The organism is Pseudomonas sp. NFACC02 (assembly GCF_900110765.1).
Classification (GTDB): Bacteria; Pseudomonadota; Gammaproteobacteria; order Pseudomonadales; family Pseudomonadaceae; genus Aquipseudomonas.
Window position 1 is genome coordinate 1 of sequence record NZ_FOEO01000039.1, and the last position, 52,785, is coordinate 52,785.

Below are 52,785 nucleotides of genomic sequence, written 5' to 3' on the forward strand. Positions count from 1 at the left end.
CGTGGGAACGATCAGACGTGTCGCTCATCTGCGTCTGCCGAAGGCGTAGGAGCGCGGCTTGTCCCGCGATCTGCCGGGAACCGGCAGCAAAACCGGAGAACGCGGCATACCTGATACAACGCGGCGTCTGGATTTACTGCCGCCACGCGCCAGATCGCTGGCAACGCGAAACGCCATCCCGTCGCGCCTACACGTACTGCGTCTGCGACAGGTCCCTCATCGCCTCCACGGCGCCGGCTCGCCAATCAACTGCCCCTGCACCCCTTCGATCCCCATCTCGGCAATCACCCGATGTTCGCCCTCGGTTTCCACGCGCTCGGCGATCAGCGGCAGGTCGATGCTGTGGGCCGCGCGCTGCACCGCTTCGATAAACAGACGCTTGTGGCGTTCCTCATCGATGGCGCGGATATAGCTGCCGTCGATCTTCAGGTACGCCAGCCCCAGGTGAGCCAGGTTGCCAATCATGCTGAAACGCCCGCCGAACCGTTGCAGCGCCAGCGTGAAGCCTGCTTCCTGCAAACGACGCGTCAGCGTTTCCAGCACCGCCTGTTCAGGCAACTGCTCCTCTCCGATTTCGAACGTCAAACGCCCCGCCAGCTTCGGATGCTGACGCAGGGCATCAAAGACCTGATTCAACGCACCCGCGTCGTTCAATGTCGCCGCAGAGAGGTTGAAAGCCAGTGATTCGTCGTGGGTCTGAAGGTGGGCCAGTACCTGGTTGAGCATCAGCAAATCCAGTCGGCTCGACCAGCCAAAGCGTTCGACCCAGCGCAGGAAGCGCCCCGCCGCAATGGCCTCGCCCTGCTCGTTGACCAACCGGGACAGGACTTTGTAATGCAGCACCCGGCCGGTATTACCGGTTTCAACCACAGGCTGGAAGAACAGCTCGAAGCCGCCCGTCGCCAGCGCATGATCCAGCACCCGACGCCACGTATGCTCGTCGTCACCGCTGCTTCTGACGGCGCCGTTTTCAACGCAACTCCACGTTTGCTCGCCTTGCGTTTCGGCCAGGGAAAGTGCCTGGTCTGCCAGCCCCAGCAAGGTCAGCGGGGCATCACCCGGTGCGTAGGGCGCCAGGCCCATATGAGCCACAGGCGACACGTCCGAAGCCCCCGTTGCCCCCAGCGCTTGCAAAGCGATCTCCAGCTCGCGAGCCAGCGCCAGCGCTTCCTCCCGATCCATCCCCGGCGCCAGCACCGCGAACTCACCCCCGCGAGAGCGGCTGATGAGGTTGCGCGTCTCAGGGTATTTGTCACAGTGCTTGAGCAACAGCTGCGCCACCGCGATCAGCAACGCATCGGTACGCTTGCCGCCCAGACGCTGGTTCAAACCCGCCAGGTCCTGCACACGCAACAGCAAGAGGTAACCGGAGCGTTCTTCTTCCTGATGACTCACATGCGCCTTGAGCTGCATGTCGAAATAACGGCGGTTGGACAAACCGGTCAGACTGTCCTGATACGACTCCACGCGCAGACGCTCACTGCGCTCCGTGCTCTCCTGAAACAACGCCTTGAGCTTCTCGACCATTTGATTCATGGCCTGAACCACCCGACGCAGTTCCGGTGTACGCGGCAGGTCAGTGATGCTGACGAACTCCCGGCGGCCGATGGCTTGAGACTGCGCCACCATGTCATCCAGCGGACGCAACCGACGCTTGAGCAGCAACGCGCCCAGGACCGCACTCACCGCGCCACACGCCAGCAACCAGCCCAGACTGCCCAGCGCGCTCTGCCACAACTTGGCCAGCGCGAACATCGGATGACTCACCACCTCGACCCGAGCGGTCTGCTGCCAGCCTTTGCTGACAATCGCCTCGCCACCTGCCGGCTCCAGCCCGATCGCATTAATGAACCACTGCGGCACGCCCTGATTGTCCGGCGTCGCACTGCGCTCCACGATCACCGCATCGCTAGCCAGATCCACCACACGAATGCTGGCGTAGTAACCGCTGTCGAAGATCGAGGACACCATCAGCTCGACCATCGCCGGGTCGTCGATGTTCGCAGTCAACGACAACGCCAGCGAAGTCGCCGCATCCTGAGCATGCGAGCGCAACTGATTCACGTACTGCGCGCGCGAACTCTCCAGGCTGACAACAAAGCTGCCCGCAAACGCGACCGCCAGAAACAGACAGATAGCGATCAACAGCTGTTTGAACAGAGACATCAGTACTCCTAATTCTCGGGCTCGGTCGGAAAGCCTTCGGCGGTCATTTTCTTCAACACGTCCTGCCACCGGGACAGACGCTTGGTATCGCCCACTTTTTTATTGCCCTGCGCACCCGGCAGCCACAGGCCTTCAGCGTTGAAGGCATACACCGGCAACAGATCCTGTCGCTCGCTGGCGGGTTTGATTTCGTTAATGAGGCTGTCGAGGACCAACGGCATCGCGTTCGGGCTCGAATAATAGGTCAGCACCATGTGCGCCCGGTTCAGACGCAGTGCCTTGACGTACGTGATCAGCAACTTCTCACTGGGAACGCCCAGACGACGCAGGCTGAAATACTTGGCGATGGCGTAGTCTTCACAGTCCCCCGCGCCCTTGATCAGCGATTCGACCGGCGTCGCCCAATAATCGACCTCGTGCCACAGATCGATGTCTTCTTCATAGCGCATCTGCTTGTTGAAGAACCGGTTCACCACCGTCAGCTTGTCCAGCTCGCTGACCTGCTTCTCGGTCGAGAGCAGATTCTGCCACGCATCGATCCGCTGCTTCCCCGCGCCCAACGGCCCATACAACGCCTCGGCCCGACGACTGATCAGGGAAAAATCCCAATCGGCACTCAGATAGCCCGCACACGCCGTGCACGTCAGTGCAAGCGCCAGAAGCAACCAAAACCCAGGGCGCTTATGTGCTGAACGTACTGCCAATTCGTCTAGTCCATCAGGCAAATGGATAACCGGAAAGCGATGGTGACGGGTTGGGCGGGGAAAGACAATGGCGTAGTGAGATCATCTGATCATCGTCCCGTCGTAATGGCTGACGCGCACCCGAATCGCCGTTAAAGTACGGCCCCTGTTCCTCTTGAACCAGGCGCCACGCAGTTTATCCATGCAGGATTTTCACCCCCGGCAGCGCCTCTTATTTAATTTCAGAGATAACCCGACATGCAGGCAACTCCGCTCGCCATCCCGGACGTGATTGTGTTTGAACCCAGAGTCTTCGGCGACGACCGCGGATTTTTCTTCGAGAGCTTCAACCACAAGGTGTTTGAAGAGGTCGTTGGTCGCCCCATACGGTTTCTTCAAGACAATCACTCCCGCTCTGCGAAAGGCGTATTGCGCGGACTGCATTATCAGATCAGGCAACCGCAGGGAAAACTGGTGCGCGTCACCCACGGTGAGGTCTTCGACGTCGCAGTCGATCTGCGTAAAAGCTCAGCGACGTTCGGCCAATGGGTCGGTCTGCTTCTCAGCGCAGAGAACAAAAAGCAGCTGTGGATTCCAGAGGGCTTCGCTCACGGATTCGTGGTGCTCTCTGAAAATGCGGAGTTTCTTTACAAGACCACTGACTACTGGGCGCCAGAGCACGAACGGAGTCTGGCATGGAATGACCCAACCATTGGCATCGACTGGCCAATGGAACAGTCACCTGTGCTGTCAGCAAAGGACCAGAAAGCCGTCAGCTTCGAAGTCGCCGAAACCTTCGACTGAAACACGAAAGGGTATCGGCATATCGAAGCCGATACCCTCTCACTGCGGTGAGGGACCTTTGTATTACCCGTGCTGCGTCGGCTTGAGCAGCCCCATCAAGTACTGACCGTACCCGGTCTTCTTGAGCTTTTCAGCCTGAGCACCCACTTGCTCAGCGGTGATCCAGCCATTGGTGTATGCGATCTCCTCGAGGCACGCCACTTTCCAGCCTTGACGTTGCTCGATGGTGTGCACGAAATGGCTTGCCTCGAGCAAAGACTCGTGGGTGCCGGTGTCTAGCCAGGCAAATCCACGGCCCAGCATTTCCACATTCAGCGTTTTCTGTTCGAGGTATGCACGGTTGACGTCTGTGATCTCCAGCTCGCCTCGCTCGGACGGCTTGATGCTCTTCGCGATTTCGACGACCTGATTGTCGTAGAAATACAGGCCTGTCACCGCATAGCTGGACTTGGGTTGTGTCGGCTTTTCTTCGATGCTCAGAGCGCGTCCGCTTTCATCGAACTCAACCACGCCAAAGCGCTCGGGATCCGAGACGTGATAGCCGAATACCGTCGCGCCCGACGCTTGCTCACTGGCAGAGCGCAATTTGTCCGAGAAGTGCTGCCCGTAAAAAATGTTGTCCCCCAGGATCAGACAGCACGGATCATTGCCGATGAACGTTTCGCCGATGAGGAAGGCTTGAGCCAGACCGTCCGGCCTGGGCTGCTCGGCATAGGTCAACGCGATGCCGTACTGACTGCCGTCACCCAGCAACTTACGAAACGCCGGCAAATCCTCCGGCGTCGAGATGATCAGGATCTCGCGCATCCCCGCCAGCATGAGCACCGACAAAGGATAAAAAATCATCGGCTTGTCATAGATGGGAAGCATTTGCTTGGAGACACCCAACGTAATCGGGTGCAGTCGCGTTCCCGAGCCGCCCGCCAGAATGATTCCCTTACGGTTAGTCGTATTCATTTGTTCAGAGCTTCCATGAGCATTCGGGTTACACCACGTTGCCAATCCGGCAAGTGCAGAGAGAAGGAATCGCGGAGCTTTTCCGTGTTGAGCCGTGAGTTCAGCGGACGGCTTGCCGGTGTCGGGTATTCGGTGGTTGCTATCGGGTTGACGGCCTCCACCACCAGCGACTCGCCATGGGCACGGGCAAATTCGATGACAAACTTCGCGTACGCGTGCCACGAGGTATCCCCCGTTGGCGCCAGATGATAAATACCGCTGAGTTCGGGCCTGACCAGCGCCTGTTGAAGGGCCGCCACGGCCACATCGGCCAGCAGCTCGGCACCGGTGGGTGCGCCAATCTGATCAGCAATCACGTTCAACGATGACCGGTCTTTCGCCAGTCGCAGCATGGTCTTGGCGAAGTTGTTTCCGCGCCCCGCATAGACCCAACTGGTGCGGAAAATCAGGTGCTTGCAGCCTGAGGCCTCGATCATCCGCTCGCCTTCCAGCTTCGTGGCGCCGTAGTGATTGACCGGAGCAACGGTGTCGGTCTCTTTCCAGGGAGTTATGCCCTTGCCGTCGAACACATAATCGGTGGAGTAATGCACCAGCCAGGCGTCGAGACGCTTAGCCTCTTCAGCCATCACCTGACACGCCAAGGCGTTCACCGTTCGAGCAAGGTCGCGCTCGCTCTCGGCCTTGTCGACAGCCGTATACGCAGCGGCGTTGACGATGACATCCGGCGCAAAACTGCGGATCGTCTCGCGCAGGCCGACGAGATCGGACAAGTCGCCAACAAGGTTTCCATATTCAGTCGCCACGGGACAGCGATCCAGCGCCACGACTTCACCCAGCACGCTCAAAGCGCGTTGCAGTTCCCAACCCACCTGTCCGTTTTTTCCCAGCAGAAGAATCTTCATGCGTTATCAGCGCGCGCAGCGTAGTTCTTGTCGATCCACTGCTGATAGCTGCCGCTTTTGACATGCGCGACCCATTCAGGATTGTCGAGGTACCACTGCACGGTTTTCCGGATGCCCGATTCGAAGGTTTCTTCCGGGGTCCAGCCCAGCTCGCGCTGGATCTTGCTGGCATCAATCGCATAGCGCAGATCGTGACCGGGACGATCCGTCACATAGGTCAGCAAATCCGCATGAGGACGATGGGGAGAATCAGGACGCAGCTCATCGAGCAACGCGCAGACCGTGCGCACCACTTCGATATTCTGCTTCTCGTTGTGGCCGCCGATGTTGTAGGTCTCCCCGACCTCACCTTCGGTCACAACCTTATAGAGCGCTCGAGCGTGATCTTCCACATACAGCCAGTCGCGGACCTGATCGCCTTTTCCATAGATCGGAAGCGGTTTACCTTCCAGCGCGTTGAGAATGACCAGAGGAATCAGCTTCTCTGGAAAGTGGAAAGGACCGTAGTTGTTCGAGCAGTTGGTCACGATGGTCGGCAGACCATAGGTACGGGCCCAGGCCCGAACGAGATGATCCGAACTCGCCTTGCTAGCGGAATATGGGGAGCTTGGCTGGTAAGGCGTCGTTTCGGTGAACAGGTCCTCAGGGCCTTCGAGATCGCCGTACACTTCGTCGGTAGAAATGTGATGGAAACGGAAGGACGCCTTGCGCTCTTCGTTCAGCGACGTCCAGTAGCTGCGAGTGGCTTCCAGCAGCACGTAGGTTCCAATGATATTGGTCTGAATAAAATCTGAAGGGCCGCTGATGGAGCGATCAACGTGAGACTCGGCCGCCAGGTGCATCACCGCATCCGGTTCGTGCTCGCGCAAAACCCGGTCGAGCGCTTCGCGATCACAGATATCCACGCGCTCGAAAGCATACCGTTCATTCTTATCAACACTTTGTAACGATTCGAGGTTTCCCGCGTAAGTCAGCTTATCGAGATTGACGACAGCATTCGGGGTATTGGAAATGATGTGGCGCACAACTGCCGAGCCGATAAAGCCAGCGCCGCCGGTTACTAAAATCTTCACGCGAATTATCTACCTTGATCTGCCAGCAACGCTCCTTACAGAGGCTGCTTTTCATTTGCGTCAGGCCGGACAGCGACCCACCAACATTGAAAGCTGCGACGCCAGACGGCATGGCCTAGAGCCGCTAACCAGCGGGGGAGAATACAAGCTCTGTAGAGCTGTTCAAAGATGAATCTCAACCAAGCGACGGAATCACAGGGCCACCAGTAGTACGTAGGGCAACAACGGAACAAATGCTCAGCAGCCAGACTCATGGTAGGCTCGCCGACTATTTCACGGTGCACCGGTTAGATTGAGAACACGTATGGATATTGGCTTGAGCTGCACAGTCTGGGCAGGATGTAAACGTGCCGGACACCTGGATGGAATCGGGGTTTACACCCGCTCTCTCTGGCAAGCGATGGAAGACCTCAAGCAAGGCGAAGCGAAGGACATCACGATCAAGCCGTATGCGTTCGGGCGGAACCTGCCTGAGCTAGCGTGTGGTGTGCCTAAAACGTTGTCGGAGCAATTCCGGATTCAAGCCCTGCTCAGCGGTGTGCTCAATCGCCCTTTGCCCAACTCGCCCGCCATCCGACAAGACGTCGACATCTTCCATGCATCTGACCATCAGATACCCAATATCGCTGGCATACCCGTTGTGGCTACTGTCATGGACGCTATTCCCTTGATTCACCCGGAATGGATGAGGCAAAACTTCAAGAGCCTGAAAAGCTGGCTCTTTGCCAAAAGCGTTCAGAAGGCTGAGCATCTGATCACCATCTCCCAATACAGCAAGCTGGACCTTGTAGAGTACTTGGGCATTGCCCCTCAAAAGATCAGCGTGACGCCCTTGGGAGTTGACCCTGTCTATTTTGAACGTATACCGCTGGACGCCCGCGATGCGGTGCTGAAGAAGTACCATCTTGATCCGGGTTTCTTTTTATTTGTCGGGACCTTACAGCCTCGCAAAAATCTCCCGACGGTGCTGAAGGCGTTCAACGCACTGCCAGATGCTGTGCGTAAGGCCCACCCACTGATTGTCGTTGGCCGTGATGGGTGGGCGAATGAAAGCCTGCTACCTGAACTCAGGAAGCTGGAAGACAGAGGTGAAGGTCGTTGGCTCAAGTATCTACATCAGTCAGAGGTGCTTGTACTGCTCCAAAGCGCAGGCGCACTGGTCTTCGCCTCGCTATATGAAGGCTTCGGCCTGCCGGTGATTGAGGCGTTCGCTGCGCAATGCCCGGTAATTGCGTCGGATACGACCTCCCTACCGGAGGTCACGGGAGAAGCCGCATGGAGGGTCGATCCCAAGGATGTCGACAGCATCAAAGCGGCGATGCTGAACGTCTTGGGAAACGACGCTTTGCGAGCAGAGCGAATTGAGCTGGGCCTTCAACGCGCACGCCAGTATACCTGGCAAGCGTGTGCTCGGCAGACGCTAGCGGTCTACCAGAAGGTACTCGCTTCCCGCGACACAACGTGACGGGCTATCGACCTATTTGGCGCTGGAAACCTTCAAGTCTTTCAGCGCTTCGGAATCATCACCACCAAGCCACACATTCACACTGGCAACGCTTTCAGCAGACAACTTGCCTGCCCAGCGATTCAGGATGAACAGGTTGGTGATGAAGTCGTACTGCGACTTAAGCAGATCGCCCCGAGCCTTGAATTCATTCTGAACAGCCGTCAACACATCAACAGCATTGACCACGCCGTAAGTGAAGGCCTTCTGCGCCGCGATACTTGATTGCTTGGCAGAGGACAATGCATTCTGACCGGCACGTATTTTGTCTACGGCAGACTGCGCTGTGAGGTACGCATTGGTGGTCTCTTTCACCACCTGCCTGCGGACACCTTCCAGATCCTGCTCGGCTGCGTACTGGTCCTCATACAAACCGCGCACCCGCGCAGAGGTCGACCCACCGCTGTAGATCGGCACTTTGAGGCCAATAGTCGCCACATAGCTATCGCTCCGGGGCGTCAGTGTGTTGTCGTAACCCACGTCACTCTGTTGCGCCCCCAGGTTGAAGGTCACCGAGGGATAGTGACCGCCCTTGCCCTCCCGCACGGCCGCGTCAGCCGCTGCCAGATTGCTTTCATAAGCTTTGAGCCTGGGGTTGCTGTCCATCGCCTGAGCGATCCAGGTCTCCAGTGGCAATGTGGGTGCTTCAAGGGCAATGTCGTTGCGGATACGACTTAAGCGCTCATTGATCGGACGCCCGACGATTTCCGACAACGCCTCCCGAGTCAGACGGACCTGATTGCGCGCTTCCACCTCCTGCGCCACCAGAGAGTCGACGCGCGCCTTAAGGTCGAGCATGTCGGTGATCTTCGCCATCTGCTTGGCGTACATGGCATTGACCCTGTCCAGGCTGCCCTGCGTTGCGCGCCGCTCAGCTACAACGAGCTCCAGAGCGTCGTCGGCTGCCAGTGCCGCAAAATACCGCTTGGCCAGATCGACCGTCGCCTCTGCCTGAGCGTCCTCAGACTGCGAACCCTTCTGCAGCGTGACACTCTTGGCCTTCTGGTAACGCTCCCACGCCTCTTTGTTATAGATGAACTGCGTGAGATTCAGCGAGTAACTTTTGTTGTCATAGATTTCCCGCGAGGCTTCATCCTTGCGTAATATCCTGTTGAAATTGCTGTTGGCCGTCACCTGAGGCAGTAAACCACCGAACGCTTCACGCTCTTGTTCGGCGGCGGAACGGGCGTGTGCGTAGGCGGACAGGATCCGAGGATCTTCAAGCCTGGACTCCTTGTAGAGCGTCATCAGATCCAACGCATAGGTCGAGGCACTAACCTGTTGTGGCGCCACAGGCTGAGCGGCATAGATGTCAAAAGCCAATAAACTCAGGAACAGACCGGGAAGAAAACGCACTGCTGTCATTCCTCGATCATCGACTTGGCAAACATGTTGTTAGCCGGCTTCAAAAGATACTGCAGCATCGTTCGGCTACCAGCGTTGATCAAGACTTCAGCGGGCATGCCGGGCTGTAGCTTACGATCACCCAGCCGCTGCTTACCTTCGTCCGTCAGCTTGACTCGAACCAAGTAATAGCCTTCACCGGTTTTCTCATCGGTCAGCCTGTCAGCCGAGATACGCGTCACCTCGCCCTGAATAACCGGCGTCGTGGCACTGTTGAACGCGCTGAAACGGATATCGGTGTGCTTGCCCAACGTGATCCGGTCAATGTCATTCGTGCCGACATGCGCTTCGACCACCAGTTCGGACGACTCAGGGACAATGTCCAGCAATGGCGTCGCCGCGCTAACCACGCCACCGATGGTGTGGACCTTCATGTCGAGAACCATACCGTCCTCCGGCGCCCGGATGACGACGCGAGACAGTCGATCCTTCAGTGCGGCGGCCTTCTCCTGCAGGTCGAACACCTGGGCCTGCACGTCACTTAAATCTTTGGCCACATCAGAACTGAATTTCTGATTGAGCTGGACGATCTGCAACTCCGTCTCGTTGATCTGTAGACGGGTTTTGGTAATGGTCGACTGATGATCGGCAACTTCGGACTTGAGCATGTCCAGCTTGCGCTCCTGCTCAAGCAGACGCTGCTTGTCCACAAAGCCCTGACGCAAGAGATCTTTAAGCTCGGTAATCTCACCGCTGTAAGACTTTTCGAGATTGACCTTTGTCGCGATCATTTCATTGAGGCCAACAATCTGTTGCTTCAACTGCCCTATGCGCTCTTGCTGCACCGAAATCTCGCCCAGGCGAGCGACATGACGAGCCTTGAAGACCTGCGCCTCACCATTGATGGCCTCGCGCGCGCGGTCACTTTCTTCTCCCTTGATCACCAGAGGCGGAATGGACGGAAGATCGTCACGTTCGGCCCTCAAGCGGGCCTCTTTGGCTTGGGCAGTAATCAACTGGTTGCGAGTGGACTCATACTCGGAACTCAATTGCGAATCATCGAGGATGATCAACGGATCGCCTTTGCGTACGGTATCTCCATCCCGGGCGAGAAGTTCTTTTACGATGCCGCCTTCCAGATGCTGCACCGTCTTTCTGTAGCTCTGTACCGTCACGATACCAGTGCCGTAAACCGCGTTGCCCAGTGGGGCAAAGGCGGCCCACGTACCGAACAGTCCAAAGGTCACCAACACAATCGTCATTCCGACTCGGCGAATTCCCCGGTCGGAAGTGGGCATGTCGGCAGAGTGCTCGTCGAGCACAGTCATTGAATTACTGCTCATTCACGAATTCCTTTCAAGCGCTGGGCTGTTCTTCGCCGGTTGTCGTTGCCGCGACTCTGGGCTGAGCCTGACCTTGCGCTTTCGCTTGAGCTTTGGCTTGCTGCTGAGCCAGCTCGGCTATGACCTGATCACGGGCCCCGTACATGCTTAAAGTGCCGGCACTGAGCACCATCACACGGTCCAGCCGGGACAGGATATTGGGTCGGTGAGAGATAATGAACACCGTAGCGCCAGTTTCCTTGATTTTCTGCAAAGCAACGCTTAGCGCGCGTTCACCGACTTCATCGAGGTTGGAGTTGGGTTCGTCGAGGACGATCAGACGTGGGCTGCCGTAGACCGCGCGCGCCAGACCTATGCGCTGACGCTGCCCGCCCGAAAGATTGACGCCCTCGCTACCAATGACAGTGTCATAACCGTCGGGTAGCTGCAGAATCATTTCATGAACACCCGCGATTCGAGCAGCCAGTACGACTTGCTCAGGATCGACCTTGGTAAATCGCGCAATATTATCGCTGATGCTGCCTTCGAACAGCTCGATGTCCTGCGGCAGGTAGCCAAGGTGCGGCCCTAGCTCACGTTTATCCCACGCACTGATGTCAGCACCGTCCAGGCGGACCGTTCCGTGCTGCGGAGGCCAGATGCCGAGCAAAGCCCGGGCCAGTGTCGATTTCCCCGCAGCGCTAGGCCCGACGATGCCAACGATGCTGCCCGCCGGCGCGACAAAACTGATGTTGCGAATAACCGCTGCCTTCGCTCCTGGCGGGGCAACGACAAGATTTTCGACCTGAATGTGGCCTTCCGGGGCCGGCAAAGACATTCGCTCAGGCTCGGAGTGGAGCTTCTGGAGGGTGTCGTTCAAACGCTGATACTGCATGCGTGCAGCGACAAAGCCTTTCCAGCTGCCGATCATCTGATCGATGGGCGACAGCGCTCGCCCCAACAGCAGCGAGCCCGCCATCATCAAACCTGGATTGATCTCATGGGTGATGACCAGATAGGCACCAGCGGCCAGCATCATTGACTGGGCCCAGTTGCGGAAAGTTTTAGAGATCGAGGTCAAGATCCCGCCTTTATCACTGGCAGCCGATTGCAGCACCAGCACTCGGCGCTGCCGCGCGGCCCAACGGCCCATTAGTGTGTCGAGCATACCCATGGACTCGATCACTTCGGCATTGCGTAGATTCTTTGTGGTCTGAAGGTTCGCGGTAATGCTCTGCTTGTTCGCCTCGGCCAATGCATTACTGGTGTAACGGTGGTTAAGGTACGCAAGGCCTACCAACACGACCGCAGCGCCTACTGTCATCCATCCGAACCAGGGATGAAACATGAACATCACGGCGGTATAGATCGGTAACCAGGGCGCATCGAAAAAGGCGAATAACCCGCTGCCCGTCAGAAACTGCCTGAGCGAGGTCAAATCGTTCAAAGACTGCGCGGAAGCGTCCATGCCTCCACTGCTGAGCGCTCGTTTGAAGCTTGCCCGATAAACATCACGGCTGAGCAAGACGTCCATCCGATTGCTGATGCGAACCATGATCCTTGACCGTACCCATTCCAAAGAACCAAGCGTCAACATCAGCACGGTCAGGATGAGGGTCAACATAATCAGCGTCGAGGTGCTGCTGCTTGGCACCACTCGCCCCGATATCTGGATCATGTAGAAGGTCGGAACAAGCATCAGCGTGTTGACGAACAGGCTGAAAAATCCAACCGATAGGAAGCTACCTTTGCAGACCCTAAGGGCGGCTTGAAGGTTGTTTTCGTGTGAGCGACTCATGGAATCCATTACTGATGAGATAGGGCTGCGAAAGCGCGGGAGTGTATCACTGACCTGAGTCATAAACAGCATTAAAGGGCCATCAAACGAGTCGCCGTCTGGCGGATTTTCGTGAAGTTTTTTTTAAGAAAAGGAACTCGACGCGTAAGGACCGCAACTTTGCTTCGTATGTAAGAGAAATAGTTCCGCACATTTATAGGCATCCCGACGAACTGCCTTAGATACGTATCTATATGTTGCCCGACATGCCTACAGATTAGCCAAACAGTCGTGAAGCACCTCCAAAACCAGATTGTTTACCGGGCCAAAATGTAAGCTATGACCTGTCAACGCCTGCCTCGAGCACCAGCGCAATTGAAGCGTGTACTCGCTATCCGCCCGCCCAAACCAGCGCATCAACCACCAAAACCTGCCTCAAAACGATCAAAAAACACACGCATTTTCTCAGCACGTACACCCCCTCCCCTTCGCTAACCGACCTGCAGCCCCAATGATCAACGATGCCAGAGAAATCCACTTTCCTGACGCCAAAAAAATACGCCAGAAACAGCTGAAAACCCAGCGCAGTGCTCCGTTGAAGACGCTGGAGCGACCACGCCCAAATCTGCAGCAGATGCGTTTCATCGATACCTGCCCAACCAGTAATGTTGGCAACTTGTACTCGTGAGCCTTCCACTTCCTGACCAACGGCCTACACAGAATTCCTAATTCAGAGCAACATGCAGTCGCTGGTTTCGCTCGGCATCTGGGGAAATTTCCCACGAGAACAATTGACATTTCGCTGAGATCAATTAATCTCCGACGACGGAATTGCCACCAGTGCGCCACTAAGTTGTGCAGTACCAGTGATGAGTTGATCGGATAGTCACTCCCGATCACTGCTGTCAGCTCGGGATAAGAAGGAAACTTATTGAGTGCAGTCGCAAACATTAGACGGCCTGAAAATTACGTCCCGCGTAACGCTCCTGGAGCCGGGGATGTACATTTTTCGTTACGCCTCGCAGCCCATAGCAGAAAGAAGTGTCTGCATCGCCTTGCAGCAAGCGCCGCTCGGTAAAGGCGTGATCGACTTCTTCCCGGCTGAAGGCGTATCAAAGAATATGCTCACCAAGCTGGGCGACTGCGTCATTGGTCGTGTGAAAAGTGGTGTCGCGACCGTTCTGATCACCGAATATTATCTTGCCGACATGCAAGTCGACCCCGTCGACTTACGTATCGACCGCATCGACACGTCTGCGGCGATCATGCGTAACTTCATGCCTGCCAGCGCTGCCCCCGAAGCAGTAGCCTTTTCCCATACCGCACCTGTCCGAGCGGTACTCAAGCTGACTGGCCATATTGAAAATCAAGGGGATGTGTCCGTGGTAGATGGTTGCCTGGGCAATGAGCGAGATGCTGCCCGCCTGGAAGGTTTCTCGATTACTTGGGAAAACAAACCGTCTGGTGTGGACCTTGCCTACACCAGCACTATCGCTGGCGCCGGCCCCAGTCAAAAAGTTCTTACCGGAAGCTTTACCGGGGCTCGCAATAAGAGTGCTTCGCTTGTGGCTGTCGGCTTTGGCCTGACCGGTCCCGACCGCTCCCATTACGAATTGACCGGCTATGTAGTGTTTGCTGGATCAGCGCCACAAGCCATCGTCAACGAACAAATGCTTTTTGGACCCAGCGGGACTGAACCCCTGGTCGCAATACAGCTCTCAATTACTCCCAAAAACGAGATCAACGCTCTCCGCCATAAGTCTCTCAGGGAAAAACCTGCGATTACGCAGACAGATAGCAACATAGGCCAAATGGCCTGACACATCAGGAATTAGACTCATGGCACTGCAATATGATGCACCAACCACCGCGGCAGCTCTGACCGCAGAACTGCAAAGCAACCCAGCAATCTCCGCTACTACCCTGGCAGCCATCAGCTCCCTGCTGAACCTGGATGCATCGGGCACTGAAGTGTCGGTAGCTTCCTACAACGCGATCACCGGTGAAGTGACTGGCCAAGACGGCGTGACTCCAGATGTCGTGACTATCTCGACTGACGCACCGACCTTTGCGCGTGCAGCTGCAACTCCTCAAGTCGACGTCAACCTGACTCCAGTAGCTGACGCTTCTGTTTTCGTCATCAGCGGCGACCAAGGCGTTAACGCTACCCTGAACACTGTTGCAGGTTCGGACAAAGTCATCGTTGGCGGCAACGGTAACGACACCATCACCGTGACTGGCGACGCCAACGTCACCGTTGAAGGCGGCGACGGCAACGACGTCATCACCACTGCAGGCGGCAACGACACCGTAATCGGCGGCGCTGGCGTTAACTTCATTTCTACCGGTGCAGGCAACGACACCATCATCACCGGTGCTGGCATTGCTAACACTATTGATGCTGGCGAAGGCTTCGACACCGTTCAGATCGGCGGCGCACGTGCTGACTTCCAGATTTCGCAGTCCGGCTCGACTCTGGTACTGAACGGCGATGATCAGACCACCAGCGTTACCCACGCTGAATTCCTGAGCTTCACCGACGGCGCTACTGTTGCCATCGCTGACAACGCTGAAGATGCTGCAGTTCTGCGTCTGTACGAAGGCCTGCTGGGTCGCGACGCCGATCAAGCCGGTGCTGAGTTCTTCACCACTGCTCATGACAACGGTGCAACCTCCGCTCAGCTGGCTGAAGTCTTCGTCAACTCGGCCGAATACAAAGATGTTGTCGTCGACAGCTACATCGACGATCTGTACAACAATCTGCTGGGCCGCACCACTGGTGCTGACCAGGCCGGTCAGGACTTCTGGTCCAATGCAGTTGCCAATGGCCTGAGCCTGTCGGATCTGGCTGTGCAGTTGGCTGCATCGACCGAAGGTCAAGCTGCTACTAGCTCTGACACTGCTTTCGTCAAAGGCCTGTATGAAGCTGCACTGGGCCGCAACGCCGACGATACTGGTCTGGACTTCTGGGTCAATGCTCTGTCGAACGGCAATACCCGTGAAGACATCGCTTCGGGCATCATCAACTCGAGCGAGGCTTCCAGCCACTCCAATGTCGAGTTCGTGAACTCGCTGTACACCAACGCGCTGGGTCGTGACAACGACGCAAACGACGTTGGCGGCAAAGCGTTCTGGCTGACCGCGCTGGAAAACGGTGCTTCGCACGCCCAGGTTGCTATCGACATCGTCGGTTCGCCTGATGCACAAGCTCACGTCACCAACGTTGTAGTGGTTCCAGGCTCGGTTTAATCGACCGCTTCTGAACCAGCCCGATCACCTCCAGCCGTAAGGCTGGGGGTTTTCAAAAAGGGGCTCCCTCGCGGGCGCCCCTCTTTATTTATTTGCGAATCACCCAATGGCCACTTCTATCCAACCCAGCCTCGAGCCGGGGACGCTCATGGATCGATTTCATCTTGCCCGGCAAGCCGGCGAGCTGGAACAGGCCATTTTTTTTCTGAATAAAGCGCTGCACACGCCCGAATACCGCGCTGAAGCCCTGATCTGGAAGGGCATAGACGCGATGCAGCAACAACAGCCTCATGAAGCGTTTCTGTACCTGAGCGCCGCCGCCGCTGGCCTTCCTAACCGCTCGGATATCCAGGCGCTGATTGGCCGTGCTGTATCGAACCTCGGCCAACCCGGACTCGCCACACGACTGCTCACCGCGGCCTGGAAACTGAACCCTACCGACAGCGTTCTGCGCTCAATGCTGTGGCAGTTACGCAGCCAGACCGAACGGCCGGAAAACCTGCGTCGCTCACTTCTTTCAAGGCTTCCAGAGATTACCGACGCCCAAGAGCTTCAGCTGGTAGTCGGGCTCCTGAACAAACAACCCGGTGCTCCTCTGCTGCTTGGCGTCAGTCGATACGATGCCGAACGCCGTGAAGTCTCTGGCTGGGCCCTTAACCTGCGCTCGCCTGGCAGCAGGGTCCAGGTGTACCTCGAGTCAGGTGCGACCCAGTACGTTTGCACGGCTGAGCACGCCGATCCTTTGCTGACGCAAGCGGGGCTCGCTTCGAATCAGGGCGCATTCCGCGTGCAGATCAACGACCCGGCGCCCACCCTGCACATCCGTTATGAAGATGGCACGCCGCTCATCGGCAGTCCGCTGTCCAACCTTCCGACCTTCGTCCCACCTCCTCCTGTTGGTAAACAAGCGGGACGCCAAGAACCGGTCGACATCCTCGTTCCCGTGTATGACGGTCTTGAAGAAACCCTTGAATGCCTCAACAGCGTTATTGGCAGCCGAGCGTTGAACCGCACTGCTCACCGCCTGGTGGTGCTGGACGATGCAACGCCCAACCCGGCTCTACGCCGCGCGCTGGCCGACCTTGCGGCCAAAGGCGACATCGTCCACATCGAGCAGGCTACCAACCTGGGCTTCATTCGAAACGTTAACCGCGGCATGGCGCTCCACCCGGAACGAGACGTTGTGTGGCTCAATGCCGACACCCGTGTGCACGGGAACTGGCTTGATCGCCTGCGGGCAGTGGCGTACAGCGCCAAAGACATCGCATCGGTTACGCCCTTCACCAATAACGGCGAGCTGATGAGTTTCCCGGTCAGCCGTGTCAGCCACACAATGCCCACGGCCGAACAACAGGCGGTGCTGGACGAACTGGCGCTCACCATCGACAGCCCTCCCGTGGAGATCGAGACGGGATGTGGCTTCTGCCTCTACATCAAGCGCCAGGCCATCGACGAGGTCGGGTATCTGGACGAGGTAGAACTGCTGCGGGGCTACGGCGAAGAAACCGACTGGTGCCTTAGAGCGCGCTCCCTCGGATGGCGTCATATGGGCGCGCCCAGTGTCTTCGTTGCCCACCAAGGAGGCGTTTCCTTCGGCGAGGAAAAGGTTCTGCGAGTGGCCCATAACAATGCCATTCTCAAGCGCCGCTATCCGACAGCCTCCGCACGGTATCAACATTTCTGTCTGCGAGACCCGCTCCAGCCCTCCCGAGAGGCCCTTCAACGAGCCAGACTGCACTGGCTGGCAACGGAGATGGCGGCCTCCCCACGCAATGCGAAGCCTCTGCAAGACTTCAAGCAATTGCAAGTCCACTGCGGGGCACCATTCCAGGCTCCGCTGAGTTTGCACTGGAAACAGGAAGGCGCCCGTACCGTGGTCACGCTGCACGCCGAATTGAAGCCGTTTGCGCTGAATATCGAATACCGTCTGCCGGGCGACGCCGAGCGCATGAGCGACGACCTGAAGACACTCAACCTCAAAGAGATCGTGTATCGGCAATTGTCGGGGTGCCCCGCAGACGTGCTGGACCTGGCGACGAAGCTCGAAAAACCCTACCGCATTGTTTGCCGGGACAACGAGTTGCTCAGGTCCGCACCCTCTCGCGACTGGAACGCATTTGTCAGCCAGGCCACGAGCCTTTATGTGCCGTGGAAGGCACTCCGCAAGCCTTACGCCGAGGCGTTCCCAGGCGCGGCGATTGTCATTGATCGCCACACGCTCAAACCGGCTCGCCCCGACAAGCGGCCTCCACGCGTGCTGATGATTGCAGACGAGCTGACCAACGCCGATCTGGCCCGCCTATGGATCGAACTGGGCCGGCGAATCACGCGCGACCACCTCAAACTCACACTGCTCGCGCCGGGTGACAGCCCTTGGCTCAAGACGCTGCTGGCAACTGGCGCAGTTCATGCTTTGCCTCAAGTCCAGGGACTTGAGCCGGCCGACTGTGCCTCACTCGCAGGCTGCACAGGTGCGTTGAGCCTGGAGGCGAATCCTGGCGCTGGCTGGAAAGCGCCAGCAATGGCCGCATTGCTGAGAGTGTCGCTGTACGCAGTACCTGGAGCGATCAGCCAGGAGGCGGGAGCCCTTTCGATGAAACTACTTCCTTTTTCTCTGAGCCCGGTCTGATGTCAGAAGAAGTCCTATCAAAGCCTGCTAACAGCAGCCAGATCAGCTCCACCCCATTGCGCGGCACAATTACCGGTCTTTACGGCGATGTCCTGCAAGGCTGGGCAATGGACCTATCCAGACCGAGCGAGCGGCTGGTCATTGAGGTCATGGTGGATGGCGCATGCGTCAGCCTTGTTCGCGCTGATCATTTTGAGCCAAACGCCGACAGTGGTGACCAGTTTCATGGCTTTGGCGTACAGCTCAGGCGCACCTGGCTTGAAGGTGCGCAACACATCAGTGCTCGGGTGGCCAATCAGGACTGCGTCCTGGCAGGCGACCTCAAGATGCCGCCGCCGCCCCCCACAGTCCCGGCGGCGATCGCCTCGCAAGTCTGGCACAGCGGCGGCCTGCGACTCAGTGGTTGGTCGTTCGACCCGGATGCACAGCACCGTCATGTTCAGGTCACTGTCCGCGAAGACGACCGCGTAATCGCCCAGGCATCGTGCGACACCCATCATCAGGCGTTGGTGTATCGCTCGACGAGCGATCATGGCTTCACAATCGATCTGCCTTGGGAACTGGCAGACGGCAAGCCGCACACCTTGCACATAGAAAACGACATGGGCCACCCGCTTTCCGGCAGCCCCATCAAACTGTGCTGCTGGCCAGAAGGGCTGGAAGGCCTGCTTAAACAGCATGACCAGCATGGCCCAGACGAGCAAACGCTGGCGTTGCTGACTGAGGTCGCAAAGGAACAGACCGTCCGTTTCCCCAAAAGCGCAGGTTTTCACCATTACCCGCAGTGGTTCGAGGTCTTCCAGCACACCCCTGCGCGTAATCTCGAACCGCAGAAGACCAACGTCGGTCTGTTGCTGCTCAGTGAGGGCGACATGACGTTGGAAGGCGTCACACTCGCCAGCCTGCGGGGCAACAAAGCGACACCGCACAAGATCGTCAGAACGACTGCCGACAACCTGCTGCCCGCGCTCCAGGAATTGCTGGAAGCAGGCTGCGACAGCGTTGTCCCTGTAAAAGCAGGCGACCATCTGGCAAGCCAGGCGCTGGACCACCTCACCGGGTTGCTGGATGACAACGTCGCGTGGGGCTATGCAGACTGCGACCGCGACGGCCCGCAAGGTGAGCGCGAATACCCTTGGTTAAAGCCGGTATGGGACCTGGACCTGTTCATCGGTGCAGACATCTTTACCCCCGGTGCAATTTTCAGCGTGGAGATCATCGAGGCCGCCCTCTCCTTGCTCGCGCCTGGCAACGACCTGCAATCATTGAACTGGGATTTCTTCGTCGCCGGCATCGCGCTCGCCACGGAAAAGCTCCAGGCAACCGTCGTGCACTTGCCTCAGGTCGTTTACCACCGTGATCACCGGGCGCCGGCCAGCCCGGAGCACGCATGGCCGTCGATGGACCGCCATCAAGCGGTTGCCTGGCTGTGTCAGAGCCTGGTGCCCGGCACAACGGTCAGGGCGTTGCCACACTTCCCGGCATTGCTTCGGGCACACTGGCCACTCCCACTCACCCTGCCCCGCATCAGTCTGGTCGTGCCGACTCGCGATCAGGTCGGCCTGCTGCGCACGTGCATCGAAGGTCTGTTGAATACGGATTACCCACACCTCGAAATCATCGTTGTGGATAACCAGTCAACCGATCCAGAGACCCTGGAGTACCTGCAGTACTTGCCGACACAAGGCGTAAAAGTGCTGCCGCACCCGCACCCGTTCAATTATTCGACCATCAATAACCGCGCCGTTGAGCATGCTTCCGGCGAGATCATTGGTCTGGTCAATAACGACATCGAGATCATCGAAACCCACTGGCTGAAAGAAATGCTCAGCCAACTGCTGCGCGACAACGTCGGTGCCGTGGGAGCGAAGCTTCTGTGGCCCAACCGCATGGTCCAGCACGGCGGCGTCGTCGTGGGGATTAACGGGCTGGCGGCCCATGCCGGTAACAACCTCGAAGAGCATGACGCAGGTTATTTGGCCACCAACCAACTCACCCGCCGACAAAGCGCGGTGACAGCCGCGTGCCTGCTCATGCGCAAATCAGTCTTTGAAGCGCTCGGCGGTCTCGACGAAAAAGCGTTTCCCGTTGCGTTCAATGACGTCGACCTCTGCCTGCGTATTCAGGAAGCCGGAATGCACCTGGTCTGGACAGCATTTGCGAAGCTGATTCACGCCGAGTCGGCGAGCCGGGGCAAAGACATCAGCGCGGAAAAACAAGCCAGAGCGCGCCGAGAACAACAAGGCTTCATCGAAAGATGGTCGCTGGACGGACAGATTGACCCTTACTACCACCCCGCACTGAGTCATGACTATTTGAGTGGGGCTTATGGAGGGTTAGCGATGCCATTTCAATACACCACACCAAGATAACCGAGCAAGAGAACGTAATCGCCCAAACCGCGCCAGTAATATAAAGGAGATGAACAATGAACATAACAGTCGTAGGGACTGGATACGTAGGCCTGTCCAATGCGGTGCTACTAGCGCAGCATAACGACGTTGTGGCGCTGGACATCGTAAAAACTAGAGTAGATATGTTAAATGATCGAGTTTCAGCGATCAGCGACCCTGAACTAGAAGATTTTTTGAAAAACAAAAAATTATCGCTGTATGCAACAGTTGATGCCGAAGAAGCATTCAAGAAATCGGATTACGTGATCATTGCAACGCCGACCGACTACGATCCGAAGACGAATTACTTCAACACTCAAAGTGTTGAAATGGTAATCAGCAATGTGATGAGAATACGACCCTCAGCGTCGATCGTGATCAAGTCCACTGTTCCGGTGGGTTTTACAGAAAGAGTAAAACTTGAATATGGTTGTAACAGCATCTTCTTCTCCCCAGAATTTCTAAGAGAAGGACGAGCGTTATTCGACAATCTTAATCCGTCTAGAATCATTGTCGGGGATGAAGGTGAATGCGGAAAAGTTTTCGCAGACTTGCTGGTGCAGGGGGCACACAAGAAAGACGTCCCTGTACTTCAAACAGCATCCACAGAAGCTGAAGCGATAAAGCTCTTTTCCAATACATATCTCGCGATGCGAATCGCTTATTTCAATGAGCTCGACAGTTACGCCGAGCATCTTGGAATAAACTCAAAAAAAATCATAGAGGGGGTTGGACTCGACCCTAGAATTGGCGATCACTACAGAAACCCTTCTTTCGGCTATGGTGGATACTGCCTCCCCAAAGATACTAAGCAACTATTAGCCAATTATTCGTCGGTGCCCAACAACCTGATAAAAGCGATTGTAGAATCAAACACAACGAGAAAAGACTTCATCGCCGACTCAATCATGAAACTGGAAGCCAAAACTGTAGGAATTTACCGTCTTATTATGAAGTCCGGCTCGGACAACTATCGCTCTTCGTCTGTACAGGGTGTAATGAAACGGCTGAAGTCCAAAGGAATAGAAATAATTGTGTACGAGCCCGTATTGGAAGAAGACAGCTTCTTTAATTCGCCGGTCATTAAAAATCTTGCTGAGTTCAAAGAAAGGGCAGACGTCATCGTAGCTAATCGGACCACCGCCGAAATAATGGATGTCATGAACAAAGTTTATACCAGAGATTTATTTGGCAGCGACTAGCAACTCCTTTCAAAGATATTTTCATCTAATCCAATTTAAGTCAATCATGAACATCCTTAGCATGATAGACGCAAACAGTTCAGCAGGAACGGAAATGGCCACACAAAGCGAAGTCGAATATTACTGCAAAAAACTTGTCGAAGAAAGTGGGGCATTCGACAAGACCCACTATGCACTTGAAGTAGGTCACGAGCTCGACGACCCTATACTGCACTATATAACGAAGGGCTGGAAGCTTGGATTCAACCCTCATCCATGTTTCGACACGGAGTATTATCTCAGTGAGCACTCGGACGTATCTGAGTCCAAAATACATCCATTTATTCACTATCTGCTGTACGGAGCGGTAGAGAATAGGGAGACCAGCCCTTTATTCTCGGTCAGAGCGTATCGCGAGTCGAATCCGGAGATTGAACAGCTTGGCGTCAATCCTCTAAGCTATTTTTCGAAGAAGAATAAAAACCGTGACCGCCGCAATCTGAATCAAATCCCCGAGGTTACTAAAGCAGGCGATCTGGAAAATGTACTCGAGCTAATTCCAGAATCTAACTTTAACGAAGCGTGGTACCTCGAAAACAATCCGGATGTTGCCAAAGCTGGACTTAGAGCATACGATCACTACGCGAGTCATGGCTTTAAGGAAGGCCGGCCTGCGATCACGAAAACAAAGCGCTTCATTCAATTTGCCGAAATTGATGCCGAAGGTGAAAGAAACATAAGGGAGACGATCAGCAAATGGGGAAGACACCCTCTTATTTCGATTATTCTCCCTGTATATAACACGAAGAAAGAGTGGCTAATTCAATGCCTGGACTCGGTTGTTGCTCAAATTTACCCTCACTGGCAGTTGTGCGTATGTGATGATGCTTCCACACTTCCGCATATAAAAGAGGTGCTCGAAGACTATAAGTCTAAAGACGCAAGAATTAGAGTAATTTATAGAGAGAGCAACGGCTTTGTTGCGGCGGCGTCTAATGATGCCATCACGATCGCAACAGGAGACTACATCGCGCTATTGGATCACGATGACAAATTGGAAAAACAAGCGACATTTAGGCTGGCTCTTTCTGCCATACAGGATATGCCGGATGTCATATACTCGGACGAAATCATTACTACAGAAAATATTAACGAAATTTTAAACCATGCGTTTAGACCTTCCTACTCTAGAGAGTTGTACCTGTCCCACCCGTACTTTGTCCATTTCGTAGCGATTAAAAAAAGCATTATTGATACCATCGGAGGCTTCGATGAATCCCTTCGAATTTCGCAAGATTATGACCTGATACTTCGTGCGCTCGAGCACGCAAAGGTTGTTGCACACATTCCCGAAGCTCTCTACCGCTGGCGCACACACTCCATTTCAAGCGGTCATCAATCTCAAAAAGACGTAATGACGCTCTCTACGAGAATCCTACAGAAACACCTTGATAGAACAGGTGTCAAAGCTGTTGTCGAGCCGTCGCCTTTTTTCAACTTTTTCAACACTCGATACCCGCTAAACCCTGAAATCAATGTAGCAATAATTATACCCACTAAAAACCAGGGTAGTATTCTTCAACAGTGCGTGCAGAGTATCGAATCGACAGTAAAGGGTGTTAGATACTCAATTATAATTGTGAACCACGACTCAACCGAACCAGAAACCCTCGACTATTTCTCATCAATAGGACACAAGCACACTGTACTACCCTACTCTGGCGAGTTTAACTTTTCCACAATCAATAACTTCGCGATAAAAAGTATTGAGGGGGATTACACTCACTACCTTCTTTGCAACAACGATATCGAGGCAATCGAACCCGGGTGGCTAGAACGCATGCTTGAGTTGGGCCAACAAAGTGATGTAGGTGTCGTGGGTGCAAAACTTTATTATCCAGATGGGGACCATATACAGCACGCTGGGGTCTGCTTAGGTCTATACGGAGCGGCTGAACATTACGGTAAGTTTATGAATAAAGCGCTTACCGAAGACAAGCTCCACCCCGGGTATCTTGGCAGCCTTATTGCCACTCGTGAAATGTCATCGGTCACTGCCGCGTGTGCGCTGGTTCGTCGCGATGCATTCGAGGCTGCGGGAGGATTCGACGAGATGCTTAAAGTCGGTTTTGGAGACGTAGATCTTTGCCTGCGTATTAAAAGATTAGGTTACAGAATTATTTTCTGCCCGCATGCAGAGTTGATTCATCATGAGTCTTATTCACGGGGCAAATCGACCACTGATCCGCACTTGGAAGACAGCGCATTTTTCCAAGCGCGATGGGGCGAATACATTAAGAATGGCGATGAGTTCTATAACGTCAACTTATCTGTATTCTCTACTACATGGCAAGTTGAGTTCAAGAAAAACTTCCCTGAAAAGTACCATGGAAAGTATCTTGAAATCTTTAAATCCCGACCAACCCTTATAACAAAAAAATACAATTGATGGAAGACTTGATGAAAAGGCCAAGCAACTTAGCAATTATCGCAATTTTCAAGAATGAAGCGCCGTATATTCTTGAATGGCTCTCACACCACATTAATATTGGCGTAGATTTCTTTTATATCGCCGACAATGAAAGCAACGATGGGACATCGGAGCTGCTTGCAGCCCTCGATAGCATGAATTTGATTAGGCACATTAAATTCCCAACACCAAAAGACTCTCCTCCTCAATTGCCAGCCTATGAAAAGCTGATGCGTGAGTACGGAAATATGCATGAATGGTGTGCATTCATCGACGCCGATGAATTTATCGTCCCACAAGGCTCTGACACATTGGATTCGATGCTGTCTCGCCATTCTGAGGATCCAGCTATCGGCGGAATTGCTCTCAACTGGGCAGTCTATGGTTCGTCTAATTTACAGACGTACAGCGGCGAACTAGTTATGGAGCGGTTTACCCAGCGAGGCGATAAAACGATAACACTGAATAAGCATTTCAAATCAATTGTCCGCTCCAACGCTTTTAAAGCGACTGCTGGAAACCCTCACTCCTTCAAACTTAATGATGGCTTCTACTACGTGCACACAGATGGGAAGCCCGTTTCCAACTTAGTTGATGCCGTGGATGGGCTTAGTAAAGGAGTGTGCTGGGACTACTTTCGACTCAACCACTATGTGGTTAAATCGTACGAAGAATTTATCAATAAGAAAAACCGGGGTAGGGCTACAAAACCGGCAGTCTCTGTCGAGAACCGGAATCAGAGCTTTTTCTTGGAACATGATGTGAACGATGTGACTGAGCTTCCCAACCGAGAAATTCTGGAGGCTACCCTAGTAAAAATGCATGAGATTAAGGAGAGACTCACCGAAGCTTTTGGGCCAACAATACTTGAACATGGAAAGTTTGTTTTGAACAATCTGATCCATGGCCATCACGACATCTCGGAAGTAGTGGGCGATGTTATTCAAATCCGCGGATGGGCGTTTAGTACTGACTACAAAAAGACTTCTTACTCGCTAACTTATAAGCAAACAATGCTAATTATCGAGGAAGTTCGCGAGGTTGACCGGCCGGATGTCAAACACGCCTATCCAGATGCCCCAATTAACTCTGGATTCGTAATCACTGCACGCAAACCGCCAGCCTTGCAGGATATTGACCCATCTATCCTGGAGGTAACCGTATCGGTTGGTGCCAAATCTGTGCAACTTAGAAAAGATTAAACTCACTGCAGTACAGCTCACGGTGTTGATCTGTACTGCATCCTGAATGCTTGGTTATTTATCCACGCCAAGCGAAATAGATATCCTAGGGCCTATCTGGTTGAGTGCCGACTTAAACAACTCCCAAGCCTCTACGTTGGACCTATTGAAATAGAAGTCACCACCGGGCGCTGCACCTGCATACAAAGTCCCATGTTTAATTGAGAAAAGACCACCTTCTCGGGCTTGCTTTACGAACAAAAAGTTTTTTTCGGCCGCATTGACAGTTTCAACCGCCCTGACTTTGCCGCCAGTGTGTATCAGTCTCTTTATAGAATGATTAATGAGAACAGCTAAAACTTCGCCACCCTCATACTCAGAAAAGAAGATTGGAACTATCCAGCTTTTCATTCTCAAATCCGTCGTCTTACCGTGACGAATGATTTGCTGCTCAGCATCGTATAGCAGACAGGTATCTTGGTGGCTTTGGATAAGATCTGCTTCGAATATCTCAAAGGCAATTGGTGCTTCTAGCTTCCTGAAATCTTGTTGGGGATCGCTTGAAAACCTTACATCAAAGCCAGCCCTTAACGGTACCCAAGGTTTTGCACGGGAAACGTCAGGTCTATCAGAGCGGGTCCAATGAAGCTTTTCAGAAGATGATGCTCCCTGAACTCCGAATCGCATCTCTGAATAAGCCCACTTGGAATACGCCCATCCAGATATTGTAATTAAGCCATTGTCCAACCTTACAACATCAACACTATAGTCTATAGTCTGCGGCTCTGAAACCATTTTAGCTAAAGGCTGAACGGTACAGCCTTGAAACAGCTGCTGAATCAATCGATTATTTGAATATTCGATATCGACTGCCAGATCCAAGCAACGCTGGTAGCGGTCCAAAACTGTCTTCCTTGCGATGTTGATCTCATCGGAAATCCGACCATCTGCGAACATACCGTCTAGTGAACTTTTGTAATTCTTTACCTCTTCATCCGCAAAAGACAAATGCACAACTGGGCCTTGGTAGAAGTTGTAACCGTGACGATTGAGTTTAAAGTCTGATGGACCACGGGTTTTGCTGTCGGGATTACCCCGAACCAGAGCCGCAAGATATTCAACCTCAGACCTATAAAGCCGATGGATGATAAAAGCATCTAGTAGCGAGTCTATTGCCAAGTTGTGAAACTGCGGAGCGTTTTTTTGGGCAATAAAAGTTGTCCCATCGGCCATACAATGATTTGAGCCACCTTTGAACGCAGGAGTATGAATTCTCATCTCCTGCAAATCACTAATCTTGCTCAACGTCTTCAAATGTGAACTCATAAACGACTGAAACTGAGATGACATTGGTTGAAATGGGGATGCCTGACCTAGCTCGCAGACCCAGTTAAAAGAGACTGAGCCTTGAATTTTTTTGTCATTCAGAAAATCATGAATACTTGACTTGAAATCCCTAGGTGTCCAGAATTCGTCCACATCAATGAATAGAATATGAGTATAACCCTCTTCTACGGCTTTTGCACATGACTGCGCGTATGCAATTTCTTGCATCCTTATACTGATTGAAGGCGAGCATAGATCCAGCCAATCGCAGGAAGAATAGCTAAATTTATCAAAATTACTTGCCAACTCCTCGAGTACCGCAATCGAGTTGTCAGTGGTCCTATTGACAACGACTTCGACACCATCGAAACCAAAATAAAGATGGTGAAATACCCACTCATGCAGGTAAGCCGCCTCATCCTTTGCGATTGCAATTGCTTTTATCTTCCGCAGCTCGTTCATAGCTACCTTGCCTGCACTTGAAATGGCAAAGACTATATCGAGTCATAAACAATTGGAATAGCATTAATGGTAAGAAGGGGCTAATCGGTATTGGTAGCGCCATCACTCCGTCATGATACGCGATAGCCGTATACCGCAAAAATTCGCCGCAGGGCGCTGTTATGCCTACACACGACGCGAGAGCGGAGGGTACCAAGATCTACATGTCGGCGCTTCCGCTCCGTACGCCTAGCATCACGGGCTAACTCATAGCACTGCCTTAGCTAGAGTGAGCCTAATCCTAAGCCTCGTTCTCTGATATCCTCTGCTCCTCATTAAATCCGGTGACCTGCACCTGTTATAGGGGCTCTGAGCACGCTGCTAACCGATTAAATAGCTTGCTCCCCGATCAAATCATCTGAATCACCTGTTCGTCGGAAAGGATCGATACATGGAATTGATACCCGTAATTCTCTCTGGCGGCGTTGGCAGCCGGCTGTGGCCCGTGTCTCGCGAGGCCCATCCCAAGCCGTTCATGACGCTGCCGGACGGCCAAAACCTGATTCAGAAAACCTTCCTGCGAGCGTCTGCGCTGGAAGGTGTTTCGCAAGTACTGACGGTCACAAATCGCGATCTGCTGTTCAAGACCGAGGACGAATACCGTTCCGTTAACAAAGCCGGACTGGCCCAGGGCTACATTCTTGAACCATTTGGCCGCAACACGGCTGCCGCGGTGGCCATGGCAGCGCTGCAGATCAAGGCGCTGCAGGGTTCCGACGCTCACATGCTTGTTCTGGCGGCGGATCATCTGATTCAGGATGAGAAGGCGTTTGGCGCGGCTGTTTCCAAGGCGGTGGAGCTGTCCGAACAGGGCTGGCTGGTCACCTTCGGGATCCAGCCGCAATATCCTGAAACAGGATTCGGTTATATCGAGGCGGGTGGTTCGGCTGGCCAGGAAGGCGGTTTGAAAGTTGCGCGTTTCGTTGAAAAGCCTGATCTGGCCACTGCGCAGTCCTATGTCGCGGCCGGAAACTATTTCTGGAACTCGGGCATGTTCTGTTTCAAAGTCGAAACAGTATTGGCGCAGTTTGCCGAACACGCTCCGGACGTACTGGAAGCGGCGGCGGCTTCACTGGCCAGTTCTCGCTTGACCAAAGGCAATGCCTATCATTGCCTCGCCGTTGATGCCGACTCGTTTGCAAACGTTCCTGATATCTCGATCGACTATGCGTTGATGGAGCGCTCGAACAAGGTCGCTACCGTTCCTTGCGACATTGGCTGGAGCGATATCGGCTCCTGGAATGCAGTCAGTGAGCTAACCGCTCAGGACGATGACGGCAACCGATTCGAAGGCGAAGTCCTGTCACACGGTTCGCGCAACAACTATGTGAACTCAGAAGAGCGCCTGACTGCACTGGTGGGTGTCGAAGACCTGCTGGTCGTCGACACCGCCGACGCGTTGATGATCGCGCATAAGGATCATGCGCAGGATGTGAAGCACATCGTCACGCAGCTGAAGAAGTCGGGGCACACCCTGCATCAACTGCATCAGACGGTCCACCGCCCGTGGGGCACCTATACCACGCTGGAAAACGGTGAGCGGTTCAAGATCAAGCGCATCGTCGTCAAGCCGAAAGCGTCGCTCTCCCTGCAAATGCACCACCACCGTAGCGAGCACTGGATTGTGGTCAGCGGCATGGCGGTCGTGGTCAATGACGATCAGGAGCTGATGCTCAACACCAACGAGTCGACATTTATTCGTGCCGGCCACAGGCATCGTTTGAGCAATCCTGGTGTCATAGACCTGGTGCTGATCGAGGTGCAGAGCGGTGACTATCTTGGCGAGGACGATATTGTTCGCTTCGAGGACGTCTACGGCCGCGCTGGCGCTTGATCGAGCACCTGTCAGGGCGCTGATCTCGTTTGGGACTATTAATGCACCGGCCTTGGCCCCTGCAACTGAAACGTATGGGACGAGGCTTGGTGCGGTGGGCTGAAATGCCGTAGGACGGCACATGGCTGGCCAGGGCTCGGATTTGTAGGCTCAATTACAAGCCCGCTTGCATTCGGCACAGCGGGCTGTTTTTTCTTGATCTGGTCAGGACAGGCTGGCGTTCTCACCAACAAGAACCCATTCGCCGGATTAGCGCACACCATCAAACACGCCATCGAGGGTCACTCATGTTCGGCATGTTGAAAGGGCTTTGGGACTACCGAAGCTTTATTGTTACATCTATCAAAAACGAATTCGTCGCTCGCTTCGTGCGTAGCAAACTGGGCGGACTGTGGATGATCATCCACCCGCTGTCGCAAGTCGCCATTTATGCTCTGATCCTTTCCAACGTCCTGGCGGCCAAGCTTCCTGGAATCGATAACAAATACGCTTATGCGCTGTACCTGATGGCGGGTATTTTGGCCTGGAACCTGTTCTCCGAGGTTGTCTCACGCTGCTTGAGCATCTTCATCGAGCAAGGCAATCTGATGAAGAAGATGCGCTTCCCGCGCATCGCCCTGCCAGTGATCGTACTGGGCTCATGCTTGCTGAATAATTTGCTGCTGTTCGTTGCGGTGCTGGTCGTGTTCGCGTTGCTTGGTCATATGCCGACGATGCAAATGTTCTGGCTGATTCCTCTCACTGTCGCGGTGACCGCGCTTGCCTTGGGACTCGGTCTCGTTCTTGGCGTTCTTAACGTCTTCGTGCGAGACATAGGCCAGATCGTGCCGATCATTCTGCAAGTGTGGTTTTGGTTCACGCCTATCGTGTACTCGGCGAACATCATCCCTGAAGACTTGCGCTCCTATATGGTCTGGAACCCGATGTACTCGATCGTCACCGCCTATCACGATGTGCTGGTGTATCAAGTACCTCCCCAGACCCAGGAAATTGCCGTAACTGCGGCGGTATCGGTGGGATTGATGTTGCTGGGCCTGTTTATGTTTCGCCGCGCGGCGCCTGAAATGGTGGATTCCCTATGAGCCTGTTGACTGTCAGCAACTTGGGCAAAGCTTACCGGGTCTACAATTCAGAGTGGAAGCGAATCGCCAGCTGGTTTTACGTGCCAGCCAAGGCGAGTCAGGAGCACTGGGTATTACGCGACGTTAATTTTTCGATCGAGCCAGGCGAAGCAATCGGCATCGTTGGCCAGAACGGCGCAGGTAAATCAACCCTTCTGAAAATGATCACTGGCACACTACAGCCGACCGAAGGTTCGATCGAAGTCAATGGACGAATCGCTGCCATTCTGGAGCTCGGCATGGGTTTCAACCCCGAGCTGACTGGACGTCAGAACGTGTATCACGCTGCAGGCCTGATGGGTTTCCACAACCATCAGATCGATGAGGTCATCAAAGATATCGAGGCGTTCGCAGAGATCGGGGAGTACTTTGATGAAAGTGTTCGCACCTACTCCAGCGGCATGCAGATGCGAGTCGCCTTCTCCGTAGCCACGGCGTTTCGTCCGGACATACTGATCGTGGATGAGGCGCTTTCCGTCGGCGACAGTTATTTCCAGCACAAGAGTTTTGGGCGGATCAAAGAGTTTCAGGAACTCGGGACGACACTGATCATCGTTTCCCATGACCGTGGGTCAATTCAAGCGCTCTGTGATCGGGCCATTCTGCTGGATGAAGGCGGAATCGTTAAGGACGGACCTCCGGAAGAGGTCATGGACTTCTATAACGCGATTCTTGCCGATAAAGAGAACGCCACCGTTGAGGTGAAATCACTCAACGATGGAGCCAAGCAAACTCGATCTGGCAGCCGTAAAGCCACAATCGAAAGCGTCACGCTTTATGACAAATCCGGCGAGCCGGTGGAATTTGTCGGTGTCGGAGATGAGGTGACCCTGCGGATTGAAACTCATGTTCACCACCCCCTCCCAGAGCTGGTGGTCGGCTATGTCATCAAAGACCGCTTGGGGCAGAACGTTTTTGGCACCAACACCCACCATCTGAACTGCAAGTCAATAGACGTGCAGGCCGGAGCAAGACCTGCCTGGAATTTCAAGTTCTCTGCAAACCTGGGCGTGGGTTCCTATTCTGTCGCTGTGGCACTGCATGCTTCGGATAACCATATCGCCGAAAACTTTGAATGGCTGGACCTCGCCTTGGTGTTCAACGTCGTCAACATCGGACAGAGCACCTTTGTAGGTTTGACATGGATGCCGCCCATCGTCGAGGTCGATCATCGATCCGCTTGAAGGGCTTAGCCCCCCGCCCTTCTCAGGTGGGGGACGTACTGGGGCCGGCGCCTCGTTTTCAATAGAACAGCTGGCAGTACAGCTTGTAAATCAGGGTATGTGAGTGAGCGAATTTTACAGAGCATTTGAAGACAAGCACCGTGGATCCAGAGAGTTGATCCTTGAACGACTGGCAGTCTACAAACCCTACATCGAAAAAATTCGAGAATGTTGGGACCTGGAGGTGACAGACCTCGGTTGCGGCAGGGGCGAATGGCTGGAGTTGCTGACCTCGTTGCAGGTCCGCTGTCATGGGGTGGACCTCGACGATGAAATGCTGGCCTCGTGCAAGAAGCGAGGCTTGGCGGTTTCACACAGCGACGCTATCAGCTACCTCAAGCAACTGCCGGATGCGACCCAAATGGCGGTGACCGCTTTCCATCTGGTCGAACACATTCCTTTCCAACAGCTGCAGACGTTGGTTCAGGAAGCGAAGCGCGTGCTGGTCCCAGGTGGACTTCTGATACTGGAGACCCCGAATCCGGAGAATCTGACAGTCGGCACCTGCAACTTCTATATGGATCCCACCCACGTTAATCCTCTGCCGCCCCTCCTACTGCAGTTCCTGCCGGATTACTACGGCTACGCTCGCTCAACGATCCTACGATTACAAGAGCCTGCACCCCTCTCAGAGATGAACGATGTCACTCTGTCGCAAGTGCTCCGCGGAGTCAGCCCGGACTACGCAGTGGTTGCGCAGACCCCTGCGCAAGGCGCATCCGAGCCACAACTAGATCAATTATTCGACGATAAAATCGGCGTTGATCTTGACGGCGTTGCTGCGGTTTTCGACCGTAAGATTGGTGAAATGCAAGCGCAAAGCTGGGCAGCAAACCACGCAGTCAACACCCTGCAGGAAAGCATGGCGTCTATGCAGATGTCGCTGAAAATTCAGCTCAACAGCGTTGAGCTTGAAAACAGAACGCTGCGCACTGAGAACTCGAAACTGCGAACCGAGTTTGTCGAACAGCAGAGACTCATCACTCACGTCGCTTGGCAATGCAACCATCAGGAGCAGCTATTAAAGGAGATGGCTGCGCGACTAGAGGCCAGTGCCGGTCGTATGCATGCGCTCAGTGTACTCATTCCTCGTCGCCTGGTTTCAACTGCCCATTATCTGCGTGCACAAAGGAACATGCTGGTCCGTGACGGCGCGAAAGCACGTGCGAAATCGATCACACGGAAGGTTGTTTTCTATTCGATCCGAAAACTTTCGCGATACGAAGGCATTAAGAAGTCAGGAATCGTTGTGCTTAAAAAAGTGGGCGCTTACGACTTCCTGCGCTCTCGCCTTGTGTTGCGGGATATCCCGCTGTTCCACCCGGACGTCGAAACATCGGTGAGCATCGGCACTGAAAACCTCTCTCCACATGCACGCACAGTGCTGGCAAAACTCAAACTCGCGGAAAAGACTCGGGGCGGGATTTAAATAATGCGTATTGTGATCGACCTGCAAGGTGCCCAGACCGAAAGCCGCTTCCGTGGTATCGGCAGATACAGCCTTTCGCTGGCACTGGCGATAGTGCGTAACAGAGGTGAACACGATGTTCATCTCGTACTGAATGGTCTTCTTTCCGAAACCATCGAGTCCATTCAGTCGGCGTTCGCCGGCCTGCTGCCCTCCGAAAACATTCACGTATGGTATGCGCCAGGTCCCGTGTCAGAGATTCACGAAGGGAATCTGGAGCGCCGTAAAGCGGCTGAACTCATACGCGAAGGATTTATTGCAAGCCTGAAGCCCGACATTATTCATGTGTCGTCGCTCATAGAGGGCTATCTTGATGATGCAGTGACGAGCATTGGTCGCTTCGATACGAAAACGCCTGTAAGCGTCTCTCACTATGACCTGATTCCTTTACTCAACCCCGCGCAGTATCTGAACGCGAGCCCGAGTTACAAGCAGCATTACATGGGCAAAATCGACGCTCTTCAACGAGCATCTCTTGTACTGTCGATTTCTGAGTTTTCCCGAGCGGAAGGTGTTGAATATCTGTCAGTGGACGAGTCGAACTCGGTCAACGTGTCGACGGCGATCGACGACGTGTTCCAGCCGCACACGATCTCGCCAGACCACGCTGCGATTTTTCTTCAGAACCTGGGCATCAGTAAATCCTATGTGTTCTATACCGGTGGAGCAGACGACCGAAAAAACCTGACGCGTCTTGTGCACGCTTTCGCAAAACTCCCTGAGGCTGTCCGTAACAGGCACCAGTTGGTTTTCGCTGGGAAAATCCCCGTCAGCCATTCGAACAATCTGATTGCCGAGGGCTGTGCGAAGGGCTTGCAACCCGAAGACTTGATTTTTCTAGGCTATGTCGACGAGCAGCAACTGGTCACCCTCTATAACCTTTGCCGGGTTTTCGTATTTCCTTCCTGGCATGAAGGCTTCGGATTGCCGCCTCTTGAGGCTATGGCATGTGGCGCCGCAGCGATCGGGTCGCGAGCCTCCAGCATCCCCGAAGTACTAGGTTGGGATGAGGCGTTATTTGATCCGTACGACGTTGGGGCCATCAGCGCCAAAATGCTTCAGGCCATTGATGACGAAGCGTTCAGAACAGCGCTCATTGCACATGGCATAAAGCAGGCCAAATTGTTTACCTGGGATCATTCGGCCCAGACCGCTATCAATGCGTTCGAGCATTATCTGGCTGAGCGGAAACCGGCTGCGCCGGTCTCCAAAGGGCTGCACAGGAAGCGTCTCGCCTTCGTATCACCCATGCCGCCGGAACGCACTGGTATTGCAGGATACTCTGCCGAACTCCTCCCCGAGCTCTACAAACACTATGACATAGACCTGGTGGTCAACCAGAACTCGGTGAAGGACGAGTGGGCACTGAAGAATTGCGCAATCCGTGACCCGCAGTGGCTGCTGGACAATGCCGGCACGGTGGATCGCGTGATCTACCAGATGGGCAATTCGACGTTTCATCTGCACATGCTTGAACTCATGAGGCTGGTGCCTGGCGTCGTAGTGCTTCACGACTTCTACACCAGCGGGCTCAAATCCTATCTTCAAGACACCAAGATGAGTCCGAATGCCTGGGATGAAGCGCTTTACTACTCACACGGCTACAGCGCCCTGATTGAGAAATATCAGCACGCGAATGACGACGACATTCGGGTCAAGTACCCGACGAATCTTGAAATATTTCAACAAGCACATGGCGTTATCTTTCACTCTAACTTTGCCAAGGAGCTTGGCCAGCACTGGTATGGCGAACGTCTGGCCGCAAAGTGCGACCTGATCCCGCTGCTTCGACAACCGGCGCCCGCCAGTGATCGGGGTGCAGCCAAGAAACTAGCGGGCCTGGACGCTGACGATCTGGTTGTGTGCAGCTTTGGCTTCCTGGACCCGACCAAGCTGAATGATCTTCTTCTGGAAGCGTGGGTTGACTCGGAACTGGCAAAAGACCCGCGATGCAAGCTGGTCTTCGTCGGTGATATCGATAATCCTCCTTACCGGGAAAAATTGGATCAACTCATTTCAAAAGCCGCGCACCCCGCCAATATCAAGATCACGGGATGGGTCGATTCGGCTACCTACAATGGTTATCTGGCTGCTACCGACATCGCCGTGCAACTGCGGGGTAATTCGAGGGGCGAGACATCCGCTGCGGTCTTGGACTGTATGAACTACGGTGCTGCGGTCATTGCTAATGCTAATGGCTCGTTTGCCGAACTCGACAGCGATGCCACGATCATGCTGCAGGATAAATTCGAGGTTGCCGAGCTCCAGCAGGCACTTGAACTTATGAGAAGCAACCAGCCGATGCGAGAGAAAGTCGCAGCAAAAGGCCTGGAGGTGATTCGCACCCGACACTCACCTGAGAATTGCGCGAACTTGTATTTCGACTCTGTTGAACGACATTACGTAAATAATCGGTACAGTCTTGACGCTTTGCTTCGGCGGGTTTTCGATAACGCAAGCGACGATTACCTTCGCGAACATAACGTTCGTCTTGCGGACTGCCTCTCGCAGAACTTCCCGCTTGAGAGGTCTTACAAGACCGTCTATCTGGACATCACGGCTACTCACGTAACTACTTTGAGAACCGGAATTGAAAGGGTAGCAATGGCCGTCATGATGGCACTGTTGAAAAAGACCCTGCCGTCGGTCCGTTTTGAGCCGGTGTATCTCTGCAAAACCAATGATGTTTGGGGATACAAAACCGCAACGTCCTTCACGCTGGAATGCATCGGCGCACCCGCTTTACTCAACGATGAGGTTGTAGTACCTCAAAAGGGTGACACGGTATTGACTCTGGATTGGTCTGGCAGTCTCGTTCAGGCCTATGAATCCGGCTATTTTTCACATCTCATGAACAACGGCGTAAAAATTTACGCAACCGTGTTCGACCTTTTGCCGGTGCTGCTGCCCAAGCGTTTCCCACCGCAAGCTGAGGTGCCGTCACAACGATGGTTGCAGACTACCGCGATGCTTAACGGCGTCGTCTGTATTTCAAAATCCGTCGCAGCGGAATACAACGCGTGGTCGGAATCACAAGAAATGCGCGCGAAAGGGTTCACGGTTGACTGGTTTCATCTGGGTGCGGATCTGAAAAGCGCTCACATTGACCAAGGCAAGGCTGAAAAACTAGATGAGGCTGTGATCAGCAAACTCGGCGCCAAACCCACGTTTCTGATGGTTGGAACTATCGAACCTCGCAAGGGGCACATCGACGTGGTCAACGCGTTCACCGAGCTGTGGGAGGCCGGGGTCGATGTCGAACTTGTGATCGTCGGAAAAGAGGGTTGGAAAAACGTCGAGGCTGCAGACCGACGGAATCTTCCTGAGATCGTCGCCACATTGAATAACCATCCTGAGAAAGGCCATCATCTGACATGGCTATCGGACGTCAATGATGCGACGCTGGAAGCGATCTACGCACGAGCTTCATGCTTGATATTCGCAAGCGAGGGCGAGGGATTCGGTCTGCCTATTGTCGAAGCTGCCCAGAAAAATCTGCCGATCATTGCCAGAGATTTACCTGTCTTCAAAGAGATCGCAGGGCCGCATGCCTATTATTTCTCGAGTAATAACAAGAACGAACTGGTCACATGCATCAACAGTTGGCTGGCGCTTTATGCGGCGGGGGAACACCCTAAATCAGAAGCGATAGGCTGCCTCTCTTGGGAGCAAAGCGCCGACCGATTGCTTGAAATTATTTTGTAAGGAAGCTATGAAACCGCAGGGGGCCCCAGCCCCCTGCGGAATATCTGCCCGAAATGGGCAGATATCGATGTCTCGGTAAGCCTCGGACAGCGGTATGGATTATCAGGAATTTACTGTAGTGCGAGGCTCCGGCGCGACGTTGACTTGGAAGATTTTTTTACCCAAGTGCATTGTAGGTTTCTCCACCAATCTGTGCAGAGCGTAGGACAGGCACAAAACAAAAATTGATGTCAGCAGTGCCGATATGAAGAAAGAAAACCCATTACCCATGAAGAATCTTAGCGAGGCATACCCTATTATGGAGTGAAGCACGTACACCGAGTAACTGATATTTGACAAAAAATCCAGCGGGGCAATGGGCCTGAAATAGCGGCGAAAAACGTAACTGACGCTAAACACCAGTAACCCATAAACATAATTTTGAGGGATTTCAGGTATCTGTGTAACCCAAGATGTATTAGGCCAACAAAGCATAAAGAGAACAAGGAGAATTGCTGAGTATTGAACTAACTGCCTGGTCGTATAGGTGCCGGTATAATGATGATAAAAGCCTGTACCGACAAACATAAAAATGACGCACATCAACTCAGTCTTCAGCGAGTCTACTACCACGGAGCTTACGTTCATCCCATCCAATAGGTGTGGAAATAACACTGTTCCCGCGAGCACCCCAGCAGCAAACAGAAATATAGGGTAAGCGTTCCCGCTTCGTATCGACCGATATAGCAGCGCCGCCACGATGTAGAATTTTATCTCAATCGACAGGGTCCAGTTGACCAAGTCTATGCTCGCACTGCCAAGATTACCTTGTAGCAAAACCAGGTTTGCCAGCAGCCTCCCCAAGGGCATTGAAAACGCCTGCCCCCAATAGCGGCTCGACAGCCAGACGGTCGCCAACATCAGTAACGAAGCGGCAATATAGGTGGGATAAATACGCAATAAGCGTGCAATTAGAAACTGGCCCGGCGCCAGTCTCGCCAACGAAAACGGGATAACGAAGCCGGAAATAAGAAAAAAGATTGAAACACCAAAGGGCCCGTAGTTAACCGTGGGAATCTTTAAATAGTCCAAACCGCCAGGTGGACTACCCTCTAACATTGGGGCATAAATATAGGACGCTACCACTCCCCGTGCATACCAGTATATTCCGCACCAGTGCACAATGATGACTGCCACGACTGCCAGCCCTCTGAGCTGATTCGCAAACAGGGCTCTATCAGAGTTTTTTTTCATTTCTCTCGCCAAAACTATCAAATATCAAAGAGCACCGAACAGCGTGCCTTGGGTGGCGCCTTCTAGTTTTTTTCGTCACTAGATTTTTCGCAGAATCGAAGCATTGAGATGTTCAACGCCACTCCCATCTATCCATGGACAGGCAAAAAAGACAGGGTAGCTACAGGGCGAGGCAGGCTGCTCTAGGCCAAGCGAACCGGCGTTCTAAGGACCCGTTCGCATGCTCTCCCCATCGTCCATGCCCCATATTTTCTGTATGATAGCGCTCTCGATGACGCTTGGCTGCTGGTCTTGGCTAAGCTCTGCATTTGGTATGAACAGCCGCCCCGGCGCTAATGGAGTTTAAAGGATTCGCATGAAAGCAATCGTTACCGGCATCACTGGTCAAGACGGCGCCTACCTGGCTGAACTGCTGCTTGCCAAGGGCTACACCGTCTACGGCACCTATCGTCGTACCAGTTCTGTCAATTTCTGGCGGATCGAAGAACTGGGTATCCAGAACAACGCTAACCTGCATCTGGTCGAGTATGACCTGACCGACCTGTCGGCCAGCATCCGTCTGCTGCAGACCACTGAAGCGACCGAGGTTTACAACCTGGCAGCACAGAGCTTCGTAGGTGTTTCCTTCGATCAGCCTCTGACCACCGCCGAGATCACCGGTCTGGGTGCTGTGAACCTGCTGGAAGCCATCCGTATCGTTAATCCGAAGGCCCGCTTCTATCAAGCGTCGACCTCCGAGATGTTCGGTAAGGTTCAGGCGATCCCTCAGATTGAAGAAACCCCGTTCTACCCGCGCAGCCCTTACGGCGTTGCCAAGCTGTACGCCCACTGGATGACCATCAACTATCGCGAGTCCTACGGCATCTTCGCGACCAGCGGCATCCTGTTCAACCACGAGTCGCCACTGCGCGGCCGTGAGTTCGTGACCCGCAAGATCACCGACACCGTGGCGAAGATCAAGCTGGGCCTGCAGGACACGCTTGAGCTGGGCAACATGGACGCCAAGCGTGACTGGGGCTTTGCCAAAGAGTATGTCGAAGGTATGTGGCGCATGCTGCAGGCTGATGAACCGGATACGTTCGTCCTGGCGACCAACCGCACTGAAACCGTGCGCGACTTCGTCACCATGGCATTCAAAGCCGTTGATATCACTATCAACTGGAGCGGCGAAGCGGAAGAAGAAAAAGGCACTTGCGCCGCCACTGGCAAGGTCTTGGTTGTCGTAAATCCGAAGTTCTACCGTCCGGCCGAAGTCGAGCTGCTGATCGGTAACCCAGCGAAAGCCAAAAAGGTTCTGGGCTGGGAGCCGAAGACGAACCTGGAAGAGTTGTGCCGCATGATGGTTGAAGCGGACCTGCGTCGAAATGAAAAAGGATTTTCGTTCTGATGAGTATTGCCGGTAAGCGCGCACTGATAACAGGTATTCAAGGTTTCACGGGGCGTTACATGGCCGCCGAACTCACAGCCCAAGGCTGTGAAGTGGTTGGCCTGGGCAGTCAGCCCTCCGTTGAAGCCAATTATTATCAAGCGGACCTCACCGATCTGGTGGGTCTGAGCGAGCTACTGGCAGACATTCAGCCGGATATCGTTGTTCATCTTGCTGCACTCGCATTTGTGGGGCATGGCGCTGCGGAGGCGTTTTATCAGGTCAACCTGATTGGCACCCGCAACCTGTTGGAAGCGATTGCCGCCTGCGGCAAGACGCCAGAAAGTGTCCTGCTGGCAAGCAGTGCCAACGTTTATGGCAACGCCTCGGAGGGGTTACTGGACGAAAGCACCCTGCCCGCCCCCGCCAATGACTATGCAGTGAGCAAACTGGCCATGGAATACATGGCCAGTTTGTGGTTCGGCAAGCTGCCGATCTTCATCACCCGTCCATTCAATTACACGGGTGTGGGTCAGGCGGATAATTTCCTGCTTCCTAAGATCGTCAAACACTTCCGTGAAAAAGCCGACAAGATCGAGCTGGGCAACCTGGACGTCTGGCGTGACTTCAGCGATGTCCGCTCACTGGTCGCTGCCTATCGCGGCCTGCTGGAGGCCAAGCCGTTTGGTCAGTTCGTCAACGTGAGCTCGGGCAAGACCCACTCGCTGCGCGAAGTGATCGACATGTGCCGAAGCATCACCGGGCATGATCTGACGGTCGAGGTGAACCCTGCGTTTGTCAGGGCTAATGAGGTGAAGACCTTGTGTGGCGACAACACTCGATTGAAGTCGCTGGTCCCGGGCTGGCAAACGCCGGAGTTGAGCGAAACGCTGAGCTGGATGCTGGCTGACGCGTGATTTCGCGCCATGAGCCCGGAGCGTTGCAAAACGCTTCGGGCTTTCTTTTATCTTATGCACTTCAAACTACCGCCCGACGCGCCAGGTACTCTTCGCGAGGTCGGCGGGCATATCGTTTCGTCAGAGAACCCTGATGATCAAAGTTCTTCACTTCTTCAAAACCTACTTCCCGGAAACGCCGGGTGGTGGCATCGAGCAAGTTATTTTCCAGCTATCGCAGGGCAGCGTGGCCCACGGCATTGAACCCCAGGTTCTTTATCTGAGCGCAAACGGCTCGGCGCGAAATGAAACCGTCGGCAACCATGTGATCCACCGCTCGAAGCAAGACCTGTACGTCGCGTCTACCGGCCTCTCACTGTCCGGCATTCGTGATTTCAAGGAGCTGGCCGCCGAAGCGGACATCGTGCATTACCACTTCCCATGGCCGTATATGGATGTGGCGCATTTCGCGACTCGCCTGAAGAAACCGTCGTTGGTGAGCTACCACTCGGACATCGTCAAGCAGAAGACGCTGCTCAAGCTGTACACCCCGCTGATGAACCGCTTCTTGGGCAGCGTTGATCGCATCGTCGCCTCGTCGCCCAATTACGCCTCCAGCAGCGAGGTGCTGACTCGCTTCAAGGACAAGGTCGAGATCATTCCTTATGGCCTGGATCGAGCGACCTACCCCGCCCCTTCCGAGTCGCGGCTGTTGCACTGGAAACAGCAGTTGGGTGAACGGTTTTTCCTGTTTGTTGGCGCCCTTCGTTACTACAAAGGGCTCGATTTTCTGTTGGAAGCTGCGCACCAGACCGGCCTGCCGGTCGTCATCATGGGTGGGGGGTACGAAGAAGCTGCGCTGAAGGCGAAAGCTCAAGCGCTGGGACTAGGGAATGTCACCTTCCTGGGCGGCCTGCCGGATGAGGACAAGAACGCACTGCTCACATTGTGCGAGGCGTTCGTGTTCCCTTCTCACTTACGTTCGGAGTCGTTCGGTATTTCACTTCTGGAAGGTGCGATGTACGGCAAGCCGATGATCTCCTGTGAGATCGGCAGCGGTACGACGTTTATCAACATCGCAAATGAAACCGGACTGGTCGTCCCTCCCCGGGACGCGATGTCCCTGGCGGCGGCGATGACGACGCTGTGGAATGATCGGGAGTTGGCTGGCCGGATGGGCTTGAAAGCGGCTCAGCGGTACGAAGAAGTCTTTACCGCCGAAAAGATGGTTCAGTCCTACGCCGCGCTTTATCAGGACATCCTGAATAAGCGTTGAGCGGGCAAGCCTACAGCCATCATGCCCATTCAGTTCAATTGCTTCTCTAAACGGTGGGATCGATTCGTTCGCTCCCACCGGTCTGCACCTAGCCCGATAGCCGTTAAGGCTTACGCTTCCTCGGCCCCGTATTGAACGCCGGCACCTTCCTCACCGGCTTGACCGCAGGCGCTTCGGCCACGGTTTCGCCGCTGTCGACCCACTTGCCGAGGTTGCGTTTACCGCCACCGCCGCTGACTTTGGGTTTCTTTGGCTTTTTCGGTTTCTTGAGGATCTGGCCGGTTGCGTCGGTCGCCGGTACGCGGTGTTCGGGAATGAAGTCGGGTTCTTCCCGGCGTTGAAGGGTCTGCCGGGTCAGTACTTCGATGGCGCTGAGCAGTTCGACTTCATCGGCGCAGACCAGCGAAATCGCTTCGCCGGTTTGGCCCGCGCGTCCTGTGCGGCCAATGCGGTGGACGTAGTCTTCGGCGACGATGGGCAGGTCGAGGTTGACCACGGTCGGCAGGTCGTCGATGTCCAGGCCGCGCGCGGCGACGTCGGTGGCGACGAGGATTTGCACTTCACCGGCCTTGAAGCGATCCAGCGCACGCTGGCGGGTGGCTTGCGGTTTGTCGCCGTGAATGCCGTCGGCGTTGATGCTCAGGCCTTGCAGGCGATCAACCAGTTGATCGACGCCAACGCGAGTCTTCGCGAACACCAGCACTTGGCTCCAGCGCTGTTTTTTCAACAGATGAATGAACAGCTCGCCTTTGCGCTTTTTGTCGACGGTCACGACCCATTGTTTGACCGAGGACGCAGCTACGTTGCGCGGGCTGACTTCGATGCTCAGCGGGTTGTCGAGCATTTGCCCGGCCAGTGCGCGGATCGAGTCGGAAAAGGTTGCCGAAAACAGCAGGGTCTGACGACGCTTGGGCAGCGCGGCGTAGATGTCGCGCAGTTCTTCGGAGAAGCCGAGGTCGAGCATGCGGTCCGCTTCGTCGAGGATCAGCGTCTGAACTTGGGAGAACTTCACCGCGTTCTGGCGATGCAGGTCGAGCAGACGGCCCGGCGTTGCCACCAGCACGTCGACGCCGCGGCGCAGTTTCATCATTTGCGGGTTGATGCTCACGCCGCCATAGACCGCGTAGGTCGTCAGAGGTAGGTGTTCGGCATACTGGCGGATCGCTTCGTGAACCTGCTCGGCCAGCTCGCGGGTCGGCACCAGCACCAGCGCGCGCAAGGAGTTGGCGGCCACCTTTGGGCCCTCCATGGTCAGGCGTTGCAGGAGCGGCAGCGCGAAGCCTGCGGTCTTGCCGGTGCCGGTCTGCGCGGCGGCCATGAGGTCACGGCCTTCCAGGACAGGCGGAATCGCCTTGGCCTGAACGGGGGTTGGCGTCTGGTAGCCAAGCGCTTCAAGCGCGCGCAGCAAGGGTTCGATCAGGCCGAGGGAGGCGAATGTCATGTGTATACCGTTGGAAAAAGGTCGTGCGTTGCGCAATGCCGCGCAGTTTACCCGGTTTGCACCGCGTTCTGCTTGCGCCACTGTGGCAGACCGATCAACACCACGGCGCTGATGATGACCGCCATCGCCGCGGCCTCGGCCGGGCCGATGTGCTCGTCGGCGAACAGCATGCCCAACAGCACGGCAACCGCGGGGTTGACGTAGGCGTAACTGGTCGCTGCTGCGGGCCGCACGTTTTTCAGCAGGTACATGTAGGAGCTGAACGCGACGATGGAGCCGAACACCACGAGATACGCCATTACCAGCCAGCCCGACATGCCGGGCGATTGGGTCATGCGCTCACCGCTGACGTAGCTGCCGATCAGCATCATTGCACCGGCGGTCAGCATTTCACAGGCACTGGCCATCGGGCCGGCGGGCAACGGCAAATAGCGACTCCACACCGAGCCGAAGGACCACGTGGCGGCTGCGAAGATCACCAGTGCGGCGCCCATTGGACTGGCTTGCAGGTTGGAGCCCAGGTTGAGCAGGGCGATACCGATCAGCCCCAGCATGATCCCGGCCCATTCCAGTCGCGTGTTGCGATGCCCCCAGAGCAAGCCGAACAACAAGGTGAACAAGGGCACCACGGCCACCGCCAACGCAGCGACACCGGAGGCCACCCCGGCATGTTCGGCCAGGGTCACGGCGCCATTGCCGCATGCGAGCAACAGGAAACCGATCATCCCCGCCGCTTTCCATTGCTGCCAGGTCGGCATCGGCGCCCCGCGAAAACGCATGAAGGCGAACAGGATCGACCCGGCAATCGTGAAGCGTACGCCCGCCATCATGAGCGGTGGCCAGGTCTCGATACCGATGCGGATGGCGAGATACGTTGACCCCCAAATCACGTAAAGCGCGAAAAAGGCGCCGATGAGCAATAAGGGAAAGCGGCGGGAGGCAGGCATGAAAGGCTCGAACGCAAGGAATTTATTATTGATGTGATTCTAAAAATGTCAGCCTGGGCAATGTTAGTAACAACTGGGGTTTATTCGACCCGTACACTTTTCACGCAGCAGCATGGCTGACCTCAGGCATCAGCCATCCACCATCAGGCGCCGCGATGCTTGCTGATCGCATCGGCCAGTTTCTTGGCGGGGACTTTTTGCAGAGTGCATAGCAACTGGTGGGAGACACCGGCAAGGCCATGGGTAGTTCGCAGTTCCTGGCTCAAGTGAGCGGTCAGGTTAGCGGCCATCTCGGCATCGGCCATGGCCCGGTGAGCCTTTCCGGTGTGTGGCAGGCCAGCCCAACTCGTCAATGTGCCGAGCTTGTGGTTCGGTGCACTCGGCATCAGGCGTCGGGCCAGCAGCATCGAGCAGGCGAAGCTTTGTTGGCGATTGCGTTTGATGCGCGAGAGTTCGAAATCCCAGAATTTCTGGTCGAACGAAGCGTTGTGCGCGACCAATGGGGTCAGACCGACGAACTCGGCGACTTCATTCATGACGCGCTCGGCCGGCGGCGCGGTGCGCAGCATGCTGTTGCTGATGCCAGTCAACGACTCGATGAACGACGGAATGCGCACGCCAGCGTTCATCAAGCTCTGATAACGCTCGACGATGACGCCCTGCTCCATGATCACCACGGCAATCTCGGTGGCCCGACAACTGCTGCTCGGGGAGATGCCGGTGGTTTCAAAGTCGATGACGGCGATGCGTTCTTGCATTTTTTACAACCTTAAATATGTGTCGATCCACAGACTGTAGCGTGGCTTGTCCCGCGATCTGGCGCGCAGCGGCAGCAAAATCAGGCGACTTGGTTGTGCCTGAAACACCGCATGCACCTGCCGGTTCCCGGCAGATCGCGGGACAAGCCACGCTCCTACACAGGAAAATCGTTAGCTTTTGAGCAGCAACCCACCTTCGATCGGCACATAGCGACTGGCCGCGCGGATCAGGGAGTTGGCGGTCAGGCCCGGCACGCCGTAAGCCACTGCCTCGACGCCGTGCTTGCTGATGATGCGATCGAGCAAGAGGTCGAAATCGCCGTCACCGGACGCCAGCACGACTTCGTCGACGGTCGGCGCGACGTCCATGATATCGATGGTGATGCCGACGTCCCAGTCGCCCTTGGCCGAGCCATCGCTGCGCTGGATATAGGGTTTGAGTTTGACGGTGAAGCCCAGATTGCGAAGGATCTGCTGGAACTGCTGCTGCTTGCTGTCGCCCCGGTCGATGGCGTAGGCATAAGCCTCGACGATTTGCCCGCGCTGGCTGATGTCCGCCCACAGAGCGGCATAGTTGAAGTGGCAACCATGAGCCTGACGCACGGTGTAATACAGGTTCTGTACGTCGGCGAACACCGCGATTCTTCTCACCCGAACTCCTCGATGCGCTGAAAGCGACGATGGTCCGAGGGTCGGACCGGCGCTCAGTATGCCAGTTTGAGGAGGGGATTGAAGACTTCAGTATTAAACGGGGAGTTGATCGTTCCCACGCTCTGCGCGGTAATGCATCCTGTGACGGTCCCCGTCACCCAAGCCCCGTCACCCAAGATAGACGCGGAGCGTCCTGAAAACCGTTCCCACGTGGAGCGTGGGAACGATCAAGTCGGCTTGTACTACGTGTCAGTGCTTAGACGTACGAATCGTCATCATCGCCGCCAAACAAGCCGCTGCTGTCATCGTTGCCGTAATCGGTGTCGGCGAAGCCGCCGGAGTCATTGCCCCAGCCGTCATTGCTGGTCACGCGTTGCTGATCATCACCCCAACCGCCGTTGTTGCCGTTGTCGAAATTGCTATCGGCCGCAGGTTGTGCAGGCTGCTGATCGATGATCTCGACGATTTCCTGAGGCTGGCTGTTGTGGTGAAACAGGCTGCTGATGCCTTCTGCCAGCATCACACCACCGGCCACACCGGCAGCGGTTTTCAGCGCGCCGCCCAGAAAACCACTGCCGATAGGTGCGGCGGGTGCCTGCTGCTGCGGCTGTGCGTAGTTGCCCTGTTGAGGTGCGTTGTACGGTGGAGGACTGGCAGGGCCGCTGTCGCGCCAGCCGCCGGCAGAGGGCTGCGGACTGGAAGGACGCGAGAACGACGAGGCGGGCTGTTGCGCCTGTGGCTCGCGAGAGCCACCGCCGAAGATGCTCGACAGAAAACCTCCGCCACCCTGGGCCGGCGCCGTTTGTGCTTTCGCGCGCTGAAGTTCGGCCTGCAACTGTTGAATCTGCTCGTCGCGTTGGCGGTTTTGCGCTTCCATCTGTTTGAGCGCAACCTCCTGGACCAGGATCGCCTGTGCCATGTAGTAAGGCGCGGTGGGCTGCCGGGTCAGGTGCTCCTTGATCAGCGCCTCGGCCTGGGCGTCTCGGGGGGCCGAATCGGTTTCTGCTTGCTTGAGTTTGGTAAACAAGCCGTCGATCAGGGTTTGCTCTTCGCTGTTCATGGCGACCTCGTTAGATTGCCGTAGGAATTCTGTGACTGACCACAGTGTCAGACACAATCAGTAATGGGGCGTTTCCGGGGCGTTTCAATAGGATGTAAAAAAAGTTAAGAACCCTGGCGACGTGCGTCACGTTGGCCCGCTCACCGGCTCTACGTTAAAGTGTCGGCCTGCTTTTTCCCTGTGAAGCTTTCATGAATCCTCTGACCATCATCCAAGACTCGCTGTACTTCTTCCGGCGTAACTTCGCCAGCATTCTGACGTTGTGCCTGCCGCTGGTGATCCTGGAGGCACTGACCAAACAGATGCTGGCCATCGCGGCGGGCGAAGGATCGGCAAGCTGGCAATTGCTGATCGGCCTGCTGTTTTATCCGTTGTACACCGGTGCGCTGATTCTGTTTCTGGATGCCAAGACCCGAGGCGAGAACCCTGCCAAGCGCAATCTGCTGGCGGCGACGCTGCGTATGTGGCCGACCTTTGCCGTGCTGACCGCCCTGAGCACCCTTCTGATCATGGCGGGCCTGTCGCTGTTTATCGTTCCGGGCGTGTGGGTGATGATCAAACTGGTGTTCTCCGAGTACCTGCTGGTGCTGCGAGGCATCGGTCCGCTGGAGGCCATGCGTGAAAGCTTCAAGATGAGCAAGGGGCACGTGGTGCGGATTCTGGTCTGCGTGCTGTTCGTCTACATTCCGCTCTCGGTGCTCGAAGGACTGAGCTTTTACGTGCTGCCCGATCAGCAAAGCCCGCTGTTGTCCCTGGTCGTCGACAGCGTTTCGAGCTTCCTGCAGTTGTTCATCAGCGTGGTGATGTTCCGCCTGTTCATGCTCATCGACGGGCCCGCACAGCCGGCCTGAGGAACGCCGATGTCCCGGTTACTGCGCGCTGCCCTCTTCCTCGCCCTGCTTGCCGCGTTGATGGGCGGCTTGATTTACGAGGTGACCTGGCATCCCGCCCGGCATGAGCGCATGCCCGTCAGCTGCAACGCCAAAGACGCAGCACCGCCGACACTGGTGCCCGGACAGGCCCTCAAGGTCATGACCTGGAACATCCAGTACCTGGCGGGCAAACGCTATGTGTTCTGGTACGACATGGCAGACGGCAGCGGCCCGGACGAACGCCCCACCCCGGAAGATATCGCCTACAACCTTGATGAAGTCGCGCGGGTGATTCGTGACGAGCAGCCGGATATGGTGCTGTTGCAGGAAGTGGATGACGGCGCCAAGAACACCGATTACGTGAACCAGCTGGCACTGCTGCAGGAGCGGGTGACAGACCTTTACCCGTGCAGCACCGAGGCGTTTTACTGGAAATCCGACTTCGTACCCGACCGCCACATCTATGGCAGCGTCGGCTCCAAGCTGGCCACGCTGAGCCGCTATCGAATGGACAAGGCCGAACGCCTGCAACTGCCCTCGCCAGAAGGCAACCTGATCGGGCGACAGTTCGAGCCCAGGCACGCGCTACTGGTGAGCTATCTGCCACTGAGTAACGGCAAGCATCTGGCGGTAGTGAACACGCATCTGGCCGATTTCAAGCCAGGCGATGACATCCTGTCGCGGCAGGTTGCAGCCACGACTCAACTGCTGAATGGTTTCCAACAGGCAGGCACACCATGGATCGCCGGCGGCGACTTCAATCTGCTGCCGCAAGGTCAGTACCAGCGTCTGCCGGTCGAACTGCGGCAGCGTTACACGCCTGACAGCGAGTTGCATGCCCTGTGGGATCTGTACCCGATGACCCCGAGCAATGAAGACGTCAACGGAGACGAACCCCGCAAGTGGTACACCCGCTTTCCGAACGACCCGCGCGTGAGCGGGCCTGACCGTACGCAGGATTACCTTTTCTACAGCCCGACGCTAAAGCGGGTTGATGCTCAGGTTCGTCAGGCGGACACCTTGCTGATTTCCGATCACCTGCCGGTGATTGCGCGGTTTTTACTCCCCGGCTCGCCCTGATGCTCCTTTGTAGGACTGAGCCGCTTACTGCTTGCGAGGTTTCACACGCGCCGTCGGCTCGGCGATCAAGGGGTCGTCAGGCCAGTAATGCTTCGGATACCGACCTTTGAGGTCTTTCTTCACCTCCGCATACGTACTGCGCCAGAAGTTGGCCAGGTCCTGCGTGACCTGCACCGGGCGCCGTGCGGGAGACAGAAGGTGCAGCTTGACGATCTGCCGGCCACCCGCAATCCGGGGCGTGTCCGACAAGCCAAACAGCTCCTGCAGCCTTACCGCCAGAATGGGCGGGTATTCGCTGTAGTCCAGCCGCACTGACGAGCCTGAAGGCACGTTCAAATGAGGCGGCGCCTGTTCGTCGAGGCGTTGCGGCAGCGGCCAGGGCAGCAGGTTGTGCAGGATCGACGACAGGTCCAGATTGCCAAAATGACTTAACCGCGTGACCTTGCCCAGATACGGCAGCAACCAATGTTCCAGCCTTTCAAGCAGGGCATCGTTGCTCACGTCCGGCCATTCGCTGCTGCCGTGCTGTTCAAGGTCCAGGTGACGTAGCAACCCCACCCTCGCCTGCCACTGACGCAACGCAGGCGTCCATGGCAAGAGTTCCAGTCCCTTGCGCCGCACCAGCGCCAGCAGGGCCTGACCCCGGGCGGAATCGTCCAGGCCGGTCAATGGCTCGCGACTGATGATCAACTCACCTGCCTTGCGCTGCCGCTCGGCTCGGAACACCCCTTCGCGCTCGTCCCAATCCAGCTGATCAACCGTGGTGATCTGCTCAGCCAGCACTGAGTCGAACAGCGCAGGATCGAACCCTGCAGCCAGGTAAATACGTTCCTCTTTCTGCCCCTGACGACTGCCCAGGTCGGCGATCACCAGCCAAGGCTCTTTCATCAGCGCATCGGGTTCGGCGAACAGCGCGGCCCGCCCGTTAGCCAGGCGGTATTCGGCGCCGCCTGCCCGACGCTGTTGCGCCACCCGGTCAGGGTACGCCAGCGCCAGCAAGGCTCCGAGCCAGCGGGGATGATCCGGATCGGTCACGGGTGTTTTCGCGGCGCCTCTCAAGTAGCCGCGATATTGCCTCGAGAGCTGTTTCGCCCGCTGCACGCCGCCTTGCGCCCCGCGAGTCGCCCGTTCTGTCCCGGCGAGCAGGGTCAGGCGGCTGTGCAGATCGGCGCCCGCGCCACGCAGTATGTCGCGCTCGCCCAGCAACGCGGCGACGTCGCACGCCAACGGCCCGAGGCCCAACGCCTGCCCGCGAAGCAACAAATGGCCGATGCGGGGGTGAGCAGGCAACTCAGCCATAGACTGACCATGCGACGTGAGTTTCCAGTCTTCACCCGGCTTGCGGTTGAGGGCACCAAGGCGACCCAGTAGCGACTGCGCCTGTGCATAGGCCGCCGCAGGTGGGGCATCCAGCCAGACCAGTTGCGCAGGCTCAACGCCCCAGCGCGCCAGTTGCAGCGCCAGTCCCGCGAGGTCGGCTTGCAGGATTTCCGCTGCACCGTAGGCTGCCAGTTGCTCATGCTGCGCTTCGGACCACAGGCGATAACACACCCCCGGCTCAAGACGGCCTGCACGGCCCGCCCGCTGGGTAGCGCTGGCCCTGGAGATGCGTTGCGTGTCGAGTCGCGTCATGCCACTGCCCGGATCGAAGCGCGGCACGCGCGCCAGGCCGGCGTCGATCACGACGCGCACCCCGTCAATGGTCAAACTGGTTTCAGCAATGTTGGTCGCCAGCACCACCTTGCGCTTGCCGCCGGGTGCCGGTTCGATCGCCGCGCGTTGTGCGCTCAGATCCAGCTCGCCATGCAGCGGGCAGAGCATGACATCGCTGCATTCGCCCAACGCGTCGGCCAGTTGCTGATTGACCCGGCGAATCTCCGCCTGCCCCGGCAGAAACACCAGCAGACTGCCGGACTCATTACCCAGCGCATCCAGTACGGTTTGAACCACGCGCGGTTCGATGAACTCGCCCGGTTGAAAGGGACGGCCCCATTGCGTCGTCACCGGGAACATCCGCCCTTCGCTGCTGATCACCGGCGCGTCATCGAGCAGATTCGACAGCCGCTCACCCTCCAGCGTCGCCGACATCAGCAGAATTTTCAGCGGCTGCTCGTCCCTGAACAGCGCACGGCCATTGAGACTCAAGGCCAGCGCCAGGTCCGCATCCAGGCTTCTTTCGTGAAACTCATCGAAAATCAGCAGCCCGACGCCCTCCAGCGACGGGTCTTCCTGCAAACGGCGCGTGAGGATGCCTTCGGTGACGACTTCGATGCGGGTGTTCGGCCCGACCTTGCTGTCGAGGCGAATCCGGTAACCCACGGTTTCACCGACGTTCTCGCCCAACTCCGATGCCAGCCGCTCCGCCGCCGCACGCGCCGCCAGCCGCCGAGGTTCGAGCATGAGGATGGTGTGTCCCGCCAGCCACGCTTCGTTCAGCAGCGCCAGCGGCACGCGCGTGGTCTTGCCCGCGCCGGGCGGGGCTTCGAGCACGGCTTCGTGGCGTTCGGCAAGGGCCTGGCGCAGCGCAGGCAGGACGGCATCAATGGGCAGAGAAATCATGAGGGCTCCCGAAACAGACCGCGATTATACGGACGCAGGTCCCGGTTTGTTTACTCGGCCACAGAACCGTCTCTTGGCTCGGATAGTCTTATTGATTAGGCATTTGCCTTGTATAGTTGCGACTTCCTCTGAGGAGACCTCCATGCGCATCCCTTCCCGTTTGATCGGCGGTGTTCTGATCGCCAGCCTGCTGGCCCAACTGACCGCCTGCGGCAGCATTTTCTACCCCGACCGCCGCGGCCAGATTCAAGGCAGCGGCAGAATGGACCCTGCCATCGTGGTGCTCGACGCCATCGGCCTGCTGTTCTACATCATTCCCGGCGTGATTGCGTTTGCGGTCGACTTCGCCACCGGTGCCATCTATTTGCCGAGCGGTAAACAGGCGCAGATCGATCCGCAGAAGCTGCAGCCGGCGGTACGCGCTGACGGCACGGTGGACAACGCCAAGCTCCAGGCCATCATCCAGACTGAACTGGGTCGTACGTTGCCGCTGGACGATCCACGCCTGATTCAGCACAAGGGCAGCACCGAGCAACTCGCATCGCTGGGCCTGGTGCCGTCGGCCTGATGTGTTCAATGATGTCATTTAAGGAAGCGCCATGAGCAGCCCTGAACACGCCCGGTTATTGCGTCTGGCGACGCGGGCCTCGCTGGCCGTCGCCAGCACTCTGATTGTCGCCAAGGCCGTGGCCTGGTGGTTGAGTGGGTCGGTCAGCCTGCTCGCGGGCCTGACGGATTCGCTGCTCGATGGCGCCGCCTCGTTTCTCAATTTGTTGGCCGTGCACTACGCGCTGCGCCCCGCCGATGACGACCATCGATATGGACACGGCAAGGCCGAGGCCCTGTCAGGCATGGCTCAGGCGCTATTTATTGCTGTCAGCGCCTTCCTGATCGGCTTTCAGGCCATTGAGCGCATTCAGCATCCGCAACCTTTGGGTGCGCCGGGGCTGGGTATTCTGGTGATGGTGCTGTCGATCGCGCTCACGGTGATGTTGCTGATGTTCCAGCACAAAGTCGTGAAGGAAACCGGCTCTGCGGCCATTCGGGCCGACTCATTGCATTACCGCTCCGACCTGTTGCTTAACGCCAGCATCATGGTCGCGCTCGGCCTGGCGTTTTTCGGCTATGACCAGCTGGATGCGTATTTCGGCCTGGTTATCGCGGTGTACATCCTCTGGAGCGCGATTTCGATTGCACGGGAAACCGTCTCGGTGCTGATGGATGCCGAGCTTGATCCCAGCGTCAGCGCTCGCATGCTGGACCTGGCGCAGAACGTACCGGGCGTGCTCGGCGCACATGACCTGCGCACCCGAATCTCGGGCAATCACTGGTTCGTGCAATTGCACCTTGAATTGCCCGGCCAGTTGACGCTGTCCGTGGCGCACGATCTGTGTGAACAAGTTGAACGGGCGATCATTGCTGAATTCCCGAAGGCCGAAGTGCTGGTGCACGCCGACCCTCAAGAAGTCGTGAACAGCGCGAACAGTCCTGTATTGAATTGAGTCGCTGTGCAGCTATCAGGCATTCGCTGATCCAACGGCTGACACATGACCTGTGGGAGTGAGCTTGCTCGCGAAGGCGGTGGATCAGCAGCATCGATTCGCGGCCCTCGTAACCTCGGACGGCTCCTACAAGGATTGCGGCGTTCAATGATTTGCGCCGAGTGATCGCGCCGTTCCGATGATTCGCGGCGGACGCAAAACCTGTGGGAGCCGGCTTGCTGGCGAATGCGGTGGGCCAGCAACATCGATGGTGAATGACCCACCGCATTCGCGGCCCTCGTCCCTCGGACGGCTCCTACAGGGACTGCGGCGTCCCGATGTCTGGCGGCAT

At 55.8% G+C, this 52,785-nt stretch carries 37 protein-coding genes; 21 read left to right on the forward strand and 16 right to left on the reverse strand.

The window, feature by feature from the left end:
• Nucleotides 1-216: 216 nt before the first annotated feature.
• Nucleotides 217-2,166, reverse strand: coding sequence for a cyclic di-GMP receptor LapD (gene lapD, locus BMY73_RS22520; RefSeq protein WP_092409879.1), 1,950 nt, complete (start codon nucleotides 2,164-2,166; stop codon nucleotides 217-219).
• Between the two features lie 8 nt (nucleotides 2,167-2,174).
• Nucleotides 2,175-2,870 carry a cysteine protease LapG gene (gene lapG / locus BMY73_RS22525; protein WP_062385009.1) on the reverse strand — a complete coding sequence of 232 codons (696 nt, stop codon included), beginning with the start codon at nucleotides 2,868-2,870 and terminating at the stop codon, nucleotides 2,175-2,177.
• 237 nt (nucleotides 2,871-3,107) lie between these two features.
• On the opposite strand from lapG, the gene rfbC reads away from it, so the two are divergent.
• Complete coding sequence (gene rfbC, locus BMY73_RS22530) at nucleotides 3,108-3,653, forward strand: dTDP-4-dehydrorhamnose 3,5-epimerase (RefSeq protein WP_092409881.1); 546 nt, start codon at nucleotides 3,108-3,110, stop codon at nucleotides 3,651-3,653.
• Between the two features lie 63 nt (nucleotides 3,654-3,716).
• Here rfbC and rfbA read toward each other — a convergent pair whose 3' ends face one another.
• From rfbA to rfbB, 3 genes are read right to left on the reverse strand one after another with little or no spacing between them, the layout of a single operon-like run.
• The gene (gene rfbA / locus BMY73_RS22535) at nucleotides 3,717-4,610 is read right to left on the reverse strand and encodes a glucose-1-phosphate thymidylyltransferase RfbA (RefSeq protein ID WP_092409883.1); all 894 of its coding nucleotides are present in this window, start codon (nucleotides 4,608-4,610) and stop codon (nucleotides 3,717-3,719) included.
• A complete protein-coding gene (rfbD, locus tag BMY73_RS22540; protein ID WP_092409885.1) occupies nucleotides 4,607-5,512 on the reverse strand; it encodes a dTDP-4-dehydrorhamnose reductase in 906 nt (301 codons plus the stop codon). The genes rfbA and rfbD overlap by 4 nt, the downstream gene beginning before the upstream one ends.
• Complete coding sequence (gene rfbB, locus BMY73_RS22545; RefSeq protein ID WP_092409887.1) at nucleotides 5,509-6,585, reverse strand: dTDP-glucose 4,6-dehydratase; 1,077 nt, start codon at nucleotides 6,583-6,585, stop codon at nucleotides 5,509-5,511. Before rfbB ends, rfbD begins: the two co-directional genes overlap by 4 nt.
• Nucleotides 6,586-6,889: 304 nt before the next feature.
• On the opposite strand from rfbB, the gene BMY73_RS22550 reads away from it, so the two are divergent.
• Nucleotides 6,890-8,050, forward strand: a complete 1,161-nt coding sequence (locus BMY73_RS22550) for a glycosyltransferase family 4 protein (RefSeq protein WP_092409889.1) — start codon at nucleotides 6,890-6,892, stop codon at nucleotides 8,048-8,050.
• A gap of 12 nt (nucleotides 8,051-8,062) precedes the next feature.
• Here BMY73_RS22550 and BMY73_RS22555 read toward each other — a convergent pair whose 3' ends face one another.
• From BMY73_RS22555 to BMY73_RS22565, 3 genes are read right to left on the reverse strand one after another with little or no spacing between them, the layout of a single operon-like run.
• Entirely contained in the window at nucleotides 8,063-9,454 is a 1,392-nt protein-coding gene (locus BMY73_RS22555) for a TolC family outer membrane protein (protein ID WP_092409891.1), read from the reverse strand.
• Nucleotides 9,451-10,776 carry an HlyD family type I secretion periplasmic adaptor subunit gene (locus BMY73_RS22560; RefSeq protein WP_092409893.1) on the reverse strand — a complete coding sequence of 442 codons (1,326 nt, stop codon included), beginning with the start codon at nucleotides 10,774-10,776 and terminating at the stop codon, nucleotides 9,451-9,453. Before BMY73_RS22560 ends, BMY73_RS22555 begins: the two co-directional genes overlap by 4 nt.
• A 13-nt stretch (nucleotides 10,777-10,789) precedes the next feature.
• Nucleotides 10,790-12,553: a type I secretion system permease/ATPase gene (locus BMY73_RS22565; protein ID WP_092409895.1), complete on the reverse strand. Its 1,764-nt coding sequence runs from the start codon at nucleotides 12,551-12,553 to the stop codon at nucleotides 10,790-10,792.
• A 977-nt stretch (nucleotides 12,554-13,530) separates the two neighbouring features.
• Between BMY73_RS22565 and BMY73_RS22570 the strand changes: the two genes are divergently transcribed.
• From BMY73_RS22570 to BMY73_RS22600, 7 genes are all read left to right on the forward strand, one after another.
• The gene (locus tag BMY73_RS22570) at nucleotides 13,531-14,352 is read left to right on the forward strand and encodes a hypothetical protein (protein ID WP_175500232.1); all 822 of its coding nucleotides are present in this window, start codon (nucleotides 13,531-13,533) and stop codon (nucleotides 14,350-14,352) included.
• 19 nt (nucleotides 14,353-14,371) lie between these two features.
• A complete protein-coding gene (locus BMY73_RS22575; protein ID WP_092409899.1) occupies nucleotides 14,372-15,781 on the forward strand; it encodes a DUF4214 domain-containing protein in 1,410 nt (469 codons plus the stop codon).
• Nucleotides 15,782-15,929: 148 nt separating this feature from the next.
• Complete coding sequence (locus BMY73_RS22580) at nucleotides 15,930-18,410, forward strand: glycosyltransferase family 2 protein (RefSeq protein ID WP_092409901.1); 2,481 nt, start codon at nucleotides 15,930-15,932, stop codon at nucleotides 18,408-18,410.
• Nucleotides 18,410-20,782 carry a glycosyltransferase family 2 protein gene (locus tag BMY73_RS22585; RefSeq protein WP_092409903.1) on the forward strand — a complete coding sequence of 791 codons (2,373 nt, stop codon included), beginning with the start codon at nucleotides 18,410-18,412 and terminating at the stop codon, nucleotides 20,780-20,782. Before BMY73_RS22580 ends, BMY73_RS22585 begins: the two co-directional genes overlap by 1 nt.
• 56 nt (nucleotides 20,783-20,838) lie before the next feature.
• A complete protein-coding gene (locus tag BMY73_RS22590) occupies nucleotides 20,839-22,005 on the forward strand; it encodes a nucleotide sugar dehydrogenase (protein WP_092409905.1) in 1,167 nt (388 codons plus the stop codon).
• Nucleotides 22,006-22,099: 94 nt separating this feature from the next.
• Nucleotides 22,100-24,433, forward strand: a complete 2,334-nt coding sequence (locus BMY73_RS22595; protein WP_175500233.1) for a glycosyltransferase family 2 protein — start codon at nucleotides 22,100-22,102, stop codon at nucleotides 24,431-24,433.
• Between the two features lie 11 nt (nucleotides 24,434-24,444).
• Nucleotides 24,445-25,656: a glycosyltransferase family 2 protein gene (locus BMY73_RS22600; RefSeq protein ID WP_175500234.1), complete on the forward strand. Its 1,212-nt coding sequence runs from the start codon at nucleotides 24,445-24,447 to the stop codon at nucleotides 25,654-25,656.
• 54 nt (nucleotides 25,657-25,710) lie between these two features.
• On the opposite strand, the gene BMY73_RS22605 is transcribed toward BMY73_RS22600, so the two are convergent.
• A complete protein-coding gene (locus BMY73_RS22605; RefSeq protein ID WP_092409911.1) occupies nucleotides 25,711-27,423 on the reverse strand; it encodes a glycosyltransferase family 2 protein in 1,713 nt (570 codons plus the stop codon).
• 430 nt (nucleotides 27,424-27,853) lie between these two features.
• Here BMY73_RS22605 and BMY73_RS22610 point away from each other — a divergent pair, with 430 nt between their 5' ends.
• From BMY73_RS22610 to BMY73_RS22630, 5 genes are all read left to right on the forward strand, one after another.
• Nucleotides 27,854-29,296 carry a mannose-1-phosphate guanylyltransferase/mannose-6-phosphate isomerase gene (locus BMY73_RS22610; RefSeq protein WP_092409913.1) on the forward strand — a complete coding sequence of 481 codons (1,443 nt, stop codon included), beginning with the start codon at nucleotides 27,854-27,856 and terminating at the stop codon, nucleotides 29,294-29,296.
• Between the two features lie 287 nt (nucleotides 29,297-29,583).
• Nucleotides 29,584-30,378, forward strand: coding sequence for an ABC transporter permease (locus BMY73_RS22615; RefSeq protein WP_092409915.1), 795 nt, complete (start codon nucleotides 29,584-29,586; stop codon nucleotides 30,376-30,378).
• Nucleotides 30,375-31,601, forward strand: a complete 1,227-nt coding sequence (locus BMY73_RS22620; protein ID WP_092409917.1) for an ABC transporter ATP-binding protein — start codon at nucleotides 30,375-30,377, stop codon at nucleotides 31,599-31,601. Before BMY73_RS22615 ends, BMY73_RS22620 begins: the two co-directional genes overlap by 4 nt.
• Nucleotides 31,602-31,704: 103 nt before the next feature.
• Nucleotides 31,705-33,069, forward strand: coding sequence for a class I SAM-dependent methyltransferase (locus BMY73_RS22625; protein WP_092409919.1), 1,365 nt, complete (start codon nucleotides 31,705-31,707; stop codon nucleotides 33,067-33,069).
• A 3-nt stretch (nucleotides 33,070-33,072) separates the two neighbouring features.
• Nucleotides 33,073-36,813: a glycosyltransferase gene (locus tag BMY73_RS22630; protein WP_092409921.1), complete on the forward strand. Its 3,741-nt coding sequence runs from the start codon at nucleotides 33,073-33,075 to the stop codon at nucleotides 36,811-36,813.
• Between the two features lie 102 nt (nucleotides 36,814-36,915).
• On the opposite strand, the gene BMY73_RS22635 is transcribed toward BMY73_RS22630, so the two are convergent.
• Nucleotides 36,916-38,046 carry an acyltransferase family protein gene (locus tag BMY73_RS22635; RefSeq protein WP_092409923.1) on the reverse strand — a complete coding sequence of 377 codons (1,131 nt, stop codon included), beginning with the start codon at nucleotides 38,044-38,046 and terminating at the stop codon, nucleotides 36,916-36,918.
• Between the two features lie 355 nt (nucleotides 38,047-38,401).
• Between BMY73_RS22635 and gmd the strand changes: the two genes are divergently transcribed.
• The 3 genes from gmd (at nucleotide 38,402) to BMY73_RS22650 (ending at nucleotide 41,584) form a co-directional block, all read left to right on the forward strand.
• Nucleotides 38,402-39,433, forward strand: a complete 1,032-nt coding sequence (gmd, locus tag BMY73_RS22640) for a GDP-mannose 4,6-dehydratase (RefSeq protein ID WP_092409925.1) — start codon at nucleotides 38,402-38,404, stop codon at nucleotides 39,431-39,433.
• A complete protein-coding gene (locus BMY73_RS22645) occupies nucleotides 39,433-40,329 on the forward strand; it encodes a GDP-mannose 4,6-dehydratase (RefSeq protein WP_092409927.1) in 897 nt (298 codons plus the stop codon). The genes gmd and BMY73_RS22645 overlap by 1 nt, the downstream gene beginning before the upstream one ends.
• Before the next feature lie 133 nt (nucleotides 40,330-40,462).
• The gene (locus BMY73_RS22650; protein ID WP_092409929.1) at nucleotides 40,463-41,584 is read left to right on the forward strand and encodes a glycosyltransferase family 4 protein; all 1,122 of its coding nucleotides are present in this window, start codon (nucleotides 40,463-40,465) and stop codon (nucleotides 41,582-41,584) included.
• Between the two features lie 103 nt (nucleotides 41,585-41,687).
• Here BMY73_RS22650 and BMY73_RS22655 read toward each other — a convergent pair whose 3' ends face one another.
• From BMY73_RS22655 to BMY73_RS22675, 5 genes are all read right to left on the reverse strand, one after another.
• On the reverse strand, nucleotides 41,688-43,025 hold the full coding sequence (locus BMY73_RS22655; RefSeq protein ID WP_092409931.1) for an RNA helicase RhlE1: 1,338 nt from the start codon (nucleotides 43,023-43,025) through the stop codon (nucleotides 41,688-41,690).
• Nucleotides 43,026-43,072: 47 nt separating this feature from the next.
• Nucleotides 43,073-43,972: a drug/metabolite exporter YedA gene (gene yedA, locus BMY73_RS22660; protein ID WP_092409933.1), complete on the reverse strand. Its 900-nt coding sequence runs from the start codon at nucleotides 43,970-43,972 to the stop codon at nucleotides 43,073-43,075.
• Nucleotides 43,973-44,115: 143 nt separating this feature from the next.
• Nucleotides 44,116-44,730, reverse strand: coding sequence for a 3'-5' exonuclease (locus BMY73_RS22665; RefSeq protein WP_092409935.1), 615 nt, complete (start codon nucleotides 44,728-44,730; stop codon nucleotides 44,116-44,118).
• Between the two features lie 171 nt (nucleotides 44,731-44,901).
• Nucleotides 44,902-45,381 (reverse strand): NYN domain-containing protein, encoded by a 480-nt coding sequence (locus tag BMY73_RS22670; protein WP_062384984.1) that lies wholly within the window; start codon nucleotides 45,379-45,381, stop codon nucleotides 44,902-44,904.
• Between the two features lie 256 nt (nucleotides 45,382-45,637).
• Nucleotides 45,638-46,441, reverse strand: a complete 804-nt coding sequence (locus tag BMY73_RS22675; RefSeq protein ID WP_092409937.1) for a DUF2076 domain-containing protein — start codon at nucleotides 46,439-46,441, stop codon at nucleotides 45,638-45,640.
• Nucleotides 46,442-46,632: 191 nt separating this feature from the next.
• Here BMY73_RS22675 and BMY73_RS22680 point away from each other — a divergent pair, with 191 nt between their 5' ends.
• On the forward strand, nucleotides 46,633-47,292 hold the full coding sequence (locus BMY73_RS22680) for a YciC family protein (RefSeq protein ID WP_092409939.1): 660 nt from the start codon (nucleotides 46,633-46,635) through the stop codon (nucleotides 47,290-47,292).
• A 9-nt stretch (nucleotides 47,293-47,301) separates the two neighbouring features.
• Entirely contained in the window at nucleotides 47,302-48,393 is a 1,092-nt protein-coding gene (locus BMY73_RS22685) for an endonuclease/exonuclease/phosphatase family protein (protein WP_092409941.1), read from the forward strand.
• Nucleotides 48,394-48,417: 24 nt separating this feature from the next.
• Here BMY73_RS22685 and hrpB read toward each other — a convergent pair whose 3' ends face one another.
• Complete coding sequence (hrpB, locus tag BMY73_RS22690) at nucleotides 48,418-50,952, reverse strand: ATP-dependent helicase HrpB (RefSeq protein WP_092409943.1); 2,535 nt, start codon at nucleotides 50,950-50,952, stop codon at nucleotides 48,418-48,420.
• Between the two features lie 142 nt (nucleotides 50,953-51,094).
• Between hrpB and BMY73_RS22695 the strand changes: the two genes are divergently transcribed.
• Nucleotides 51,095-51,520, forward strand: coding sequence for a polyribonucleotide nucleotidyltransferase (locus BMY73_RS22695; protein ID WP_092409944.1), 426 nt, complete (start codon nucleotides 51,095-51,097; stop codon nucleotides 51,518-51,520).
• Nucleotides 51,521-51,551: 31 nt separating this feature from the next.
• On the forward strand, nucleotides 51,552-52,454 hold the full coding sequence (locus tag BMY73_RS22700; protein ID WP_092409946.1) for a cation diffusion facilitator family transporter: 903 nt from the start codon (nucleotides 51,552-51,554) through the stop codon (nucleotides 52,452-52,454).
• Nucleotides 52,455-52,785: the final 331 nt, after the last annotated feature.

What these genes read in the sequence shown, in the direction of transcription:
- lapD (WP_092409879.1), bottom strand. Translation starts at nt 2,166, where the DNA reads ATGTCTCTGTTCAAACAGCTGTTGATCGCTATCTGTCTGTTTCTGGCG.
- rfbC (WP_092409881.1), top strand. Translation starts at nt 3,108, where the DNA reads ATGCAGGCAACTCCGCTCGCCATCCCGGACGTGATTGTGTTTGAACCC.
- rfbA (WP_092409883.1), bottom strand. Translation starts at nt 4,610, where the DNA reads ATGAATACGACTAACCGTAAGGGAATCATTCTGGCGGGCGGCTCGGGA.
- rfbD (WP_092409885.1), bottom strand. Translation starts at nt 5,512, where the DNA reads ATGAAGATTCTTCTGCTGGGAAAAAACGGACAGGTGGGTTGGGAACTG.
- BMY73_RS22550 (WP_092409889.1), top strand. Translation starts at nt 6,890, where the DNA reads ATGGATATTGGCTTGAGCTGCACAGTCTGGGCAGGATGTAAACGTGCC.
- BMY73_RS22555 (WP_092409891.1), bottom strand. Translation starts at nt 9,454, where the DNA reads ATGACAGCAGTGCGTTTTCTTCCCGGTCTGTTCCTGAGTTTATTGGCT.
- BMY73_RS22560 (WP_092409893.1), bottom strand. Translation starts at nt 10,776, where the DNA reads ATGAGCAGTAATTCAATGACTGTGCTCGACGAGCACTCTGCCGACATG.
- BMY73_RS22565 (WP_092409895.1), bottom strand. Translation starts at nt 12,553, where the DNA reads ATGAGTCGCTCACACGAAAACAACCTTCAAGCCGCCCTTAGGGTCTGC.
- BMY73_RS22570 (WP_175500232.1), top strand. Translation starts at nt 13,531, where the DNA reads ATGTACATTTTTCGTTACGCCTCGCAGCCCATAGCAGAAAGAAGTGTC.
- BMY73_RS22575 (WP_092409899.1), top strand. Translation starts at nt 14,372, where the DNA reads ATGGCACTGCAATATGATGCACCAACCACCGCGGCAGCTCTGACCGCA.
- BMY73_RS22580 (WP_092409901.1), top strand. Translation starts at nt 15,930, where the DNA reads ATGGATCGATTTCATCTTGCCCGGCAAGCCGGCGAGCTGGAACAGGCC.
- BMY73_RS22585 (WP_092409903.1), top strand. Translation starts at nt 18,410, where the DNA reads ATGTCAGAAGAAGTCCTATCAAAGCCTGCTAACAGCAGCCAGATCAGC.
- BMY73_RS22590 (WP_092409905.1), top strand. Translation starts at nt 20,839, where the DNA reads ATGAACATAACAGTCGTAGGGACTGGATACGTAGGCCTGTCCAATGCG.
- BMY73_RS22595 (WP_175500233.1), top strand. Translation starts at nt 22,100, where the DNA reads ATGGCCACACAAAGCGAAGTCGAATATTACTGCAAAAAACTTGTCGAA.
- BMY73_RS22600 (WP_175500234.1), top strand. Translation starts at nt 24,445, where the DNA reads ATGAAAAGGCCAAGCAACTTAGCAATTATCGCAATTTTCAAGAATGAA.
- BMY73_RS22605 (WP_092409911.1), bottom strand. Translation starts at nt 27,423, where the DNA reads ATGAACGAGCTGCGGAAGATAAAAGCAATTGCAATCGCAAAGGATGAG.
- BMY73_RS22610 (WP_092409913.1), top strand. Translation starts at nt 27,854, where the DNA reads ATGGAATTGATACCCGTAATTCTCTCTGGCGGCGTTGGCAGCCGGCTG.
- BMY73_RS22615 (WP_092409915.1), top strand. Translation starts at nt 29,584, where the DNA reads ATGTTCGGCATGTTGAAAGGGCTTTGGGACTACCGAAGCTTTATTGTT.
- BMY73_RS22620 (WP_092409917.1), top strand. Translation starts at nt 30,375, where the DNA reads ATGAGCCTGTTGACTGTCAGCAACTTGGGCAAAGCTTACCGGGTCTAC.
- BMY73_RS22630 (WP_092409921.1), top strand. Translation starts at nt 33,073, where the DNA reads ATGCGTATTGTGATCGACCTGCAAGGTGCCCAGACCGAAAGCCGCTTC.
- BMY73_RS22635 (WP_092409923.1), bottom strand. Translation starts at nt 38,046, where the DNA reads ATGAAAAAAAACTCTGATAGAGCCCTGTTTGCGAATCAGCTCAGAGGG.
- gmd (WP_092409925.1), top strand. Translation starts at nt 38,402, where the DNA reads ATGAAAGCAATCGTTACCGGCATCACTGGTCAAGACGGCGCCTACCTG.
- BMY73_RS22645 (WP_092409927.1), top strand. Translation starts at nt 39,433, where the DNA reads ATGAGTATTGCCGGTAAGCGCGCACTGATAACAGGTATTCAAGGTTTC.
- BMY73_RS22650 (WP_092409929.1), top strand. Translation starts at nt 40,463, where the DNA reads ATGATCAAAGTTCTTCACTTCTTCAAAACCTACTTCCCGGAAACGCCG.
- BMY73_RS22655 (WP_092409931.1), bottom strand. Translation starts at nt 43,025, where the DNA reads ATGACATTCGCCTCCCTCGGCCTGATCGAACCCTTGCTGCGCGCGCTT.
- yedA (WP_092409933.1), bottom strand. Translation starts at nt 43,972, where the DNA reads ATGCCTGCCTCCCGCCGCTTTCCCTTATTGCTCATCGGCGCCTTTTTC.
- BMY73_RS22665 (WP_092409935.1), bottom strand. Translation starts at nt 44,730, where the DNA reads ATGCAAGAACGCATCGCCGTCATCGACTTTGAAACCACCGGCATCTCC.
- BMY73_RS22675 (WP_092409937.1), bottom strand. Translation starts at nt 46,441, where the DNA reads ATGAACAGCGAAGAGCAAACCCTGATCGACGGCTTGTTTACCAAACTC.
- BMY73_RS22680 (WP_092409939.1), top strand. Translation starts at nt 46,633, where the DNA reads ATGAATCCTCTGACCATCATCCAAGACTCGCTGTACTTCTTCCGGCGT.
- BMY73_RS22685 (WP_092409941.1), top strand. Translation starts at nt 47,302, where the DNA reads ATGTCCCGGTTACTGCGCGCTGCCCTCTTCCTCGCCCTGCTTGCCGCG.
- hrpB (WP_092409943.1), bottom strand. Translation starts at nt 50,952, where the DNA reads ATGATTTCTCTGCCCATTGATGCCGTCCTGCCTGCGCTGCGCCAGGCC.
- BMY73_RS22695 (WP_092409944.1), top strand. Translation starts at nt 51,095, where the DNA reads ATGCGCATCCCTTCCCGTTTGATCGGCGGTGTTCTGATCGCCAGCCTG.
- BMY73_RS22700 (WP_092409946.1), top strand. Translation starts at nt 51,552, where the DNA reads ATGAGCAGCCCTGAACACGCCCGGTTATTGCGTCTGGCGACGCGGGCC.